Origin of the sequence: Candidatus Competibacter denitrificans Run_A_D11 (genome assembly GCF_001051235.1) — a bacterium.
Classification (GTDB): Bacteria; Pseudomonadota; Gammaproteobacteria; order Competibacterales; family Competibacteraceae; genus Competibacter_A; species Competibacter_A denitrificans.
Genome location: NZ_CBTJ020000037.1, coordinates 57672 through 105113, shown reverse-complemented (window position 1 = coordinate 105113; position 47442 = coordinate 57672). Strand labels below are relative to the sequence as shown.

Here is a 47442-nt window from a genome sequence, read left to right as displayed (position 1 = left end):
CGTCGCAAGCAAAAACTGGATGTAATCTTCATCGGTCACTTTCGCTGGATTCATTCCGTCCTTTTACTCCATCAGATCCAACTGCGTAACTCCTAAAGCTTTGAAGTCGCGGTAGTGGGATTGATGAACGTGCATCAAGATCGTCATGATCTCGCTTAAGGTCAATCAGCTTGACCGTCGCCGCTGGCGAAGGCCGTCGCTCAAGAGCCGACGACCCAGCCCGGCATGAAGGCTTGCGTGGAGCTTCTTCGTGGCGTGGAGCTTGTTTTTACGCGAGATTTACATCTCCAACAATATCCGCAACATCCGCCGCAGCGGCTCCGCCGCCCCCCACAACAACTGATCGCCGCAGGTGAACGCAGCGAGATAGCTCGGCCCCATGTTGAGCTTGCGCAGCCGACCCACGGGAATGCTCAACGTCCCCGTCACCGCAGTGGGCGTCAGCTCGCGGATCGAAAGGTCGCGCTCGTTGGGAATGACCTTCACCCAGTCGTTGGCGGCACCGATGATCTCGGTGATTTCATCCAGCGGCGCGTCTTTGGTCAATTTGATGGTCAACGCCTGACTGTGGCAGCGCATCGCGCCGATGCGCACGCAAATGCCATCAATGGGAATCGGTTGCTCGGAGCGGCCCAAAATCTTGTTGGTTTCGGCCTGGCCTTTCCATTCTTCCTTACTTTGACCGTTCTCCAACTGCTTATCGATCCACGGAATCAGGCTACCGGCCAGCGGTGCGCCGAAATGGGCGGTCGGCAAGGCGCTGGAGCGGATGGTGTCCGCTACCGTGCGGTCGATGTCCAGAATCGCCGAAGCGGGTTCACTGAGTCGATGGGCGACCGCGCCGTGAATCACGCCCATCTGCTGGATCAGCTCGCGCATGTTCTGTGCGCCCGCGCCGGATGCCGCCTGATAGGTCATGGCGCTCATCCATTCCACCAGCCCGTGCGCAAACAGTCCGCCCAGGCCCATCAGCATCAGGCTGACCGTGCAGTTGCCGCCGATGTAATCCTTCACCCCCCGCTCTAGTGCGTCGTCGATCACGTTGCGGTTGACCGGATCGAGAATGATGACCGCATCGTCCTTCATCCGCAGCGCCGAAGCGGCATCGATCCAGTAGCCTTTCCAGCCTGCCGCCCGCAGTTGCGGATAAATCTCGTTGCTGTAATCGCCGCCCTGACAGGTGATGATCGTATCCAGCGCCTTCAAGTCGGCAATGGATTTGGCGTCCTTCAGCGCGGGCGTGTCTTTGCCAATGGCCGGGCCACGGCCACCCACGTTGGAAGTCGTGAAAAATACCGGATCAATCTGGGCGAAATCATTTTCCGCCAGCATCCGATCCATCAGCACGGAACCCACCATGCCGCGCCAACCCACCAAACCGACTCGCATCATAACGCTGCCCTCAACTCAATCACTGGAATTTGGAGATTTTTGAAAAAACCACCTTAGCCTTTTATCAGTCATCGCCGAAAATATACTGTAGATCAATCTCGGTTTCTGCAAATGGCGGTATTCTTGCTTTTTTAATGGTTAATTCGGCCCCATATTCGATAGAAAAAGTCACATGATATTTTTCATTATCTAATTCATAAGCAATCAGCGTCTTATCTTCTGGGGAAATCACCCAGTAATAAGGAACCTTGTTACGTTGCAATAGTATGAAATTGTGAAATAAATCTTTTCTTTCGTGATTGGGCGAGGTAATTTCGCAAACCCAATCGGGTATCACATTCATGATTCCCGTCGGTCTATGCGGTACACGTTCCTTTCTCCACCCTGCAAGATCGTGGCAAGGACATTGGTGTTCATTATATTTAACGCTGATCTCGGTCATGATCCACCATCCACCCAGGCCATCTTTGCGCTTGAATAAGGCAACTTCATCAGCAATATTCGACTGGATCAGCGCGTGCTCGGAACGCGCCATCGGGCGCTTGATGATCTCGCCGTTGATTAGCTCAATCCGCTCTTCGGCTGAGTGCAGCAAATCAGTCACAGTTTTTAGCTCTGTTGCTTCCAAAATACCTCCATCTATTTTGAATGCCTATGGTTCATTTTTCATAAGATAGCGAATGCGTACCCGCGTGTCTTCAATCACCCAAATAGTATAAGGATGGATTTCAATATCTTTATGAAACAGCCTTTCACAGACGTGAATCACGTTAGTGGACTTCAAGCTCCTTAGTCGCAGATAGAGAATCCCGTAACATGGCTTTCCTTGATTAATAGCTAATGTTCCAAAATCTGAATCATGGGTGAGGATAAATCTTTGTTCTCGATAGGCCCTGTTTATCAGTTCTTCATCTTCAGTTCCGTACCATATTTGCTCTTTCGTATCGAGAACATCCAATCCTATGTTGCGAAGATATTCAACGACTTTTGGTGAGATATTTTCATCTGTAAGAAGACGGGCTTGGAGAAGCCTCATGCTGAGGTAGGCTCAAATTCCACATAGATCTCATTCCGAAAGGAATGGGCGGCATATCTGAGACAAGCATGAATATCATCTCTGGTAATATGTTGATAATCTTCGATTATCTCTTCCTCAGAGATGCCGGATGCTAATAGTTCTAATATAAACTCTACCGATAACCGGGTCCCTTTTATGACTGGTTTTCCTCCGAGTATATTGGGATTTGCTGTAATACGATCAATCATAATGCATACCTTTCCAGTGTTTTTTCAGTGATTTTATGAATTTGCCAGCCTTAAAATCTCGAAGTTTTGAGAAATCCTCAGGATTTAAGTTATGGATACGTATCTAATCATGATACTGCCTAGATTTCGCTCATATGATTTAATTTATCCATAGTGCCTTTTTCTATGGCAGTTTGGACATAAAGCCACGACATTTTTTAGTATATCTTTGCCGCCCTGAGATAATGGTATTATATGATGAACTTCTAAAAATAGCTCGTTTGTACTCTTATTTACGAATGGTGCGGGATTCCCGCAGTCTTGACATTTTCCTTCAGCGAGGCGTTTTGCCTGTTCGACAACGTATGGATTACGTAAAAACATACTTGTTCTTGTTTCTATTTTTAACGGGATTGGATCGTATGATTGCGCCAGCTCTGATAATTTTTTATTAGATATATGTTTTAGCTTTCCTTGCATTATTTTTTCATTTTCTATAACTGAATTGTAAGCAAATATCGGATTTGGAGTTTTTTCACCGATAACACGAGATAAAAATTCAATTGAGCCAACTGAATGGGCATTAATCATCTGAGGGAGAATTTTTGTTTTCGAGACTGTATACTCAATAAAACAAGAATTGCTATTTGATATGTAAGGAATCCATTTTTCAATATTTCTTTTGAATACAATACCTATTGAATTAGGTATTTTTTCTAAAATTTGAGGGGTTTTATTAAAACTTTCATTGTTGATTTCTCCAAGACCTTGCTTATAGCCTCTAAAGAAAAAGTCATTATGCCCTTGTTGGATTTCTATTGGCAGTTTCTGTTTCAGGCATAACACTAAAACTTGATGTTCGTACAATTCAATGCAATACTCCTGCCCAACATTAAAGCGAAGAAAACTACCATCTAATGCTAAGTTAAGATTCCAATTGCTTGGATCTATTTTATTAGCAAACTTTATTTGTTCGGATAAAAATAATACGATGTTTTTTCTATTAGAAGCATGAGAGTCTAGTAAACAGCTTATACACTTTTCTGCGTCGAAAACGCTATTTCTGTTTATTTTAGCCATTCTCCACGTTAACACTCCATAAACTATTAGGAGTTACGCAGTTGGATCTCTAACGCTCTGATTTTAAAAGAAATCGACTTGTGCGGCAGACAGCCGAAATCTTCTATTAATCAATCACTTAGAATTTCAACTGCGTAACTCCTAACTATATAAAAACAGGTTATTAAATCCTACCTATCCCACTGTAGTAGCGGGATAGACAAAATGTGGCACTACCTGATAGGTAAAAGCGATTCAATCCCCCACCATCGCCGCCACCACAGCATCCCCCATCGCCTGCGTACCCACCGGCGTCATGCCTTCCGCCATAATATCCAGCGTCCGCAAACCCTGATCCAGCACCCGACCGACCGCTTGTTCAATCCGTGCGGCGTGTTCCGGCTCGTTCAAGCTGTAGCGCAGCAACATCGCCGCCGACAAAATGGTCGCCAGCGGATTGGCTGCGCCCTTGCCTGCGATGTCCGGGGCAGAACCGTGAATCGGCTCATACAGCCCCTTGCCCTTCGCATCCAGCGAGGCCGAGGGCAACATGCCGATGGAGCCGGTCAGCATCGCGGCACAGTCGGAGAGAATATCCCCGAACAGATTGCCGGTGACGATCACGTCAAACTGCTTCGGTGCTCGCACTAATTGCATGGCGGCGTTATCCACATACTGATGAGACAACGCCACATCGGGATAATCTCGCGCCACCCGCTCGACCACTTCCCGCCACAGTTCGGAGGTTTCCAGCACGTTAGCCTTGTCCACCGAGCAGACCTTGCGATGACGCTTGCGGGCTGCCTCGAACGCCGCCCGTGCGATGCGCTCGATTTCCGATTCGCGGTACAACATGGTGTTGAAGCCTTCCCGCTCGCCGTTTTCCAGGGTGCGGATGCCACGGGGCTGACCGAAATAAATGTCACCGTTCAACTCACGCACGATCAGCAGATCCAGATCGGCCACCAGTTCCGGCTTCAACGAAGACGCCGCCGCCAACTGCGGATAGAGAATCGCCGGGCGCAGATTGGCGAACAGTTCTAAATCAGCGCGAATCGCCAACAGGCCACGTTCCGGGCGCAAGGGTCGTTCCAGCATCTCCCACTTTGGGCCGCCGACTGCACCCAACAGAATAGCGTCAGCGGCCCGCGCTTTCTGGCGGGTTTCATCGGGATACGGCGCACCCAGCGCATCCACCGCACAACCGCCCAGCAGGCCGTAGTCCAGCGCGATGTCCAGCCCGTATTCCTGTTGCAGATATTGCAGGATTTTCGCACTTTCGGTGACGATTTCCGGGCCGATGCCATCGCCAGGAAGCACTAACACCTTGTGAGTCATCGGCTTTCCTCTAGCGGGCGATCAGGCGAACAGCCACGGCGTATCGTGCTGCCGCCGGGTTTCATAAGCGCGAATTTCATCAGCATGGCGCAAGGTCAGGCCGATGTCGTCCCAGCCGTTCAGCAGGCATTCCTTGCGGAACGGATCGACTTCAAAGCGGAAGGTCTCTCCACCCGGCGTGGTGACGGTTTGCGCCGCCAAATCCACCCGCAACCGATAACCGGGCGTGGCTTCGACTTCGCGGAACAGGCGATCCACAATTTCGGCGGCCAGCGGAATCGGCAACAAGCCGGATTTGAAGCTGTTGGAAAAGAAAATATCGGCGAAGCTCGGCGCGATCATGCAGCGGATACCGTATTCCTCCAGCGCCCACACCGCGTGCTCGCGCGAGGAGCCACAGCCGAAATTCTCCCGGCCCAGCAGAATCGTAGCGCCCTGGTAGCGCGGCTGATTCAGCGCAAACTCGGTGCGGCGCGGCCGATTGGAACAATCCATGCCCGGTTCGCCGTGATCGTGATAGCGCCATTCATCGAACAGAAAATCGCCGAAACCGGTGCGCTTGATCGATTTCAAAAACTGCTTGGGGATGATGGCGTCGGTATCGACATTGGCGCGATCCACTGCAACCACCAAACCATCCAACTGGGTAAAGGCTTTCATAGCTAAAACTCCCGGCCGGGTCTCAAAGGCCCACTTCTTCGGATTCGATGACTTCGGGTTCTTGTTCGGCGGTGGCCATCCACGCTTGCAAGTGTGGGTCGGCCATCCAGGTAGCGACATATTCATTCAGTACGCCAGGCCGGGTCACGCCATACGGCACAAAGCGCAGCACCACCGGCGCAAACATGGCGTCGGCGATGGAAAATTTACCGAACAACCACGGACCACCTGCGCCGAAGCGGCTGCGACAGTCCAGCCAAATCGCCTCGATTCGGTTGATGTCGGCGGCGACTTCCGGGGTGATCTCCACCGAACGGCCACGGGCGCGAGCGTTCATCGGCATTCCACCGCGCAGCGGGGTGAAGCCGGAGTGCATCTCCGCGCTGACCGAGCGGGCGATAGCGCGGGCGGCTGAATCGGACGGCCACAGGGACGGTACGCGCTCGGCCAGATACTCGCAAATTGCCAATGAATCCCAGACCACGAAATCACCCTCGCGCCAGACCGGCACCCTGAGCGACGGCGAATAACGCTGGATTTGCTCGTTGCCTTCGGGCGTAAACAACGAAACCCGGATTTCCTCGAAGTCGATCCCGGCATGACGCGCCGCCAGCCACGGCCGTAGCGACCACGAGGAATAATTTTTGTTGCCAATCACCAATTGCGGACGCATGGGAAAGATCTCCTAAAAGCGACGAACATCGACGAAATGACCGGCCAGCGCCGCCGCCGCCGCCATCGCCGGACTGACCAGATGGGTGCGACCACCGACGCCTTGCCGACCCTCGAAATTGCGGTTCGAGGTCGAGGCGCAATGCTCGCCCGCCAACAGCCGGTCGGCGTTCATCGCCAGACACATCGAACAGCCCTGCTCGCGCCACTCGAAACCGGCAGCGGTAAACACCTTATCCAGCCCTTCCGCTTCCGCTTGCTGCTTGACCAAACCGGAACCGGGCACCACCAGCGCCTGTTTCAGGCTGGAGGCGACCTTGCGGCCCTTGATGACCGCCGCCGCCGCCCGTAAATCCTCGATGCGGCCATTGGTACAGGAGCCGATAAACACTCGATCCAGCTTGATCTGGGTCATTGGGGTATTCGGCTGTAAGCCCATGTACCGCAACGCCTGTTCCATGCTTTGCCGCTTGACCGGATCGGCTTCGCGGCTGGGATCGGGCACTGCGCCATCGACCGAAGTCACCATTTCCGGCGAGGTGCCCCAGGTCACTTGCGGCTGAATTACGGCCGCGTCCAGCGTCACCACCTGATCGAAGGTCGCATCGGCGTCACTGTGCAACTCCCGCCACGCCGCCGCCGCCCGTTCCCACAACGCGCCTTGCGGAGCGGAAGGCCGACCCTTGACGTACTCAATGGTCTTGTCATCCGCTGCCACCATCCCGGCACGCGCACCCGCTTCGATGGCCATGTTGCAGATGGTCATTCGGCCTTCCATGCTCAACGCCTGGATGGCGGAACCGCCAAATTCAATGGCATAGCCCGTACCGCCCGCCGTGCCGATCTTGCCGATGATCGCCAAGATGATGTCCTTGGCGGTCACGCCCGGCCCCAGTTGGCCATCGACTCGCACCAGCATGGATTTAGCTTTTTTCTGGATCAGGCATTGGGTGGCCATGACGTGCTCGACCTCGGAGGTGCCGATGCCGAAGGCCAGCGCTGCGAATGCGCCGTGGGTGGAGGTATGGGAATCGCCACAGACAATGGTCATACCGGGCAAGGTCGCGCCCTGTTCCGGGCCGACGACGTGGACGATGCCGCGCCGCTGATCGCCAATCGGGAAATAGCGCAATTTGAGATCACGGGCGTTGGCATCCAGCGTTTCCACTTGCAGCCGGGACACCGGATCGGCGATGGTGGTAAAACCGGGATCGGTCGGGGTGTTGTGATCGGCCATCGCTACCATCGACTCGCGCCGCCACGGTTGCCGACCAGTGAGTTTCAGCCCCTCGAATGCCTGCGGCGAGGTGACTTCATGCACCAGATGGCGGTCGATGTACAAAAGCGTCGTCCCGTCGGGATCGGTGCGCACCACATGGGCATCCCACAGCTTGTCGTAAAGCGTCTTGCCGGCCATTGCGTCATTCCTCACAGGATGAAGTCCCTTTCCTTTGGGAGAGGGGCGTTTTCGGAGATGTAACTAAGCTTAAAGCGTGATTTTTGATAAAACAAATTCATATTTTTTATTGAATCTATAAAATACAGGAATTGATAAGCCGCTCCCGGAAAGCCAAATGTTATGGACATCGCCAGCCTGCACGCCTTTGTCACCATCGCCGACCACGGTACGTTTTCGTCCGCTGCCGACCGCTTGCATGTAACCCAGCCTGCCGTCAGCAAACGGGTGGCGACGCTGGAGGAGGAATTGAACGTCCGCCTGTTCGACCGGCTGGGCCGCACCGTGCGCCTGACCGAGGCCGGAAACCTGCTGCTGCCACGGGCGCGGCGGATTCTGGCGGAAGTGGCCGACGGTCGCCGCGCCTTGCGGAATCTGTCCGGGATGATCAGCGGCACGTTGACGCTGGCCACCAGCCATCATATCGGCTTGCACCGCTTGCCGCCGGTGTTACGCACCTTCACCGCCCGCTACCCGCACGTCCGGCTGGATATGCGCTTCATGGATTCGGAAGTGGCGTGTGGCGTGGTGCTGCGCGGCGAGGTGGAACTGGCTATCGTCACCTTGCCGCCGCATGTCGAAGCACCGCTGGAGGCATCGCCGCTGTGGCCCGATCCGTTGGTCATCGTCGCCGCACGAACCCATCCGCTGGCGCAATTATCGACGGTCGCCATGCCGCAACTGGCCCAGTATCCAGCTATTTTACCGAGCGAGGCCACGTTTACCCGGCGTATTTTTGCCGAAGAACTGGCCCGGCTCGGTGTGGATATTTCGGTCGCCTTCGCCACCAACTATCTGGAAACCATCAAGATGATGGTGGCGGTCGGCCTCGGCTGGAGCGTATTGCCGCGCACCATGCTGGATGGAGAGTTGGTGGAAATCCCGCTGGTCGGCTTGCGCCTGGAGCGGATGCTGGGCGTCGTGCGCCATACCGGCCATACGCTGTCGAACGCGGCGGGCGCGTTGTTGGCTATCCTGCACGATCAATCCACGATACCGGTAGAAAACTCATGAACTCCACTGACATAGCCGTATCCTCATCTCTGCAAGAACAGGTGGCATTGATCACCGGTGGCGGCCGGGGCATTGGCGCAGCGACCGCCGAAGCCCTGGCCCGAAAAGGCGCACATGTCATCATCGCCAGCCGCACCGAATCCGAACTGCTGGCTACCGTTGCCCGACTTCAGGACGCGGGACTGAAAACCTCAGCGCAGCCTTTGGATGTGGCAGACGATGCAGCGGTCGCCGCTGTCTTCGACGGAATCGCCAGTGAATTTGGTCGGCTGGATATTCTGGTCAACAATGCCGCTATCCTGCTCAGTGGCGCGTTTGCGGACATGGCGATGGCGGATTGGGATCGGCTGATGGCGATTAATCTGCGCGGTGCGGTGCTGTGTGCGCGGCAGGCGTTTCGGCTGATGCGGGAGCGCGGCGGCAGCATCGTCAATATCTCCTCGCTGGGTGGGGTGCAAAATACCGATAAATTCCCCGGCTACAGTGCCTACACCGTCAGCAAGTTCGCGCTTACCGGCTTGACCGAGGTGCTGGCCGCCGAGGGCAAAGCGCACAACATCCGCGTCAATGGCGTCGCACCGGGGGCAGTGGACACCGAGATGTTACGGAAGGCCGCGCCGCATCTGCGCACCCGCACCACCCCCGCCGATGTCGCCAAGGTCATTGCCTTTCTCTGCGATCCGGCTGAATCGGGTTGCATGACCGGGGCGACGCTGATGGTCAATAGTAATCTGTAAAAGGAAGCACGATGCGCCATAAGGTCATTGATCTGCTGGAGCAGGGTTACGACGTTCCCGATTGGCTTTTTCGGCTCGGTATCCGCTGGTCGCTGGGTCGGCAATCGCCTGCCAAAGCGAAGGATGCTGATTGGGACTGTGCGGCTACTCGCCAGCAAGATCACGATGTACCGCTGGGGTTTTGGCAAAACGTGCTGGGGCCTCGGTTGCACTACAGCGCGTGCTGGTGGCCTAAAGAAGCCCGCGATCTGGAAACCGCCGAAGCCGCCATGCTTTCCTTCATCTCCGAGCGCGCCGAACTCGGTTTCGATCAGGATATTCTGGATTTCGGCTGTGGTTGGGGTGCATTGGCGCTATGGATGGCGGAGTTCTACCCGGATTCGCGGGTTGTCGCAGTGTCGGATTCGCACGCTCAGCGCGTATTTATTGCGGCACGCTGTCGGGAACGAGGCTTTGGCAATGTTGCGATCAGCACTATCGACGCAATCAATCTTTTCGAGAGCCATCGCTTTGATCGGGTGATGTTAGGGGAAGGATTCGAGTCGATGCGCGGCTATCCAGAACTTGGCAAACAGCTTACCACTTGGCTTAAGCCAGGCGGCAAGCTGTTTCTCCATGGCATCACCCGCCGCCAAGGGGCCAACCCGCCAGAAGACGATTGGCTGCCGCTTTTCCAGGATGGTTTGAAATTAGAAAACCAGTGGTGTTTCGACGGCCGCCATTATCAGCGCACCCTGAACGCTTGGCTGGCTCAGCAGGATCGTCAACGGGGGACAATCATGGCCCTGTTTCGGGATCGCTACGGTTCGGAGCAAGCAGCGCGTCGATTCCAGCGCTGGCGGCGCTTCTTTATGACCCGGGCCGAAGTCTTCGGCTATCGCGCAGGGCAGGCGTGGGCTATCGGCCATTACCGCTTCGTCAAGCCTTGAGTCGCGTCTTCACGGTCGCCTAAAGGGCAGCATTCGATTTAAAAACCCATCCCGGTCGAAGAGATGGTGCTTGAGACCAAGGCCGACATGCCACGCGATAAACACGATGGCGGCGTAAGCGGTGACGATATGAACGACTTGCGCCAGCTTGGCCAAAAAGGCTTGTTTACCAATGGGGTTGGCCAGAGCAACCTCGCCGAACAGCTTGATGCCGAAACCGCCTGCCATCACAAATAGATAGCCGCTGATCGGCAACAAAAACATGCACCAATATAGCCGCGTTTCGTTGCGGTGTGAGATGGTCCGCTCCGCGTCCGACAGTGTTGGCGCCCAATCGGGCAAGGGTGTCGCTTTGCGCCACAGCCAGCGCGCCAGCGCCAACCCAAGCAGCACCAAACCGATAGACTTGTGCCAGTCGTAATAATTGCCCTGGGTCAGCCCAAACAGGGTTTGATCCCGCGCAAGCCGAGTCATGATATTGGCGCTGAGATATTGATAGACAAACAACAAAAAGACCGACCAGTGCAGGAAGCGGCTCACCGCACCGTAATCGGTGGCGGAATTTTTTAGCGGCATACGGGCCTCCTCGCGCGGCTCCCCGATCTCCCCTGGGTCTTACCGTTAAGAGAAAGGGGAACAGTCGGCAAGCAAGGTTATTCGTGGTCGTGGATGGGCTTATCGGTGAACAGATAATCCTTGAGTTCTTTTGCAAAGGCCGGGTCTTTGCGGCGCAGCCATTCGATTAGCATGGCGGCGTGTTCCTTTTCCTCGTCCCGGTTGTGGGCGAGAATTTCTTTCAGCGCTTTATCTTTGCAGGCATCGACCCGCTGGTTATACCAATCAACCGCTTCCAGCTCTTCCATCAGCGAGATAATCGCCCGATGCATGTCCCGCGTTGCTACTGACAGATCCTCGATAGGTTCATGATACCCTTCGTGCGCCATTTCGCTCTCCTCGTTGATTGCTGGTGAGATGGTTTGATTCAAGTATAGCGTTTATAGCGCTCCTGCCGATGGCCGTGCCTATCGCGATGAGACGCTGAGCAAGATAGCGCTGCCTCAAGGGTTGCGCCGCAGCAGCACGTAAATCGCACCGGTCCCGCCATCCATCGGGCGGGCCGAGCAGAATGCCAACACCTCGTCGCGCTGGCGCAGCCAGTGATTGATTTTTTGCTTCAGCACCGGCCCCCGGTGGCGAGAACCGTTACCCTTGCCGTGAATGATGCGTGCGCAGCTTAGATTATCGCGACGGACACGCTGTAAGAACACGGCCAAGGCCGTCTTGGCGGCGGCAACCGTCAGCCCATGGAGATCCAGCGCGGCGCCGACTTGATACTGTCCGCGCCGCAATTTACGCAACACGGCCTGCTGCACGCCCTGGCGACGGTAGTACAATTCCTCGCCAGTGTCCAAATCCGCCGGCTCGAAGTAGTCCGACACCATGTCGGCGACGACTTGCTGTTCGTCGGCCAACGTAAAGCGTGGGATTGGGCTAGGATGGAATTGCGTTGGCTCGATCCGATCACAGTGCAGTGGTTCGACTGGACCCACCGCCTGACGGAACAGTTCCCGATCACGGGGATCAATCGCAAACGGTTTGCGCATGGGGCGCCTCACTCCATCACCCAGGGCGGCGAATCTGTCATTTTAGCGTCAGCATGGCAGGATATCCTAGATTTGTCCCATCGCTTACTTCAGGAGAAAATCACACGATGCGCATCTTGGTCAGCAACGATGACGGATATCAGGCGCCGGGTCTGCTTCGACTGGTGACTGCTTTAAGTGAACTGGCGGAGATCACCGTCGTAGCGCCCGACCGTGACCGAAGCGGTGCCAGCAACTCGTTAAGCCTGAAAAATCCGCTCTACGTCACGCGCCACGACAACGGTTTCTATAGCGTCGAAGGGACGCCCACCGACTGCGTGCATGTCGCGATCACCGGCTTATTGGACAAGGAGCCGGATATGGTGGTTTCCGGGATCAACTGCGGCCCTAACCTCGGCGACGATGTGATCTATTCGGGTACGGTGGCGGCAGCGATGCAGGGCCGTTTTCTCGGCTTACCGGCCATCGCCGTCTCGCAGGCTTCACCGCGCCCTGAGCATTACGATACGGCGGCTCGCGTAGCGGTTTACCTGGTGCGTCGCGTGCGCGAGCGATCTTTGCCGCCCGATACCATCCTCAATGTCAATGTACCCGATCTGCCTTGGGAGCAGCTCGCGGGTTTTCAGGCGACTCGGCTTGGCCATCGTCATAAAGCCGAACCGGTCATCAAGAGCACCGACCCCCGTGATCGAACGATCTATTGGGTGGGTCCGGCCGGCCCCGAACAAGATGCTGGCCCAGGGACCGATTTTCACGCTGTGCGCGCTCATTACGTTTCCATTACTCCCTTGCAAGTCGATCTGACCCGGCATAGCGCATTAGGGATGTTGCGGGAGTGGCTGGATGAGAAAGACTAATAATCCCTATAAAACAATGGTTATCTAGTTTTTCCCGTGTGAATCCTGAGTAGACTCGCACGCTAAGAAAGGCTTATCATCCCTTTCCGCTTGGTGTCTGGAGCGCGCAAGGATCGCCGCGCTGTCCAAATAACCCAAGCACCGGTTAATAGGTACGGACAAAAAATAATTTGCCGCACCGCCGGTCCAAACCCAAACACAACGATAAATGGCGCGGCAGGCACTTGCCCCAGCGCCCACCCCCATACCCACCGAGCGAAGCGAGTCAGGAGGTAGTATGTCCCGACAGATCAACGCCTGTCTGGCGGCCGTAGTGTGTGACGACGAGTTGCATATCGACGACCCCCTACTGGACGAGGATAAGCTGGAGGAAGACGCCGAGGACGAGGCGATCACGCAGGAAGAAGAACTCGATACGGAAACGCCGTGGCCGGCACCCACCGCCAGCCGCGAATTTACTCAGGAAGAGTTGGACGCCACCCGCATGTATTTGGGCGAAATCGGTTTTTCGCCTCTATTGACCGCTCAGGAAGAAGTCTATTACGCCCGCCGGGTATTGCAGGGCGATACGCTTGCCCGCAACCGGATGGTTGAAAGCAACTTACGGCTGGTCGTCAAAATCGCTCGCCGCTACATGAATCGAGGGCTAAACCTTCTCGATCTGATTGAGGAAGGCAATCTGGGGCTGATCCACGCGGTGGAGAAATTCGACCCCGAACGCGGATTCCGGTTCTCAACCTACGCAACGTGGTGGATTCGGCAAACCATTGAGCGGGCACTGATGAACCAGACCCGCACGATCCGGTTGCCGATCCATATCATCAAAGAAATCAACGGCTATTTGCGTGCCGCGCGACAACTGGCGCAAACCCTTGATCACGAGCCGACCGCTGAGGAGATCGCACGGTCTCTCGGTCGCTCTGTGGCCGATGTGAAACGCATGTTGCAACTCAACGAGCGCGTCACTTCAGTCGATACGCCAATTGGGAAGGATGAAGATCGCTCATTGCTAGATGCGATTCCAGATGAAAATAATCCTGATCCATCGCAGTTGCTGCAAAACTTCGATCTCAACGAAAAACTGGAGTTGTGGCTGGATCAGCTCAACGATAAACAGCGGATCGTCATGAAGCGCCGCTTTGGGCTGGGAGGCCATGAGAAAGCCACCCTGGAAGAGGTCGGTAACGAGATTGGTGTCACTCGGGAGCGGGTGCGGCAAATTCAGATCGACGCCTTGCGGCGGCTGCGCAAGATTCTTGAAATTGAAGGGTTTTCGCGGGATTTCCTATAGCCGCTGACCGGCTACCTAACCCAGCATGTAGGACTGCTTGCTGGGTGGGGTTGACCGGCCACTAGGGGGGCCAGGGATTCAGGCCCCAATCATCATCAGAGCCGCCACGACTCGGCGGTTTTCCAGCATGACGATATTATAAGTACGGCAGGCGGCAGCCGTATCCATAGTTTCGACCCCGATCCCTTGACTGATTAACGGGCGCAGCAGCCGAGGATGGGGAAATTGCTGCCGAGTCCCAGTGCCCAGCAGCACGATTTCTGGCTCTAGCACAGCAATGGCTGCAAAGTGGCTTTCCGTGCAATCGGCCAAGCTTTGGGGTGGCCAGTCGGCGATGATCTTTTCTGGACTAACCAGCAGACTTTGGTGGAATTCCCGCTCATTGACGTTGATCCAACCCGGTCCATAACGGGTAATCAGGTAGCGGTTGGCGTCGCCTTCAAGGGTAAAACGCATGGGTCATTCTTCTCGGTTGAACTCTCTACCAGTAAACTTTGTGTCTTGTCGGGTGGGCGGGTAGGCATAGCCGCCATCAAGCCCGTTTCCAGCCGCTGCGCCCTTGTTGATCGGCTACTTTCACCACGCCAGCAGGTTCGCCTCGGACACTGGAAAACTGACCGTTTTGCACTTTGGGAGACGTCTGCAATGACCGCCAATCCCCCCTATACCGTACACGCGCTGGAACTGGGTCAGATGAGTAATTTTATCTACGTGATCCATGATCATGCCAGCAACCGCGCTGCTGTGGTCGATCCGGCATGGGATGCGCCGCGCATCATCGCCCTGGCTGAACAGCAAGGGTTGCGCATCACCGATATTTTACTGACCCATAGTCATTTTGATCATATCAACGGTGTCGAGGCGTTACTCAATCACAGCGATCCCCAGTTGCACCTGCTCAAGGCCGAGGCGCAGTTTTGGAATCGCTATCTTGATCTGCCGACGCTACACGCGGGCGGTGACCGCATCGAGCTGGGTGACACGACCATCGAAATCCTGCATACCCCTGGCCATACACCGGGATCGGCCTGCTATCGCTTGGGTGATCAGGTACTGACCGGCGATACCTTGTTCGTATTCGGCTGTGGCCGCTGCGATCTGCGCGGTGGCGATCCGACACAGATGTATCAAAGCTTACGCCGCTTGGGTGAGCGGCTACCCGATAATACAGTGATTCGGCCGGGTCATAATTACGGCATCACCCCGACCTCGACCATGACTGAGCAACTGGCTGGCAATCCATTCCTGCATTTCGACGACTGTTTGGGCTTCGTTGACTACCGGATGCACTTGCACGACCGCGAAGAACCGTACCGGCCGGAACTACGGCCACACCGTCACCCCCATTGAGCACAAGCCCATGATTGTCAATTGCACCGCTTACGTGGATGGCCACAAGCTCGACAATCTCACCCTGGAAGAGATTCCCGCAATCCGCCAGCGCCCAGATGCGTTTGTCTGGCTGGGGCTGTTCGAACCCGACGAAGCCATGATGACGCAGGTTCAGCACTTGTTCGGCCTGCACGAACTGGCCACTGAGGATGCCCATCACGCCCATCAGCGGCCCAAGGTCGAAGTGTACGGTGATTGTTGGTTTTTGGTATTGCGCACGGCCCAAGCCAAGGAGAGTCAGATCGATTTTGGTGAAACCCATCTGTTCGTTGGACCGCGTTATCTGTTATCAGTCCGGCATGGGGCATCGCTGCCTTACGCACCGGTGCGCACTCGGTGTGAAAGTAGTCCAAATCTGTTGTGCAAGGGGCCGGGTTTCGTCCTGTACGCCATTCTGGATTTTGTGGTCGATCAGTACTTCCCGATTCTGAGTGGCATCGAAGATGCCGTCGAGGATCTGGAGGAGCGGTTTTTCAAGGGTGATTTTGACCAAGCCGATATCGCTCGTCTGTACGAACTAAAGCGCGATCTGGTGAGCTTGCGGCGCGCCGCCGCACCCCTGGTTGAGGTTTGCAATTATCTGCTGACCGATGTCTTTAATCATTATATTTCTGATGATATCCGACCCTATTTCCGCGATGTCTATGACCATATCCTGCGGATCACTGAAACGATAGACTCCATCCGGGAAACCCTGGCGCTGGCCTTACAGATCAGTCTGTCGCTGGGTGCGGCGCGACAAAATGACGCGACCAAACGGCTGGCGGGATGGGGCGCACTCCTGGCGGCACCGACGATGATCTTCAGCATCTATGGTATGAACTTCAAAGGCTTTTTTCCCGAACTTGAATGGCAATACGGCTATCCCATCGTCATGGGCAGCGTGGTGGTCGGGTGCCTGTTGTTGTACATCAAACTCAAGAAATCCGGCTGGCTTTAAGGTGTTAGCATTCACCCCGGTTGGGATCATTCATTCCTGCTTTCGTGAAAAATTCGGCATTCCACGCCAACCGGGACTCGTCCCCGCAGCGCGGGCTACGCTGGAATTGCTGCCACCGTACAACCAACCTGAGACGGTGCGTGGGCTGGAAGGTTTCTCGCATGTGTGGCTGGTTTTTGTCTTTCACGGCATTCCGGCGGGGCACTGGCAGCCCACGGTGCGACCACCGCGATTAGGTGGCAACCGGCGCCTGGGGCTATTCGCCACCCGTACCCCGTTCCGGCCTAATCCCATTGGCCTGTCAGTGGTGCGATTAGAGCGTGTCGCCATCAACCGGGGGCGGGTGACATTGCATCTCACGGGCATCGATCTGCTGGACGAAACCCCGGTGCTGGATATCAAACCCTATCTACCCTATGTCGATTGCATTCCGACAGCGACGGGTGGCTTCGCCACCGAATTACCGGCTACAGGGATAACGGTGGAATTTAGCCCAGAGGCGGCAACGGTTTGTGCAGCCTGGCCGTCGGTCAATCTACGAGAATTGATCACCCAATTATTGGCGCAGGACCCACGGCCCGCCTACGAACGGGCCGATCCCGACTCCCGTTGCTACGGCATGAAGCTATTCGATTTTGACGTGCGTTGGGAAATGCGCGACGGCCTAGTGTATGTGATGGAGATCGTGCCTATTGAGAAAGCAGGCTCAGTGCCTACTCCAGCAGATGAATCGCCTCACCCAGCGGACAGGCCCGGATGGCCTCCGTCAGCAGGTCAATGACCCGATGGCGAGGAAAGCTCTTGCGCCAAGCCAGCGCCACGATTCGAGTCGGCCTTGGGTCGCTGAAAGGCCGCACGCTCAGCAAATCACTGACCTGTGCGTAACCACTCACTGAAGTATACGGCAGGACGGTAATGCCCATGCCGGTCGCCACCATCAGGCGGATCGTTTCCAGCGAACTGCCTTCCAGAGTGCGTTGCATATTGTCAGAACCCACACTCAAGCGGTTGCAGTCCGGGCAAAAGCGCAGAACCTGATCCCGAAAGCAATGACCGGGACCGAGCAACAACAAATCCTGCCGGGCCAGTGTTTCCGCATCGACCCATTCGACTTGCTCCAAGGGGTGACCCGTCGGTACCAACACGACGAAGGGTTCGATGTAGACCGATTTTGTGCAGATTCCCAGTCCTTCGAACGGCAGTGACAGGATCAGCACATCCAGTTCGCCGTCCTTGAGCCGCTCATTCAGCACCGCTGTGTAGTTTTCTTCAATCTGCAACGGCATGTGGGGTGCGCGGCGGCGCAAGCGCGGGATCAGGTGCGGCAGCAAATAAGGCCCGATGGTGTAAATCACGCCCAGCCGCAACATGCCGGCCAGTTCATCCTGGCCTTGGCTGGCGAGTTGTTTAACGGTGGCCGCTTCCTCCAGTACCCGTTGCGCTTGTTCAACGATCCGCCAGCCGACAGGTGTCGGTGTAATCTCACCGGGTGTGCGCTCGAACAAGGTAACGCCCAATTCGTCTTCCAGTTTGCGCACGGCGACGCTCAAGGTCGGCTGGCTGATGTGACAGGCATCGGCGGCACGACCAAAATGGCGTTCGCGGGCAACAGCGACGATGTAGCGCAGTTCGTTGAGAGTCATGGTCAGGGTATCTGCAAGATCACTGTGGGAAGATGGGTTCTCAGGTCGGCCGTCATGGACAGAAACCGCGTTTACGTGTAGTTTTACTTGGTTTTTTCGCGCAAACGCGACATCTCCAAACACCCACGCACTTCAAGAAACCCTGTAGAAACCCCATCAGCGTCAGGAGGCTTCATGGCGTACAAGCATATCCGCATCCCCGCCGGCGGTGAAAAGATTACCATCAAGGACGGCAAGCTTAATGTTCCCGATCAACCGATTCTGGGCTGTGTCGAAGGCGATGGCATTGGCCCCGACATCACCAAGGCATCGCTGCGGGTTTGGGACGCGGCGGTCGAGGAAGCCTATGGCGGCCAGCGCAAGATTCACTGGTGCGAGATTTATCTGGGCGAGAAAGCGGCCGAGCTATATGACGGCAACTATTTCCCCGATGAAACCTTAGAAGCGATTAAGGAGTTGGTGGTCGCCATCAAGGGACCTTTGACCACCCCGGTCGGCGGCGGTTTCCGCTCCCTGAACGTCGCGCTGCGCCAGGACCTCGACCTTTACGCCTGTGTGCGGCCGGTGCGCTACTATCCCGGCGTACCTTCGCCGATGCGCCACCCGGAAAAGGTCGATGTCATTATTTTCCGCGAAAACACCGAGGACGTTTACGCCGGCATCGAATACAAATCCGGCACACCAGAAAATGCCAAGTTAGCCAAATTCCTGCGCGAGGAAATGGGCGCGGAATTCTTCGAGGACGCTGGCCTTGGCATCAAGCCGATTTCGGCGTTCGGTTCCAAACGACTGGTGCGCAAAGCCATCCAATACGCCATTGACCACGGCCGCGACAGCGTGACCCTGGTGCATAAAGGCAACATCATGAAGTTCACGGAAGGCGCGTTCCGTAACTGGGGCTATGAATTAGCGCGCGATGAATTTCCCGACCAGACCATCACCGAAAACGAGCTGTACAGCGTTTATGGCGGCAAGCAGCCTGCGGGTAAGGTGGTGATCAAGGATCGCATCGCCGACATTATCTTCCAATTGCTGCAATTGCGGCCGGAAGAGTTTTCGGTGCTGGCCACCATGAATCTGAACGGCGACTACCTCTCTGACGCGGTGGCTGCCGAAGTCGGTGGCATCGGCATCGCGCCGGGCGCGAACATGGCCGATCATATCGCGGTGTTCGAGGCCACCCACGGCACCGCGCCCAAGTACGCCAATCTGGATAAGGTCAACCCCGGCTCGCTGATGTTGTCTGGCGTGATGATGCTGCAATACATGGGCTGGACCGAAGCCGCCGAGTTGATCGAATCGGCGCTGGCGAAAGTTATCGCCGATAAGACCGTCACCTACGACTTCGCCCGGCAAATGGATGGCGCGACCGAGGTGCCGACCAGCAAATTTGGCGATCTGCTGATCGCCAAGATGCGCGAAGAAGGTCCGGCGCTACGGCAGGAAATCGAACATCGCCGTCGCCATCAGGAGCAATCCCGCCGCGAACTGGAAGCCGCCCGCGTCGCCGATCCGGTGCAGGCGATGATCGCATCCGGCCGGATGCCGACCACGATTGGCGGGATCATGTCGCCGGTGGTGACCGTCAAGAACGACGAACTGGTCAACGTGGCGATGCACACCATGATCGAAAATGGCGTCAACGCGGTGATGGTGGAACCGGACGCCAGCGGGCAATGGGGTATCATGACCGACCGCGACGTGCTGAAAAAGATCATCAGCGTCAATCGCTCACCGGCGCGGGTCAAGGTCGGCGACGTTACCACCCGACCCCTGGTGACGGGCAAGCGGGAGATGTCGCTGGCCGAAGCCGCGCAAAAGATGTCGCAGGCCAATGTGCGGCGCGTGGTGGTCGAAATGGACGGCAAACCGGTCGGCATGGTGACCGACAACGATCTGTTCCGTACCGTGGAAGTGTTTGGCTGGGGGCCGGACATTTGAGGTAAAACGGTCAGCCCTGGATGGGTGATATCCCCACGGCGGCCAATAGGTCCTTTGGGGATATTGCATTTTTGAAGCCGTAATCGTGATGCTCAGCCTGTTGTTTGGCGTGATGGTCGGTTTTTCGCTCGGCCTAACGGGTGGAGGCGGATCGGTGTTTGCGCTGCCTTTGTTAGTGTATGGACTCCAGGTGCCGGTCCATCAGGCGGTGGTGATATCCCTGGCGGCGGTTGGCATTACTTCGTTGGGCGGTGGCTTGGCGCGTCGGCGTGACGGTCAAGCAGAATATCGGATCGCACTGATTTTTGGCCTATCTGGTGTGACCGGCGCTCCACTGGGCGTGTGGCTGAATCCACGTTTTCCCGAATCGGCATTATTAGTCGGCTTTGCGTTGCTGATGTTGGCAGTCGCGGGCCGTATGTGGCGACAAGCAAACCGGCAGCCGGAAGAAACCCGTATCGTGCGCGCCGACATCAACGCTGTCGTGGATCATCATGCCGAACCGACTTGTCGTTACGATCCCGGCGGACGCTTGCGATTGACTTCGCATTGCGCCGCGCGGCTGGCTTTGGCTGGTGGCGCAACCGGACTCCTGTCGGGTTTATTCGGCGTCGGTGGCGGATTTCTCATCGTGCCAGCTTTAATCCTGATCGCATCGCTGCCGATACGGCGGGCTGTCGCTACCTCCTTGTGGGTTATCGCAATCATCAGTGGGATTAGCCTGTTATCTCACCTGATGGCCGGCCACCGGTTGCCGGTCGCTCTCACCGCTGTTTTTATCCTGGGCGGCATGGGCGGGATGTTATCCGGCATTGCGTTAGGCCGACACATCGCCGGACCAATCTTACAAAAGATCTTCGCCGGGATGATGGTTGCGGTCGCAGTGTTTATGTGCGGACACATCGTGATCTAATCAGCAACCCGGATTGACTGCCCGAAACATGGCAACCTGGAAAGACTCAGCCCACCGCCTCGGTTATCTGATCGATACCCATTTTGATCGGTTGCGCTACGGCCTAAAGCGCCGTTTGGGCTACGATCAGCCATTGCAGGTGGTGCCCTACGACGGCTATGGCAATCAAGAAACCCTGTTCCTGACCGGTCGCGTGCTGGAAGATCATGGCGATATCGACACCACCGATCAAGAAACCCTTTGGAGTAATCTCGTCGCGTCCTACCGGCGCTTCGGAAGTGACGAGGTTCCTGGTCTCCAGATCCGGGCAACCTTTCAAGATCGCAGCGTGGAAACCGTGACGGATAGGGAAGGTTATTTTCATGTCGCGCTGCCGGTCATGCGATCTCTTGATCCCGATTTATCGTGGCAGTCGATTACCCTCAGTGTCCCCCCACAGGCGATGCTAAGACGGCAACCGCCTGAACCGGTGACCGGCCGCGTCCTGACGCCGGCCCCTCATTGTGACTTCGGCATTATCAGCGACATCGACGATACGATTTTGATCACCGGTGCCACCAGCCTGTTGAGGATGGCCAGGCTGACCTTTCTGCGCAGTCCAAGCAGCCGGCTGCCGTTCAATGGAGTCGCCGCTTTTTATCAAGCCTTGCAGACGGGCGGTCCATACCGTCGGCCACTGTTCTATATCTCCAGCAGCCCGTGGAATCTTTACGATTTTTTGGTAGATTTCATGGGTCTCAATGGCATTCCGGCTGGCCCTCTGCTGTTGCGCGACTTTGGCGTACAACCGGAGCGTACCATCGGCTCCAGCCATCAAGCGCACAAACTCGCACAGATTGAGCGAGTGATGAAGACCTATCCCAAAATGCCGTTCATCTTGATTGGTGACAGCGGGCAGCATGATCCTGAAGCGTATGCCCAGGTCGTCGCGACCCGTCCGCAGCAAGTGCTCGCCATTTACATTCGTGATGTGACCCAAAACCCTCAGCGGGATGCGGAAATCGCCTTGCTGGCGGCGCAGGCACAATTGCATAAAATTGCTTTGCTTTTGGTGGAGAATACGTTACAGGCGGCTGAACACGCCGCACGACACGGTTACATCGATTCTGCAACGTTGCCATCGATCCGCGCCGATCATGCCAGATCGGCCGAGCCGCTTGATCTGATCGAACATCTTGTGGGTGAGGACGATTAGAAACACGTTTCGCCGATGCGCTGGTGAGTGAGCGCTGATAGTGCTTTCACAAATAGGATAGTATGTGCATGTTTTGAGTCACTGAATCCATCACCTGATATGACCTTCCCGGTGCGCCTATGGCTTTTGCTCCCGAATACCCGATCCGTTGCCTACGCTTTATCCCTATGGCTATTTTGGCGATATTGGTCACCGTGTTCACGGGTTGTGCTTCTAAACAGGGCCACGAACCCGTCTCCGTTCCACCAGCGGGTATTCGCGAGAACGGTATGTTAGTGGTCACCCACACCGACAATAATCGCACCGCTGAACTCCGGGTCGGTGAGCGTCTGGCGGTCAAGTTGCCTGAAAATCCCAGCACGGGTTACGCTTGGGCCATTGATGAAAGCGATAGTCGCCTGTTGGCTCTGGATAGTACCGCCTATGATGCACCGACCGAAGGCTCCATCGGCGCGCGTGGGCGGCGAGTGTTCACGTTTAGCGCCCGCCAGGCCGGTGATGTGGTGCTTAAGCTCAAATACTGGCGTTTTTGGGATGGTGATGCGTCAGTGACCGAGCGGTACCAAGTCACGCTCAAGCTGGTTCCGTAATCTCGAATGCCGTTCTGCCCCATCGCAAAGCTGCTGAGCTTCTGCTAGGCGGTAATTGACCAAGAGCGCTCGTATCAGTTTTGGTAAAACTGATGGGGGACGCTATCATCTGCTTATAGGGCTTTTTTCGCGCTTTTTTCAACAACCCTCGTTTTAGGGAGATTTTGCATGAAGAAAACTATCTTGGCTGCAGGTGCGGTGCTGGGCTTATTGTTGGTCGGCGGCTGTGCAACCACGCCGGATGAAGCAAAAACCGCTAAAGTCAATCCGGCAGCTACACAACTTGAGATTCGGGATCAAATCACCGCAACCGCGATTGTGCAATCGGTCGATGTGGAAAATCGTCAAGTTACCCTTAAAGGCAAAGGGGGTAAGCTCCATACCATCTCGGTGAGCGAAGGGGTCCGCAACCTGTCCCAGATCAAATCCGGCGACCGGGTGGAATTGACCTATCATGAGGCTCTGGCAGTTAGCCTGGATAAACCTGGTGTGACTCCAGATCGCGCCGAAACTGGCCAAAAATCGGCTATGGCCCGCCAGGATACGGAGATTGTCGCCAACGTCACCGCCGTAAATCAAAAAAGACATAAGGTGACTTTGCAAAGCGCACGGGACGCGGTGACCCTAAAAATTCCTGCCAACATCGATATCAGCAAGCTTAAGATCGGTGATCAAGTCAAGGCGAATTACCTACAGGAATTGGCCGTTGCCATTGAGCCGGTCGCTATGAAGAAGAAAAAGAAGTAAACGCATCATTGCCTCTCTCCGTTATTTCTTTGGGGAGGGGTTTCGTCGCAGCCAGTCCAAGCGTGTAACGAGTCCAGTGCTCATCGACTGCGGTTAGATGATATCGTCGCTGGCAATACCTTGGTGCAAGGTTGGTTGCGTATTGCGGCAGGTAGGCTTTGATTGCAGGCCGGGGCGGGTTGCTGAACAGCACTCGCCCCGGCGTGGTGCAAGTGTGCATCCTTTCGTGTCTGCTTGATCAAGAGATTAGGTCGCCTTCGAAGACATTGGCTTAATAAAACCGCCAATCTTTTAGCCAAGACGAAACCAGGGTGCTGGTCAACCCGCGTCGCCAGGCGATTTGCAAGCCGATTCGTGTTATCACCGCCGCCGCCCCGACAGCCAGAAGAACCAAAAACGGCAGCGCACAGAGCAGGCAGGGTGTCTCCATCTTTATTCTGCAAGGCATTGAAAAATTTTGAATTCTATTGATTAGTCCCGATTTTTAACTCAATGAAATAAATTCCCGGCTTACCTGATTGAATGATCGATAGAGCTAAGGGGCGGGCGTGTGGTAGCCAATGACGCTGAAATCATATTATTTCCAATGTCGCATGTAGGGGAGAGGATGTATGCCGATAAAAATACCGCTATCATTAAAAAGTGACAGCTTCGTTAAAATTATCGGGCATTGCCTAGAAAAGTGGTTGTCCTAAAAATCTGGATCGTGCGATGACTCAACTGATCAATACGCTGCTTGCCGTTTTTACACTGAAAAACGCCTCGTTAAGGAGTATCTTTATGGGGAACCTTCGAGTCGTGACGCGCCTTGTCGCGGGCTTGAAGTGGGAAAACCACCGGCCTGATGTAGCCGGTGGCGGTATCCAAGCCAATCCCGCCGGGGCTTTGAGCGCTCGGCGGCGGAATGGGGACAGGTGCATGTCGACCAGGACATTACTCCGGTTAACCTCTTTGGCCGGTCTGGCCGCGCCAGTGTGCGCTTTTGCTCTAGGTGTCGGTCCGCTCGCCGTGCGCTCCGCGCTCAATGAGAACTTAGATGCTGATGTCCCTCTGGTCGTCAGTAATCCTGGCGAGCTGATGGGGTTGACGGCGCGGATTCCTCAGCAGCAGGATTTTGATCGAGCTGGGGTTGAGCGCTTAGCGACTTTTTCGAAATTGCGTGTCTCGGTTCAGACCCCGCCGGGGGGGCCGAACCTGATTAAAATTACGTCAACCGAGCCGGTTCGTAACCCTAATTTCAATTTGTTGCTCGAATTGGTTTGGCCGCGCGGTCGGTTGATCCGTGAATTCACGGTTCAACTTGATCCCGAGCTTTATGCCAACCGCCGTCCGCCGCCACCACCGCCACCACCAGCGATTCTGCCGGCACCGGCTGCGGCTGCGGCACCGGCAGCTGCTCCCCCACCGCGCCCGGCTTTGAACTTGCCGCCCGCTCCTCAGGTTTCTCTGGAGGGCGCTTCCACTTACGGGCCGATCAAAGCCGGTGAAACCCTGTCAGGTATTGCCAACCGGGCACAGGCTCCAAGCGGCATTAGCACGCCGCAGATGATGGCAATTTTGCTTGCAGCAAACCCACAAGCGTTCACCAATGGCAACCCAAATGCTTTGCGCAAGGGCGCTGTCCTGCGGGTTCCGTCCGCTCAAGCCGTAAGCGGACAGAGTACCGCCGCCGAGGCAGCGCCATCGGTAGTGTCGGATTTGAGTGTACCGCCACCAGCGATACCCCTATCGCCACCGGCGGCGACACCCGATGTGGCCGCAGCGCCACCTCCTCCTGCCGTACCCGGCCCAGTCACGCCTACATCTGGTCCAGTGTCCGCTCAGACACCGGCGGTGCCACTTCCTCCACCGCTTTCACCGCCGCCTGTGCCCACTCCTCCCAGCGTAGTCGGAACGCCATCGGTGGTGCCACCAGTAGCACTAACGCCTTCGTCCTTGCCTGTCGGCCAGCAACCCCAAGAAATCGTTCCTCAAGCCAGCATTCCCCAGGCACCCGCAACTTCGCCTACAGCAACCTCCGGAAGCACGGTGACCCCTACTGTAACACCGCCTCCGAATACAGCGACCGGTACTGTGACGCCACCGTCCGGTACGGCGGTAATGCCTGCGACACCGCCGGTAGAATCGCCAAAACCGGTCGCACCAGCCCCTGTTAAACCACCGGTTCAGCCCGTGGCGGAATCTGAGCCAAGCTGGTTTGATAACCCTGTCATTTGGCTCGGCGGTGCTTTGATTTTGCTGGCCATCGCTGCACTGGTGCTGTTGCCTTTGCTGCGGCGGTCTGCTCGTTCGAGTCCAGCGACTGTCGAACCGGTCACCGAGCCGGTGACCGGCAGGCCAAGCGCGGCACAGACAGCCGCCAGTCCAGCCGCCGATAGCCCCACCCGCGTCGTGCGACCTCTTGACCCTGCAATAGTGGCGGCGCTGGCGCCACCCGCTCCTGCGGTTGCAGCGCCTGAACCCAGTTCAGTCAGCAATCTACTAAGAGATATCGACTTGGGAGTCAGCAACTTGCCCCTGAGCGCCAGTGATACCTCTCCCCAACTGATCGATAGGCGAACACCATTGCCTGATAGGGAACCGGCCACGGCGTCAGAGCACGAGAAACCGTCTATCCCAGCGATGACATTGGCCAAGCCGTCGGAGCCTGCTCAAAAATCCCCGGCGCGAGCTGAATTGCCTACCGAATTGCAGTTTGGTGGGATGGATTTCGATTTCGGTGACATGAAGCTGCAACAAACCGGTTCCCAGCCGGTCGAACTGGCCCCATTGGAAATGAAACCGGCGATTTCAGGAGCCAAAGCAGGCGGTTTAGCGCCGGTACCTATCGACCGTATGGAACCGGCCACGGAACCGGCATCCAGTTCCGGCGCTGCCATGGCGGCGATCTTGGCCGCCGATGAGACGTTCGCCATGGAACTGAAACCTGGGCATAGTGCGGATCAGACCTTGGATTTGGATATAAAATCAAGACGGTCGCAGCCTAGCGAATTGCTTCCCCTGGAAATGATGCCTCTTCGCTCTGATCAGGAATTGCTCAACCGCCTGCCGCAGGGGATAGACCATCCCGAACCGGTGACTGAACCTGGAACATTTTCGGGGGTTTCGGCTATTTTGTCCGCCCAGTCTGCGGCCGATGCTGAAGCTTCGAGAGCACAGGTCAAACAGCCGCCTTCGCCCGTTGATCATAAGTTTGACTTTGCGGATATAACGCAGGAAGTTGGGCGGCAAACTGACGATATTTCATTGACGAAATTGGATGAGGATCTGCGCAGTTTCGGCGATAAAACGCTTGATCTTGCGCCGATGGAGGTTAAATCCTCGCCGGTTATGCCCGAAAACGCTATGGCGGATTACATGGAAACCAAACTGGATTTGGCGATGGCCTATCTGGATATGGGAGATCAGATGGGCGCGCGAAGCTTATTGGAGACTGTTTTACAGGAAGGTGATTCTTCCCAAAAGCAACGCGCTAACGACATACTCAAGAAAATAGCTTGAGCGTTCTATAAAAAACCCCTCCCTGAGTGGAGGGGTTTTTCGTCTGTTGGGAGATGTCTTCAGCGTAGCTTGGCGGTAGTGACCGTATCGGCTAAAGCGACTGCCCGATCAGTGTCGCCGCGTTGCGCAAGTCGCGTGATGGTGCCGGCGGGTAGCCATATCAACGTACCGGCGGGCAGAGGCAGCCGGCCTGATTGAGCGGCACTATTCCATGCCTTATTGAGGCTATTAAGCTCCCAAAGATTCACCTCATAGTAACTGGCGACGGTGGTGGCTGAAGCCGTTTGCCGAAGCCGTACTCGATCCAGGTTCAAAGGCGGTTCGTAATTGACGCCTTCTGGAAAAAAGCGCTGGGGATTCTTAGCGATGTCGCGGGCGGCCAGGAATTCCGCATAAAAGTTACGTGAGGCAAAACCGAAGCCTGAACCCGAGTAATTTTGCACGATAGCAGCAAAATTATTACCGAAGGCTGCGCGTGCTTGCTGCATCCCACCGACACCATGGTTGTAGGATGTGAGCGCCATAGGCCAGCTTTGCAGTCGGTCATGTGCGTTACGCAGATAACGGGCGGCTCCCTGAGCCGAGGCGACTGGGTCACGCCGTTCGTCGATGGCCGCGTTGAGCATCCCGAAGTGCCGAGCTGTACCCGGCATAAACTGCCACATGCCCACAGCACCCGCTGCTGAGGCCGCGTGGTTTTGGAAGGATGACTCAACATGGGGCAAATAGGCGAGATCCTCCGGCAGACCGGCTTCCCGAAATGTCCGGCGAAAAGCCGCATCGTAACGGCCACTCATTTCCAGGCCGCGCTTAAAGCGTTCGCGGGTTCCCCGCTGGCTGCGAAGCCGCTCGCTGGCACCCATCAAAGCACGAGGACCGCCGCTGCTGGCTTTAATGCGATCAGCCAACGCCTGTTCGGCAGTCGTCAGAGGACTATTGGCAGCGGTTTTATACTCGACCTGGCGCAAAAGCTCTTTCAAAGTCTCCAGATGTCCCTTGACGAACTCTTTGTGCTCAGCGGTTTGACTCTCGTCGATGGAACCGGGCAAGGTGAGTACCCCATAGACGATATCCAGATAGCGGTCATCGTGTAAGGCGACCTGGCTTCGTCCCCAGCTCGCGTAGACTTTGCGCCAAAACCCGACCTGTGCCTGGAGTTCTGGAAGTGCCGGAAACGCCGCGTCGGAGTAGGTGCTGGACGTGAAATTGGTCGGTGGCGGAGTCGGTTGCCCAGCGCAGGCTACCAGCAGTAGCGTTACCAAAAAGGTCAGAAATCCGCGCGTTTTGGGTGGCATCGACAGTTACTCCCTGGTAGTTGCGTCGGGATCGGTCTGGATCGCAAAGGGTGGCAGCTTATATGATAATTAACTATTTGAAAATAACCTAAAATGCCGGACCGGGTTCCATCGGGGCCGGCTTACCGGAACGCATTTTTAATCACCAGATAAATTCCAACCTATAGCGGCAAAGCGCCTGAAAAATTCAAAGGCCAGCGCCCATCGGCGCCCGGTGGTCCTAATAGGCTCATTGCTTGGCGCAGTACCTGGTTATTGGGGTCGCGGACCATTGCTTGACCGGTGAATCGGTAGCGTCCGTCGGGTTGCAAGCTCAGCGTACCCTCCAGAACGAGGGGAGCATTGATGTCCTTGATTTTACCTTGCATTCCCTCTGATCCAGCCGAATCCAGGCGTAACTCATAATCGCCCAGCGGCAACGGTTGGCCGAGGTTGACCCGCAAATTTAGCAGACGGATTGTGCCTTGTGCCGCAGTGGGCCGGCCAGTCGCATCAAGGGCAAGATTGCGCAGATCAAGCACAACCATGCCTTCCAGTGGCAGACTCCCTACCGCAGCCAGATTGCTGACACGATTTAATGGCAGGCGACCGGTCAGATCGCCCAGGGTGATTTGCCGGTTTAAGCCGAGGGCGGCATTGCCGGCGAGTTTGATTTCAGGGTCCTCGGTTTGGAGGTTAATACCTAGCCGTCCTTCCAACAGGGCGCGGGGCCGCCAGCGCCAAGTGAGCCGGTCGATGCTGAGATCTCGCCAGCGGACGCTCGATAAAGCGCCAGCGATGGCCCTGCCTTCTACCCCACGCACGGTGAATCCAACCAGGCGGCTACCGATCTGATCAGCGACTAGGGTAGCGGGAGCCAGCAGCAGGAGAAACACCAGAAACGCTACTATTCCCAGCGCGCTGTAACCCCATAGCGCTTTCATGGTTGGTGCCCTAGAACGATGCGGGCATTAACCAAACCCGGCGTATCGGTACGGTCCACAGTGAGGCTAATGAGCACGATGCGGTGCTGTTCTTCCAAAATATTTAGCCAGGGTAAGAGCCGGTCAAATTCAACAGAATCTAATTGAGCGCTCAGTTTGTCATCGCCTTGGGGCGCGATCCGTTTTAATGCGGCGCCCATCCCGGCCGTGCGTGCAGTTTGATCGACCACAGTTAACAGCGAGCGTTCATCGGGAGAAGACCCGGCAGCAGCAGTCCGGTTGAGAGCTTTGACGTCCTGGGCCGCTTGCTGCATCCAAGCTAGCTCCGCGCGCCGCTCGACGACGGTTTGCTGAAGCCGGTGATGACGGGTCTGAAATGGTTGCCAGCCGAAAACATACAACAAGAACACGAGCACCAGCCCCGTGCCGGCCAGAATAATACCCCGTTCGCGGGTACTGAGAGTTGCCCACCAGGTGTTCATGGCGCCGATTTCTTCAAAGTGACTTTGCTTTCCGCCTGGCCTTCCCGCTGCGTGGTACGCATCTCCACTTGCAAGCCAGGCTGCTGGTTGAATTGTTGCCGAAGCTGATCCAGCGCGGCTGGAGCGCCCCCTTGCAGGGATAAATCAAGCTGGCCATCACGATAGTTTAAGCCTCGCAGGGAGATATCCGGGAAACCGCCGAGCGGTTGGCCACCGCGTTGCAACAGATCGAAGAACGTACTGCCAGCAGCGTTGGTAGGACGCAATTCACGCAGGCGTGCCTCTAATTGTGCTTTGGGATTGACGATGCGGGTCGCACCCGGCACGGCTTCTTTATAAAGACGTTCCATCGTACTGCTCAGCCAAACCATTTCCTGCTGTAACCGCCAATACTGGTAGATGGATACGCCGCCTTGTAGGAGTAACAGAGCACCCGCCAGTGCGGCTGTTGCCCGCCAGGGCCGCAGCCAGCGCCCCCAGGACGCCTGACGGCTGTATCGACCTTGCAGAAGATTCAGGCTAGTGCCGGGTTGATAGGTCGCGGCATACAGCGGCAATGGTTCAACCAAACCGGATTCGACCTGGTTTTCCAGTTCAGCGAAAGGGGTATTGGCCCATTCGGGGATCGCTTCACCCCAGATGCGTAGCCCCTGTGGTTTAGTTTCGCCGGCTTCAGTCAAGGCTTCGGTCAGCCACAACGCCAAGGTTTCCCGTTCGGTTGCGAAACCTTGCCAGCGCCCAGTGCGCACGACGGCCCGCCCAGGCTCCAGCAGCACGCTCCAGAAGCCATCCCGCCAAGGTAACAGCAGCGGCTCTGGAATAGCGGCAGCCGGCGTCAACCCGTTTTGCTCGCAGGTTTGCAACCAGTCGCGCAAGGTGTCGTGACCGATGACCGCCACCGGCAAGCGGCCCTCATCCAGAGCGCTGCCCAGCACGAAATGTAAGGCATCGATATCTTCCGCCAACTGATCTTCCAGTGCGTAAGGAACAGCCCGTGCCCATGTGGATCGTTTGCGACTGGGAGCGATGAGCGGGTGCAGGATCACCGCTTCGCCCGGTACGATCATGAGGGGTCGGGCACCGGTCGCTTGGTCCGCTAATGCGGCCAACGGGCCATGTTGCACACGGCCATCAGGGTGTAGCCACTCCGCTTGATCGGAGGAAAGCATTCGAAAAAAAACGGGTCGGGCGGGCACGGTAGTTTAGTCCTGGTTGCCGAAGCTGCGCCGCAGCACACGGACGCGCTTCGTGTCGCGCTGCAAGATACTGTATAACATCGCGCGCCCATCGCCCACACGCGCTTCGACCCGCAGGCCAAAATACCGGCTGGCTACGCCAAGTTGCGCTTTGATCGTGGCATCGACGGTCAGTTTTGCCGCGTTGAGAAAATCATCGACGTTTTTGTAGCCTTCATCGGGCGGATTTTCGAGCAGGCGTTCGATTTCCTTAATATCTTTTTCCTCGGCCAGGGCCGCCAGCACGGCTGCCGGAGCCGTATTCACATTGAGCGGTGTGTTAGGGGGCAGGACGCAAACCAACGAACTGAGCTTATCGTAAGCCTCCTGCTCCATACCCTTCAGCAAGCGCAGTTCCCCGACGCTTTGCAACGGGCGGTTGGCGGCCAGATAGGGTGGGGTGCGCACATTGTAATCGCTATCCTCAGCCCCCTCTGGAAAGAGGGGGTCTTGATCAGGATCAATCCAATCGACTATCGCCTGTGCCAACTCCGGCTTGAGTTCGAGGCTGACTAACAGGCGTTGCAAGACTTGAAACTGGGCCTCGTTCAACTCCCCTTTCCCAGATTGGGTTGCCTCCGAATCAGCGCTGTCGGCGGTATTCTCCGCGTTATCAGACGAGGATTGTTGGCCAGCTTGTCCAGCAACCTCTCCAGCTTGGGTTGCTTTTACCGGCTGCTTTTCGTTCTTTTGCAGCGCACCGGTCTGAGCCGCAGTACCGGGGTTGGCTGCGGCCCCTGGACTGGTTGCTGGCTTCCATAAATTGTTGAGATTGAAGCAGCCTTGCAGATCGCGCATCTGGATCGACAACGCGCCTTCCTTAAGCGGCAAGGCGGCCGGTGGGTGCGCCCACGCCTCACCGAGATGATCGGTTTCATTTTTTTTACGGTCGTGTGCCAGCGCGAGTATCGCCCACTCTTCGGCGCCTAGCGTGTACAGCCGTGCCTGCTGCTGATGCTGAAGCACCGTGCTACGGCGAATCGCGATTTGCTGTAAGGCGGCCAAACTGGTGGCAGCGACGCTGGCCAGAAAAACGATCAGTAGCACCGTAATCAAGGCGACACCGGCTTGCGCCGCACCCGTGTTGGGAAAATAACGGCTTGGGCTTCGAAAGCACGGGGTGTCGTTAACCAGGTACCAGTAACAACCGGGTAATTTCACCCCAATCCTCCAAGGTCAGGCTGATTTCCACCGCACGGGGCAATACATCGAGTTTTTTCTTTCTGTCAGCGTCGTCAGTGGGCGTCGGCGGCCATTCGTTGCGCCACTCATCACCCTCCAGAAAACGGGTTCGGAAGGCACGTACCTTTTCCAACAGCAGGGTTTCCCGTGGTTCTAATGCGCCGCCTCGGTCCAGTACATCCCAATGTAACCGCCATAGCCGCCCTTCCCGCAACCGATAGGCAACCCGTTGCAGATCGGCGCGCGGCTGTCCCAGGGGGTTGTCCCAGCCGGCACGGGTCAAAATGAGGCGGTCGTTGGTCAATTCACCGCCGATCATCGCCGCCTGGGTCTCGCCATACTCGTCACGGATACCACGCCGTACCGCTTGCCCGATATCCTGCTCGATTCGGAAAACGGCCAGTTGAACCGCCGCCAGTCGCTGACTTTGTGCCTCCACGGCGGCGCGAGTGAACAGCACGTTGCGCAAACCACTATAGGCAGCAGTGGCCATGATCGAGAAGACCGCTAAGGCAACCATCAGCTCCAGCAAGGTAAAGCCACGCCCAGCGGCTCTCATTGGGCGCTCGATGAGGGTTTGGGCGATGAATCTTGCGGGGCTGCTTCCTGCTCCGATGGTGTTTGTTCAGCCGGATTGCTCGCATCAGGCTCGTCGGCGGGCGGGCGGCTTTTGAAGGCGACCAGCGTGGTGAGAACAGGTCCATTGGCATCGCGCTGGCGAATGGTCAAATCCAGACGCCTGAGATCAGGGTCGTCGGTTTTTTGAAAGCTTGCTTCCCAGCGCCAGGTGCGATTGGCCAGTTCGACGCTACCCTGACGACTACCTTCATCAGGCCAGGGGGCAGCGGCGAGCACCAGCTCGTTGATCTTATTCAAAGCAACCCAGCCAGCGAAGGTTTGGTCACGCAGTTGACCGATGGTATTAACGCTTTGGGTGGCAATGCCGATGATTGCACCCATGGCGATAGCCAATACCGCCAATGCCACCATCACTTCGAGCAGGGTGAAGCCGGCCGGTCTTTTACTCATGGCTTCACCGCGCCGACGGTCAGCCGACCCATCGCATCCGCCGCCACGCGATAGCGCGGCGCCGTTGAGCCTGGTGGTTCGTCGGCTAGACCGAAGACTGCGACGAACTCAGTCGCCTCGCCGCTGGCCAATAGCACGACTTGCGGCCACTTGGAGGGGTTTTTCAGGGCAATCGGTTGGCCTTCGACCCACAGCCCCAACGCCATATCATCGGGAAGCTGATGCTGGATCAGGCTATCGGCAGCGGTGGGCGCTTGCCAATTATTTTTTGCGTCACGACGTAACAGCGCATAGCCGGTTCGTGAGAACCGGATACCGCGCAGCTCACTGGCCAAGATGGCTTCCTGCTGCTGCAATTGCACCAGCGCCGCCAGTCGTTGAGCTTCCTCAGCCAAGCGATCCTGCGGCCCACGACCGGCGGAAAGCAGGGCAAAGCCGGTAATGATGCCAATCAGTACCAGGACGACCATGACCTCCAGCAGGGTGAAGCCATGCGCCGGTGCAGTCATCGTCGTGCTTAGGCGCCTAGCCTAGTCGTCCAGGTTCCAGTTACCGAGGTCAGCATCGGCACCGTCGCCGCCCGGCTGGCCGTCGGCGCCTAATGAATAGATGTCGATCTCGCCGTGCTGACCGGGACTCAGGTATTGATAAGGTTTTCCCCAAGGATCTTTGGGGAGCTTATCCAGATAGCCGCCTTCTTGCCAACGGGTGGCATCGGCCGGTTTATGGACGAGGGCTTCCAGTCCTTGTTCGGTGGTGGGATAGCGAAAGTTGTGCAAACGGTACAAATCAAGCTGATTTTTCAACACTCGGATGTCTTGCTTGGCCTTGACGGCCCGTGCTTTGTCAGGATTATCCATGATTCGCGGCACCACCACAGCGGCCAAGATGCTGAGAATCACGACCACGACCATCACTTCGATCAGGGTAAAACCGCATTGGCGAATGATCCGATCATTCCACCGCGCACTACGGCTAGTGGGCAAGCTGGCAAGTATCACAAGAATTCTCCAAAAATCCAGTGAAGAGAGGCCGGGCGAAGCACGGACAGCAGCTAGGTTCGCCCCAGCCGGTACAAGGCGATTTCACCCAACAGGTTTGGCCAGAGCTGCGGGCCGCGGCGAATGCGATGCGCGTGATCCAACACGGTACGCTGCAAAATAGCAATCCGCTTGCGCTGACAGAGGTGCTCGAAATCGCGGATCGTGAATAGGTGGACGTTAGGGGTATCGTACCATTGGTAGGGCAGGGTTTTGCCGACCGGCATCAAACCCTGGGCGGCGATTTGTAAGCGGTAGCGCCAGAAACCGAAGCTCGGAAAGGTCACGATGCCTTGCCGCCCTACCCGAAGCATTTCGTCAAGCAGCGCTTCTGTGTGTCGCACCGCCTGCAAGGTCTGGGTCATGATCACGTAATCGAAGCTACCGTCACCGAAATCCGCCAAGCCCGCTTCCAAATCCGCATGGATGACGTTGACCCCGGCCCGGATACAGGCAAGCAGGTTGCCGGTATCGATCTCCAGGCCATAACCGCTGACGTGTCGATGTGCGCTGAGATAGGCCAGCAGCGCGCCGTCGCCACAGCCAAGATCAAGCACCCGCGTGTTGGGTGCGATCCAAGCGCTGATGATCTCAAGTTCAGGCCGCATCGCCGGTCTCCTGGGCGATCCGCGCGAGATAGCCACGCAAGATGTCATGATAAAGCGGAATCGGCATCAGAAACGTGTCGTGACCGTGTTCCGAGGGGACTTCAGCATAACTTGTCTCACGTCCCGCCCGTACCAATGCACGGACGATTTCGCGCGACCGCGCCGGCGCAAACCGCCAATCGGTGGTGAAGGAGACGACTAAAAAGCGGGCCTGTGTCTGGGCAAACGCGGCGGATAAATCCTCGGCAAAATCCGCCGCCGGGTCGAAATAGTCGAGTGTCTTGGTGATGAGTAAATAGGTGTTGGCGTCGAACCGGTCAACGAAGGCGCGTCCCTGGTGGCGTAAATAGCTTTCCACCTGAAACTCACTGTCGAAATTGAAATGGAAGTTGGGCGTACCTTCACGCATTTCACGGCCGAACTTGGTGCGCATTCCTTCATCGGACAGATAGGTGATATGGCCAAGCATCCGGGCGATCATCAGCCCTCGGCGGGGGACGACGCCAAATTCATAGTAATGGCCATGATGAAAATCAGGATCGGTCAGAATCGCTTGGCGGGCCACTTCGTTGAACGCGATGTTTTGCGCTGACAGCCGGGGTGCGGCGGCGATCACCAGGGCGTGGCGCAGCCGCTCCGGGAAGGTGATAGCCCACTGCATGGCCTGCATACCGCCGAGGCTGCCACCGATGACCGCCGCCCATTGCCGGATGCCGAGTCGGTCGGCGAGCCGGGCTTGACTATGTACCCAGTCCTTGACGGTAACGATAGGAAAATCCGGTCCATAGGGTTTGCGGGTATCGGGATTGATAGAGGTCGGTCCAGTGGAGCCTTTACAACCGCCCAGATTATTACAGCAAACGACAAAGAAATGACGGGTGTCGAGGGGTTTGCCGGGACCAATGCAGTTATCCCACCACCCTGGCTTGTCCGAGCCGGATTCCTGATAATAGCCCGCCACATGGTGGTCGCCGGAGAGTGCATGGCAGATCAACACGGCGTTGCTGCTAGCGCTATTGAGGGTGCCATACGTTTCATAGACCAACTGGTAGTCAGCCAATGACCGGCCACAGTCCAGAGCCAGCGGTTCTGCGAAATGCGCGACTTGGGGGCTGACTAGCCCGACCGAATCGGGGGGGAAAGTGGACGGCATCATGCTCCTGAGCGTGGGTCGATGATCCTGGGATAGCGTGACGAAAAGGAAACCAAGTCTAATCGGCGCCGGGTTTGCTGGCAACCAGCCGCTAGCCGGAATAGATATATAATTTTTTCAGTTTGTTAGCGGATTTTGCCACCCTGGACTGGTCCCGGAGGATCGGCGGGCTGGATTCCGGGGGGCAGCCGGCGTGGGGCGATGATCCGCAGCCGCTTGTCGCGACCGGTTTCCCCAGCCAACACCATCACCTGGCTTTGGGCCACATCGAACAGACTCGCGAGAAACTTGCGCAGATGGGCATTAGCCTTCCCATCTACCGGTGGGGCAGTAATTCGAACGCGCGCCGGGCCGTCAACCGGTTCCAGCCACTCGTCACCACTGGCCCGGGGTTGTACGCGCACCCGCACGATCAAATCGGCGCCATCCCAGCCGTACCAAGGTTCGGTCACCGCTTCAACGGACCTCGGTCCAAAATCCGACGAAATCCTGGAGCAGCAGACTGACGAAAATCAGCGCGACGATCACCAGCATTGGCGACAGGTCTACCCCGGAAATCGGCGGCAGCCATCGTCTGGCGGGTCGTAACAGCGGAGCGGTCAATTGCGTGAGCAAGCGGGTGGCCGGGTGGTAAGGATCGGGATTGAACCAACTCAGTAGGGCCTGGATGACCACGCTCCACAGATAGATGTTGATCAGCAGTTTGAGCAGTTCCACCAAGGTCAATAGCAACACGCTCCAGATGCTGAAGCTCTTGCCGAGTACCAGGGTAACCAACAGCACTTCCAGCAGTTGTAATGCGATGACCAGCACCACCGATGCCAAGTCCAAGCCTCGATAACCAGGGACGATGCGGCGTAGCGGCAGCAGAGGTGGGTTAGTGATGCGGACCAGGAACTGTACCAAGGGGTTATAGAAATCGGCGCGCACGCATTGCAGCAGAAAACGCAGCATGACGGCCAGGATGTAAAATCCGAAAACGGTTTGAATCAAGAAAAGGGTGGCCGTCACGGCTATTCTCCCAATAAGTCGCCCAATTCCCGCGCTCGCTGGCGAGCCGCGACCACGGCTTGGGTCAGCAGTTTCTCAATTCCGCCATCGCGCAGCACCGCCAAGGCTCGCTCGGTGGTGCCGCCTGGCGAGGTGACGCGAGCGCGCAGCGTGGCGGGGCTATCCGCGCTTTCCAGCGCCATCTTGGCGGCGCCGAAGGCTGTTTGCAAGGTGAGCAGGCGGGCTTTGTCGGCATCCAATCCCAAATCAAGCGCCGCGTGTTCCAAAGCTTCCATCACGAGGAAGAAATAGGCAGGGCCACTACCCGATAGCGCCGTGACCGTATCCAAGAGCGTCTCATCGTCAACCCAGACCGTCACACCGACGGCCCGTAACAGCGATTCGGCCAGGCGGCGACGCTCTTCGGAGACGAATGGATTAGCGAATAAGGCGCTGGCGCCGCCACCAACCAGCGCGGGCGTGTTGGGCATCGCCCGCACTAAAGCGAGCGAACCGCCGCCTAACCAGCGACGTAAATCTGGTTCGCGCACGCCAGCGGCTACAGAGAGCACCAGCGGCTGCCGTGTTTGAATGGCGGGGGCTAGTTGACGGGCAACTCCTTGTAAAATTTGCGGTTTGACGGCCAGGACGATGGTTTCGGCTTTGGCAGTGGCTTCGAGATTATCAGCGCAGGTATGAACACCGTAACGACCACGAAGAAACTCACGCTGGCTGTTGTCGGGTTCGGCGACCCCAATGAGATCGGGCGAGTGGCCACCGGCGATCAGGCCGCCGATTAAACTGCGGGCCATGTTACCGCCGCCAATGAAAGCAATCGCCATATCGTTCATCACCACCTCGGGAGGTTTATCGTCGTCGTTATCGAAACGCGATTGAGCGCAGGATTGAGCGTCAGTTCCAGGCGCTCGCATCAGGAGTTCAGGGCTTGGCGGCTCCCAGTCGGGCGATCTGCTCGCCGATGGTCGCGAGGCGGCTGTCGGTGCGGTAAAACTCATACACCTGCTGTTGGTTGCGGGGCGTGAGTCGCTGAAAAGCTGCGAACTGTTCCTTTGACGAGCCTGCGCGCAGCGCTTGGTCGAATGCCGACCGATCCAGCCCCGAAGCTAACCGTTCGGAGGCAGGGCCAGCGGTGGCTGGTCCCAACGCAGGCCGAGGTGGCGGTTGAATGGTGGTCAGCGTGGTCGCCTGGCGCTTGGCTTCGTCTTCGATTTCACGCAAATACGCATCGTCCGCTTGGACCAAAAACGGCAAAATCAGGCCGAGAGCAAGGCTGACTGGTCTCGAAAAGCCTAACGGCATCAGTAATTTCCTAGCACAAGATGACGATTTTCAAGCAGTGGTCTCAAATCTGATCCGCTTTACCCTGCTTAGCATACCGCAAATTGACGCTTCAGGCGCGAGCGCCGAAAATCGCGGTGCCGATCCGCACTAGGGTACTACCCTCGGCGATGGCGGCTTCCAGATCGTCTGACATGCCCATCGAGAGGGTATCCAGGGCCAACCCGTCGGCGATCAGAGCCTTTTGCAGTTCGCGCAATCGGGCGAAAGGCCGGCGTTGGGCGGCAAAATCCGTGGCAGGCGCCGGAATCGCCATTAACCCGCACAGGCGCAAGCGCGGCAGGACAGCCACCGCGTGGGCTACGATGGGCAGATCACTCGCATCCAAACCGTGCTTGCTCGGTTCGCCGCTGACATTGACCTGCAAACACACCTTCAGTGGCGGCAGCGCGGTGGGGCGCTGCTGGCTCAAGCGTTCGGCGATTTTCAGCCGATCCACGCTGTGGACCCAGGCAAACTGTTCGGCGATGGATCGCGTCTTATTGGCTTGCAACGGGCCGATGAAGTGCCACTCCAGATCAAGCGCTACCAGAGCCGGCAATTTGGCGGCGGCCTCTTGCCAATAATTTTCGCCGAAGCCCCGTTGCCCGGCGGCCGCTACCGCAGCGATATCGGCCGCTGGATGGGTTTTGCTGACGGCAACCAGTCCAACCGAGCCTGACGGTCGCCCGAACCGCATTTCAGCGCTGCGAATCCGTGCCACTACAACCTGTAGGCGGGCGGCAAAATCGACGGTCATGGGCGAACTCCCTCGCTCGATCACGGCACGAGCACGCTAGCGCGATTATACTATTTTGTGAATCAGCTTTTCGAACCGCCCGCCAGCGGGCGGCTTCACGACACCTTCGCGGGAGCAATACCATGACTTTGGACGAATTATTGGGTTTTTCCGTTAGCAACAATGCCTCCGACCTGCACCTGTCGGCGGGTTTGCCGCCAATGATCCGGGTGGATGGTGATGTGCGCCGCATCAACGTGCCACCGCTGGAACATAAAGCGGTACATGCCCTGATTTATGACATCATGAACGACAAACAGCGCAAGGATTACGACGAATTTCTAGAGTGCGACTTTTCGTTCGAAATTCCCAAACTGGCCCGTTTTCGGGTCAATGCCTTCAATCAAGACCGTGGCGCGGCGGCTGTGTTCCGTACGATTCCCACACTGATCAAAAGCTTGGAGGAACTCGGTTGTCCGGCGGTGTTCCGGGATTTGATCGCAGTACCTCGCGGCTTGGTCTTGGTGACCGGCCCGACCGGTTCGGGTAAATCGACCACCTTGGCGGCAATGATTGACCACATCAATAAAAATGACTATGGCCATATTCTGACCATTGAAGACCCGATTGAATTTGTTCATCAGAGTCAGCGTTGCTTGGTCAATCAGCGTGAGGTCCATCGCGATACCCTCGGTTTCAGCGAGGCGTTGCGCTCGGCCCTGCGCGAAGATCCCGACATCATCCTGGTGGGTGAGATGCGCGATCAGGAAACCATCCGATTGGCCCTGACCGCCTCCGAAACCGGCCACTTGGTATTCGGTACTTTGCACACCAGTTCTGCCCCGAAAACTATCGACCGTATCATCGACGTTTTTCCAGCCGGTGAGAAACCGATGGTGCGCTCCATGCTGTCGGAATCATTGCGGGCGGTGATTTCTCAAGCGCTGCTCAAGAAAAAAGGGGGTGGGCGCTTAGCGGTACACGAGATCATGGTGGGCATTCCCGCTATCCGCAACCTGATCCGGGAGGATAAGGTCGCTCAGATGTATTCTTCCATTCAGACGGGTGCAGCCTACGGGATGCAAACTCTGGATCAAGCCTTGCTAGATGTGGTGAAGCGCGGATCGGTTGCTCGTGAGGAGGCAATCACCTACGCGCAAAACAAGGCCGCGTTCCGTCAATAAACCCTCCACTCGCGCCCTTTTGCCGAGTCGCTTAGAGTCGCAAGCAGCAGCGTTTCTGCTGATTTGATGGGAGAGGTTTTAGCGTTGAGCAGGGCGTATTTGCCAAGATAGCCGATAGCGCTCTGCCAACGCGCCGACCGCAGTCAAGAGGGTTTGATGGCCACAGGCGAACAGCGTGACATCGGCGGCACCTTGACAGATGTCCAGCCAAGCGTTGACCAGATCGGTAGCGGTCCCGGTCAGGCAACCGGGTTGTTCGTCGGTCGGGCAGGCGATTCGGCTGGGGATGGCCCAGTCTTCCAAGAGGGGCAGCGCACCGATTACCCCCGCCGGTAGGCCGGCAACCACCATCTTCGATGGCTGCGGCCGAAACGGTAGGGGTGGTGTTAGCTCGAACAAGGCGAAAGGCTTGACGCGGGGGTGTCGATCACGCAGGGTTCGCGCCAAAAAAACGATCTCGGCAAGCCCATCATTGTCGGCCAGCAGCGCGCGCGGTGTCGCGGCAAGCAGATCGAACGGTTCGCCACAAGGACCACAGATCACTATCTCAGTCCCCGGCACCGGGCATGGGGCATCGCGTCGTAAGCAGTCTACCCAACCCTGCTTGGGTGCCCGCTGCAAAATCGGCCACAGGACGCCATTGAGCGATAGGGCATGACCGGGTTGACAGGCGGCCACTTGCGATAAGCCGAGCCGCAGCAGGGTATAGCCACCGGGATAATCTTGGCGGCTGAGGACCCGACCGGTGGCTAGTAGCCCGCCGCCGCTGGAAATATCCGGTTGGTTTAGAATGACTGTCTCCCTTCTCTCTCGTACACCACCTGGCCGGCCAAGAGCGTGTGGGTGACTTGTCCTTGCAATTCCCAGCCTAGAAACGGACTGTTTTGGCCGTGACTGTGCCACATGGACGGGGTGGCTTGCCAGGCCAGGGCCGGGTCGAAAACGCAAAGATCGGCGACTGCCCCGGTTTGCAATTGGCCATAATCCAGACCCAAAATCCGTGCTGGACCGCAAGTGAGCCGTTCCAGCACCACCGGCAGAGGCAGCGCGTCATCGTCAGCCAGCCGCAGACTCAACGCGAGGAGGGTGTCCAGAGCAGAGATACCCGGCTCGGTATCGCCGAACGGTGCTTGCTTGGCATCCGGTTCATGCGGTTGATGATCGGAGCAAATCGCTGTAATCACCCCACTGACCAGGCCAGCCCGCAAGGCGTCGCGATCCTGCGCGCGACGCAAGGGTGGGCGGACGTGACAACGGCTGTCGAAGCCGGCCAGATCAAGCTCTGTCAGGTGCAGTTGGTGAATCGCAACATCGGCAGTCACCGCCAGCCCATCGGCTTGCGCGCGGGCGATCAACTCGACCGAGCGGGCGCAGGTCAAACGACCGAAATGCACGCGCACCCCCATATCGCGAATCAATTCCAGATCGCGGGCCAGGGCGCCGGTTTCTGCCGCTGCCGGAATACCGGGCAAGCCCATCCGGGTAGCGATGGGGCCTTCGTGGGCGATACCGGAGGCAAGTTGGCCATCGAGCGGGGTCAAGAAAACGGTCAGATCAAAGGTGGCGGCATACTCCAGCGCACGGCGTAAAACCAGCGTGTTGCTCACTGGGTAACCGCCATCGCTGATCCCGACGCAGCCGGCCTCCTTGAGGGCTGCCATCTCCGCCAGCCGCTCGCCACCCAAGTGATGAGTTAGCGCACCTAAAGCCAGGACTCGTGCTTTACCGGTGGCCTTGGCCCGCCGGCGGATCAGTTCCACTACAGCGGGTTCGTCGATGACCGGATCGGTGTCGGGAGGACAAACCAGGGTTGTGATGCCAGCGGCGGCGGCGGCACGGGTTTCGCTGGCGATGGTTGCTTTGTGCTCGTGGCCTGGCTCACGCAATCGGGCGCAAAGATCAATCAAGCCAGGGCACACGATCCGCCGCCGGGCATCGATCATGCGGTCGGCCACAAACCCTTCGGGCGGGCGGCCAATACCGACAATCTGCCCTTCGGCGATAAAAACATCACTGAGCGTATCGATCCGGTGGGCCGGATCAATCAATCGGCCGCCGCAAATCGCGGTGCGCATTAGATCTGCTCTCCGGTGGGCCGGGCATGATTGCCGAGCGTGATCGACATAATCGCCATCCGCGCGGCGATCCCATTGGTCACTTGTTCCAAGATAACCGAGCGGGGGCCATCAGCGACCCGTGAGTCGATTTCTACCCCACGGTTGATGGGGCCTGGGTGCATGACGATGGCATCCGGTTTGGCCAGCGCTAGCCGCTCTTCGGTCAAACCGTAGCACTGGAAAAACTCGCGCTCACTCGGCAATAGTGCACCGGCCATCCGCTCCTTCTGTAAGCGAAGCATCACGATGACATCGACTCCCCGCAAGCCGATGGTTGGATTATCGAACACCCGCACACCCAGTTTTTCCACATCGACCGGTAGCAGGGTGCGCGGTGCAATCACTCGGATATCGGGGGTACCTAAAATACCCAGGGCATGAATCAGCGAGCGGGCGACCCGCGAATGCAGAATATCGCCGACAATAGCGACTTGCAGAGCCTCGAAGGCCGGTTTATGGCGGCGGATGGTGAAGACATCCAACATGGCTTGGGTGGGGTGGGCATGGCGACCATCGCCGGCATTGAGCACCGCAATATGCGGCTTGACGTGGCGGGCGATAAACTCGGCGGCCCCGCTCTGCTCGTGGCGCACCACAAACATATCGCACTGCATCGCTTCGATGTTGCGCAAGGTATCGAGCAGACTTTCGCCCTTGACCGCCGATGAGGTGGCAATATTGAGCGTCAGCACATCGGCTGATAATCGCTTGGCGGCCAGTTCGAATGTGGTGCGCGTGCGGGTGCTGGCTTCGAAAAACAGATTGACCACGGTTTTGCCGTGCAGGGTGGGTAGCTTCTTGACTCGGCGTTCGGCCACCCCGCGCAAGGATTCGGCCGTATCAAGAATCTCGATCAGGTGGTGCCGCTTCAAGCCTTCGATGGTGAGAAAATGCAGCAGACGGCCTTGACGATCCAATTGAAAATGCGTGTTGCTCATACGGCTGGGGCGGTTTGGATGAGGAGTTGTAACGGTTCAGGACCGGCTAGCTGGATGTGGCTGCCGGCGGGTAATTCTAACCGGGAACCCGCTACATGGGCTTCAATTGGTAGTTCTCGGCCCCCACGATCCACCAGTACCGCCAGCAGCACCGAGGCCGGGCGGCCGTAATCGAACAGCTCGTTCAGGGCGGCCCGGATGGTGCGGCCGGTATAGAGCACATCATCGACCAAGACCAGATGGCGATTATCGACATCGAAAGGCAATTCGGAAGGCCGCACTTGGGGATTAACGCCAATCCGGCTGAAATCGTCACGATAAAACGAAATGTCCAACTGGCCGAGCGGGGTGGCAAGATCAAGCCGCTGCCGGAGTCGTTCGGCGACCCAAACGCCGCCGGTGTGAATGCCGACGAGCGCCGGTGCCAGGATGCCGCGCCGTGCCAGCAGCTCGCGTAATTGCACCGCCATCGCTTCGATTAGGAATTCGACATCGCGCATTCGCCGGGACTCCGTTGCTGGTTGAACCAGCTTTCAAGAATGATGGCTGCCGCGCCCGCATCCAGGCTTATTTTCGTGCGACGCCGTTTGGTTGCGCTAGCCTGCATTTGTTGACCGGCTTCCCAGGAGGATAACCGTTCGTCGATGGTGGCGACCGGCAAACGGAAGCGTCCGTGCAACTGGCGGCTGAAGCGCAGCGCGGCCTCGGTCATTTTATTGGCGCTGTCATCGGCATGACGCGGCACGCCAACCACCAAGATTTCCGGCTGCCAGGTAGCGAGCAGTTGGCCGATGGCATCCCAATCTGGACCGCGCGGCCGATTCGACAGCGTGCCTAGCGGCCGGGCCGAACCGGTTACCCCTTCGCCGATAGCCACACCGATGCGGACCTGGCCGAAGTCAAAACCCAATGCCACCCGATAGGAATGGCGGGATGCAGCCGGCGCTAAGCCCTGCTCAAGCGTGGCCGGCATGGGTCGGTAGCAGGTTCAGGTCGATCCCCAACAAGGCAGCAGCGGCCGACCAGCGTTGCTCGCTCGGTGTGTGAAACAAAATGCGGAAATCGACGGGTGCGGACAACCAAGCGTTTTCTGCCAACTCTTGTTCTAGCTGTCCCGGCCCCCAGCCGGCGTAGCCGAGCGCGACCAGCCACTGTGCCGGGCCTTCACCGCGCACCAAGGCTTGTAAGATATCGCGCGAGGTGGTGATGCCGATTTGGTCGGTGACGCGCAGCGTCGCACCCCATTGGCCGAGCGGATTGTGGATGACGAAACCTTGTTCCGGTTGCACCGGGCCACCGTGATAGACCGGCAAAGCGGCCGCCTCGGAGCCACCGGGAGCGATGTGCAGATGAGCCAGCAACTGGCCAAGCGACAGTTGCAAGGGTCGGTTGATGACCAATCCCAGCGCGCCGTTAGCGTTGTGCTCACTGATGTAGGTCACGGTCTGAAAAAAGTTTGGATCAGCCAGCGCCGGCATTGCGATCAGAAACTGATTGGTCAGATAGCTGGTTTCACTCATATTTCAATCCGTGCCCGTGATCGGGTGAAACGGTATGGCAGCGATTACGCCTCTCTCATGCACCATTATCCCCCTGAAGGGGAAGGTTTCAAGCCAGAGTTGATTTTGAGGAATAATTCCATTGGAATGCACCGGTTCCCTGACCAGCGGACAGGCAACGGGCCAGCGATGGTCTATCCAAATGGTCGTACCCGGTTTCAAGCATCTTCCCGTTGCCAGCAGGCATCCAAGGCGCGCAGAAACCGGGTGTCAAGCTCGGCTTCCACATCAGCCGGCAAAGCGCCGGTCAGGCACCACTCCTCTTGGAGGAGTCGCGGGTCGTGAAGCGTCTCGGTTTTAGAGGCGCTGCCTGCCAGCGAGGCCGAGAGACGGGCGACCTGATATTCCATTCGTTGTTGGGCGAATTCCGGCGGTGATTCAATACCCGCGATGATTTCCATACGAATACAGCAGACGCGCTTGCGTTCCAGGTTTTGTTCCAACTGGGCGATCAGATCGGGTGCCTGTTCGGGCGCTTCAGTCAAAGCGGCCACTGCTGCGTCAAACCGCCCCTGGATCAAGGCCAGGAGGGCGGTCGGTAAGGGCGGTAGGGTTTCCCAGGTTTGCCGATCCTGCGCCAACAGGTCGGTATCGACCGGGGCGAGGACGAGCAATTTTTCCAGCCGAGCACATAATCGTGAACGGCTGTGCAACTGGTGGAATGTCTCGCGGCGACTGGTTCGCTTTAAGAAGCGCTCGTGGTGGGCGAATTGGCGCAAGGCGGTCTCAAAGCGCTGCTCCAGCGAGCGCTGATCAGTCTTGGGCACGAGACCGATGCTCTGCCACTCCTGTTGAGCCGTCTCTAACCGAACGCGCGCTTCACCAAGCTGTGAAGAATCGATGTCGGCCAACGCTTCAACTTCCGCGCACAGCGCCAATCGGCGTGACAGATTGGACTGCCGCTCGGTGGCCGCCGCCTGCTGCTCCAGCTCACGGCGTGCGAATACGGCATCGCAGGCCGCGCGAAATTCTTTCCACAGCGCCTGCTCTTGGCGCGGTGAGGATTGCACGGTCGGGTGCCATTCGGCTTGGGCACGTTTGGCGGTTTCGATGGCCGGGCGCAATTCAGGGCTTTCGATCAGGGCTTGGACCTGCTGGACCAGCGCTTGGCGGCGCTGGAACTCACGGGTCCGTTCGGCGCTAAGGTGTGTTTCCATGCGTTGTAAGATCTGCTGGAAGTGTTGATCCAGGGCCTTGCGCTCCGAACGATTGACCGGCCCTAGTTTGTACCACTGTTCCCGACTGCGGCGGTGTAAACGATCTGCTTCGCGCCAATCGGGTTGCTCCCAGTCGGTGGCCGCTACAAATTCTGCCAATTGCGCACAGAGCGCCTGTTTCTTTTCGAAATTTTGCCGGCGCTCACGGTTTTTCTCCTCAAAATAAGCCTGGCAGGGCGCGTAAGCGCGCTCGCAAGCCTCATTGAAGCGCTTCCATAGCGCTTTGGGGGCTGCGCCCTCGTGATGATCCAGATCTTTCCAAGCTTCACGAACTTTCTGGATGCGCTGAGCGAGGTCGGGGGGATCGATTTCTAAGCCGATCAGGCTTTCTGTGGTGGCGCAGAGCTGTTCGCGGGCTTGGTGAGCGCCCCAACGGCGCCAGCCCCGCAGTTCGCCAATGCGACCGGCACAGTGTTGCAGGCGCTCTTCGATGGTGGTCAGTTGAGCGCGGTTGAGGCCGATGTTGTGTTTGATCTGTTCGCGCGCCTGATCATTCAACTCGGTGGCCTGTTGGAGTTCGCCCTCTTCAAGGGCGGTTTCCAGCGCTTGCACACAGTCCTGGAGCGTTTGCCATTCCTGATCGCGCTGCTGGATTTGGCGTTGTAAGCGCGCGCGTAGCTTGTCGAGTAAGCCATCGAACCGACCTTGCAACTCGCCAGCCAGTGGGCGAGATTCGGGCCGCTCCAATCCTTCCCAATGCTGGCGCAGATGCTTGAGATCGATATCGCGCACTTCGCTCGGTTGTTCCAGCAAAGCCTCCGCTTCACGTAGCACGGCTTGTAAACGTTCGGCACGACCATGATCGCGTTGGCGGGTCCGCTCCCGTTCACCGATCTCGTGGCCCAAGTGTTGGAACCGCGCATCCAGGCGCCGACTCTCGGCGTCTTGAGCCAAGCCGAGCCGGCTCCAGGCGAGTGGCGTATCGTGAGCGGCCTGGTGCAGTGCAGCGGCGAGTTCCTCGCCCGGCTGGGGTTCTTGCTGTAACCGTTCTAGCAGCTTTTCCAGCGAGGCGATCAGTTCCAGGCGCTGCGCCCGACGGTTGGCGCTGGCTTGCCGTTCTGCCAGGAAACGCGCGCGGGCCTGGGTGTAGCGTTCTCGCAATTCGGAGGACGCGGCTGATTCCCGCTCACGCCACTCGTGTTCTAGTTTGGGAAAGCGGCCGGCGTGGGGGCCACTTTCGCCATCCCAGGGCAGTTGTTCCATTTCCGCGCACAACCGTTCCAATTGAGCGGTGCTTGCCTGGGTGGCAGCCAGGGCGTCCAGACGCTCTCGCGTCCGCCGATAGAGCCGTTTATCG

The 47442-nt window shown here is 57.3% G+C and carries 53 protein-coding genes (1 of these 53 cut by a window edge); 15 read left to right on the top strand and 38 right to left on the bottom strand.

Going from position 1 to position 47442, the window contains the following annotated elements:
- Nucleotides 1–279 precede the first annotated feature (279 nt).
- The 9 genes from asd to leuC all read right to left on the bottom strand — a co-directional run bounded on the left by asd (nucleotide 280) and on the right by leuC (nucleotide 7783).
- Nucleotides 280–1392 carry an aspartate-semialdehyde dehydrogenase gene (asd, locus tag BN873_RS08200; RefSeq protein ID WP_048672719.1) on the bottom strand — a complete coding sequence of 371 codons (1113 nt, stop codon included), beginning with the start codon at nucleotides 1390–1392 and terminating at the stop codon, nucleotides 280–282.
- A 64-nt stretch (nucleotides 1393–1456) separates the two neighbouring features.
- Nucleotides 1457–2020, bottom strand: coding sequence for a Uma2 family endonuclease (locus BN873_RS08195; RefSeq protein ID WP_048672715.1), 564 nt, complete (start codon nucleotides 2018–2020; stop codon nucleotides 1457–1459).
- A 24-nt stretch (nucleotides 2021–2044) separates the two neighbouring features.
- Nucleotides 2045–2428: a DUF5615 family PIN-like protein gene (locus BN873_RS08190; protein WP_048672714.1), complete on the bottom strand. Its 384-nt coding sequence runs from the start codon at nucleotides 2426–2428 to the stop codon at nucleotides 2045–2047.
- Nucleotides 2425–2658: a DUF433 domain-containing protein gene (locus tag BN873_RS19385; protein WP_082161167.1), complete on the bottom strand. Its 234-nt coding sequence runs from the start codon at nucleotides 2656–2658 to the stop codon at nucleotides 2425–2427. The genes BN873_RS08190 and BN873_RS19385 overlap by 4 nt, the downstream gene beginning before the upstream one ends.
- Before the next feature lie 144 nt (nucleotides 2659–2802).
- Nucleotides 2803–3717, bottom strand: a complete 915-nt coding sequence (locus tag BN873_RS20840; protein WP_082161166.1) for an HNH endonuclease — start codon at nucleotides 3715–3717, stop codon at nucleotides 2803–2805.
- 234 nt (nucleotides 3718–3951) lie between these two features.
- Nucleotides 3952–5034, bottom strand: a complete 1083-nt coding sequence (leuB, locus tag BN873_RS08185) for a 3-isopropylmalate dehydrogenase (RefSeq protein ID WP_048672713.1) — start codon at nucleotides 5032–5034, stop codon at nucleotides 3952–3954.
- 21 nt (nucleotides 5035–5055) lie between these two features.
- Nucleotides 5056–5694, bottom strand: a complete 639-nt coding sequence (gene leuD, locus BN873_RS08180; protein WP_048672711.1) for a 3-isopropylmalate dehydratase small subunit — start codon at nucleotides 5692–5694, stop codon at nucleotides 5056–5058.
- Nucleotides 5695–5716: 22 nt separating this feature from the next.
- A complete protein-coding gene (locus BN873_RS08175) occupies nucleotides 5717–6367 on the bottom strand; it encodes a glutathione S-transferase family protein (RefSeq protein ID WP_048672709.1) in 651 nt (216 codons plus the stop codon).
- A 12-nt stretch (nucleotides 6368–6379) separates the two neighbouring features.
- Complete coding sequence (leuC, locus tag BN873_RS08170) at nucleotides 6380–7783, bottom strand: 3-isopropylmalate dehydratase large subunit (RefSeq protein WP_048672706.1); 1404 nt, start codon at nucleotides 7781–7783, stop codon at nucleotides 6380–6382.
- Nucleotides 7784–7945: 162 nt separating this feature from the next.
- Between leuC and BN873_RS08165 the strand changes: the two genes are divergently transcribed.
- The 3 genes from BN873_RS08165 to BN873_RS08155 are packed head-to-tail and all read left to right on the top strand — an operon-like array spanning nucleotide 7946 to nucleotide 10502.
- Nucleotides 7946–8836, top strand: coding sequence for a LysR family transcriptional regulator (locus BN873_RS08165; protein WP_048672704.1), 891 nt, complete (start codon nucleotides 7946–7948; stop codon nucleotides 8834–8836).
- Nucleotides 8833–9573, top strand: a complete 741-nt coding sequence (locus BN873_RS08160) for an SDR family NAD(P)-dependent oxidoreductase (RefSeq protein ID WP_048672702.1) — start codon at nucleotides 8833–8835, stop codon at nucleotides 9571–9573. Before BN873_RS08165 ends, BN873_RS08160 begins: the two co-directional genes overlap by 4 nt.
- A gap of 11 nt (nucleotides 9574–9584) precedes the next feature.
- A complete protein-coding gene (locus BN873_RS08155; protein WP_048672699.1) occupies nucleotides 9585–10502 on the top strand; it encodes an SAM-dependent methyltransferase in 918 nt (305 codons plus the stop codon).
- 9 nt (nucleotides 10503–10511) lie between these two features.
- Here the strand turns inward: BN873_RS08155 and BN873_RS08150 are convergent, their stop codons facing one another.
- The 3 genes from BN873_RS08150 to BN873_RS08140 form a co-directional block, all read right to left on the bottom strand.
- A complete protein-coding gene (locus BN873_RS08150; protein WP_048672696.1) occupies nucleotides 10512–11078 on the bottom strand; it encodes a cytochrome b in 567 nt (188 codons plus the stop codon).
- 77 nt (nucleotides 11079–11155) lie between these two features.
- Nucleotides 11156–11446 carry an encapsulin-associated ferritin-like protein gene (locus tag BN873_RS08145; protein ID WP_048672694.1) on the bottom strand — a complete coding sequence of 97 codons (291 nt, stop codon included), beginning with the start codon at nucleotides 11444–11446 and terminating at the stop codon, nucleotides 11156–11158.
- Nucleotides 11447–11560: 114 nt separating this feature from the next.
- Nucleotides 11561–12106, bottom strand: coding sequence for a Smr/MutS family protein (locus tag BN873_RS08140; protein ID WP_048672691.1), 546 nt, complete (start codon nucleotides 12104–12106; stop codon nucleotides 11561–11563).
- Between the two features lie 107 nt (nucleotides 12107–12213).
- On the opposite strand from BN873_RS08140, the gene surE reads away from it, so the two are divergent.
- A complete protein-coding gene (gene surE, locus BN873_RS08135; protein ID WP_048672689.1) occupies nucleotides 12214–12963 on the top strand; it encodes a 5'/3'-nucleotidase SurE in 750 nt (249 codons plus the stop codon).
- Nucleotides 12964–13240: 277 nt separating this feature from the next.
- Nucleotides 13241–14254 (top strand): RNA polymerase sigma factor RpoS, encoded by a 1014-nt coding sequence (gene rpoS, locus BN873_RS08130; RefSeq protein ID WP_048672686.1) that lies wholly within the window; start codon nucleotides 13241–13243, stop codon nucleotides 14252–14254.
- Nucleotides 14255–14332: 78 nt separating this feature from the next.
- Here rpoS and BN873_RS08125 read toward each other — a convergent pair whose 3' ends face one another.
- Nucleotides 14333–14710: an Mth938-like domain-containing protein gene (locus BN873_RS08125; RefSeq protein ID WP_048672683.1), complete on the bottom strand. Its 378-nt coding sequence runs from the start codon at nucleotides 14708–14710 to the stop codon at nucleotides 14333–14335.
- A gap of 189 nt (nucleotides 14711–14899) precedes the next feature.
- Here BN873_RS08125 and BN873_RS08120 point away from each other — a divergent pair, with 189 nt between their 5' ends.
- Genes BN873_RS08120 through tsaA form a run of 3 tightly spaced genes read left to right on the top strand, consistent with a single transcriptional unit; the run spans nucleotide 14900 to nucleotide 17367 of the window.
- Nucleotides 14900–15604 carry an MBL fold metallo-hydrolase gene (locus BN873_RS08120; protein ID WP_048672681.1) on the top strand — a complete coding sequence of 235 codons (705 nt, stop codon included), beginning with the start codon at nucleotides 14900–14902 and terminating at the stop codon, nucleotides 15602–15604.
- 10 nt (nucleotides 15605–15614) lie between these two features.
- On the top strand, nucleotides 15615–16586 hold the full coding sequence (gene corA, locus BN873_RS08115; RefSeq protein WP_048672679.1) for a magnesium/cobalt transporter CorA: 972 nt from the start codon (nucleotides 15615–15617) through the stop codon (nucleotides 16584–16586).
- Between the two features lies 1 nt (nucleotide 16587).
- Entirely contained in the window at nucleotides 16588–17367 is a 780-nt protein-coding gene (gene tsaA / locus BN873_RS08110; RefSeq protein ID WP_071244076.1) for a tRNA (N6-threonylcarbamoyladenosine(37)-N6)-methyltransferase TrmO, read from the top strand.
- Here the strand turns inward: tsaA and BN873_RS08105 are convergent.
- Nucleotides 17300–18229 carry a hydrogen peroxide-inducible genes activator gene (locus BN873_RS08105; RefSeq protein ID WP_048672677.1) on the bottom strand — a complete coding sequence of 310 codons (930 nt, stop codon included), beginning with the start codon at nucleotides 18227–18229 and terminating at the stop codon, nucleotides 17300–17302. The genes tsaA and BN873_RS08105 overlap by 68 nt on opposite strands.
- Before the next feature lie 174 nt (nucleotides 18230–18403).
- On the opposite strand from BN873_RS08105, the gene icd reads away from it, so the two are divergent.
- From icd to BN873_RS08080, 5 genes are all read left to right on the top strand, one after another.
- Nucleotides 18404–20170 carry an isocitrate dehydrogenase (NADP(+)) gene (gene icd, locus BN873_RS08100; protein WP_048672675.1) on the top strand — a complete coding sequence of 589 codons (1767 nt, stop codon included), beginning with the start codon at nucleotides 18404–18406 and terminating at the stop codon, nucleotides 20168–20170.
- An 88-nt stretch (nucleotides 20171–20258) separates the two neighbouring features.
- On the top strand, nucleotides 20259–21083 hold the full coding sequence (locus BN873_RS08095; protein ID WP_048672672.1) for a sulfite exporter TauE/SafE family protein: 825 nt from the start codon (nucleotides 20259–20261) through the stop codon (nucleotides 21081–21083).
- Nucleotides 21084–21111: 28 nt separating this feature from the next.
- Complete coding sequence (locus tag BN873_RS08090) at nucleotides 21112–22278, top strand: App1 family protein (RefSeq protein WP_048672670.1); 1167 nt, start codon at nucleotides 21112–21114, stop codon at nucleotides 22276–22278.
- A 119-nt stretch (nucleotides 22279–22397) separates the two neighbouring features.
- Nucleotides 22398–22868 carry a protease inhibitor I42 family protein gene (locus BN873_RS08085; protein ID WP_082161164.1) on the top strand — a complete coding sequence of 157 codons (471 nt, stop codon included), beginning with the start codon at nucleotides 22398–22400 and terminating at the stop codon, nucleotides 22866–22868.
- Between the two features lie 168 nt (nucleotides 22869–23036).
- Nucleotides 23037–23615: a hypothetical protein gene (locus BN873_RS08080; RefSeq protein WP_048672665.1), complete on the top strand. Its 579-nt coding sequence runs from the start codon at nucleotides 23037–23039 to the stop codon at nucleotides 23613–23615.
- 271 nt (nucleotides 23616–23886) lie between these two features.
- On the opposite strand, the gene BN873_RS20360 is transcribed toward BN873_RS08080, so the two are convergent.
- Entirely contained in the window at nucleotides 23887–24045 is a 159-nt protein-coding gene (locus BN873_RS20360; RefSeq protein WP_171820435.1) for a hypothetical protein, read from the bottom strand.
- Between the two features lie 350 nt (nucleotides 24046–24395).
- Between BN873_RS20360 and BN873_RS19375 the strand changes: the two genes are divergently transcribed.
- Complete coding sequence (locus BN873_RS19375) at nucleotides 24396–27116, top strand: motility hub landmark protein FimV (protein WP_102047009.1); 2721 nt, start codon at nucleotides 24396–24398, stop codon at nucleotides 27114–27116.
- A gap of 59 nt (nucleotides 27117–27175) precedes the next feature.
- Here the strand turns inward: BN873_RS19375 and BN873_RS08065 are convergent, their stop codons facing one another.
- The 16 genes from BN873_RS08065 to BN873_RS07990 all read right to left on the bottom strand — a co-directional run bounded on the left by BN873_RS08065 (nucleotide 27176) and on the right by BN873_RS07990 (nucleotide 39151).
- Nucleotides 27176–28411, bottom strand: coding sequence for a lytic transglycosylase domain-containing protein (locus tag BN873_RS08065; protein WP_053085269.1), 1236 nt, complete (start codon nucleotides 28409–28411; stop codon nucleotides 27176–27178).
- A gap of 161 nt (nucleotides 28412–28572) precedes the next feature.
- Nucleotides 28573–29334, bottom strand: coding sequence for a type II secretion system protein N (locus BN873_RS08060; protein ID WP_048672658.1), 762 nt, complete (start codon nucleotides 29332–29334; stop codon nucleotides 28573–28575).
- A complete protein-coding gene (gene gspM, locus BN873_RS08055; RefSeq protein WP_048672655.1) occupies nucleotides 29331–29816 on the bottom strand; it encodes a type II secretion system protein GspM in 486 nt (161 codons plus the stop codon). Before gspM ends, BN873_RS08060 begins: the two co-directional genes overlap by 4 nt.
- Nucleotides 29813–31012 carry a type II secretion system protein GspL gene (gene gspL, locus BN873_RS08050; protein ID WP_082161162.1) on the bottom strand — a complete coding sequence of 400 codons (1200 nt, stop codon included), beginning with the start codon at nucleotides 31010–31012 and terminating at the stop codon, nucleotides 29813–29815. The genes gspM and gspL overlap by 4 nt, the downstream gene beginning before the upstream one ends.
- Before the next feature lie 6 nt (nucleotides 31013–31018).
- Entirely contained in the window at nucleotides 31019–32212 is a 1194-nt protein-coding gene (gene gspK, locus BN873_RS08045) for a type II secretion system minor pseudopilin GspK (protein ID WP_048672650.1), read from the bottom strand.
- Nucleotides 32178–32792 carry a type II secretion system minor pseudopilin GspJ gene (gene gspJ / locus BN873_RS08040; RefSeq protein ID WP_048672649.1) on the bottom strand — a complete coding sequence of 205 codons (615 nt, stop codon included), beginning with the start codon at nucleotides 32790–32792 and terminating at the stop codon, nucleotides 32178–32180. The genes gspK and gspJ overlap by 35 nt, the downstream gene beginning before the upstream one ends.
- On the bottom strand, nucleotides 32789–33262 hold the full coding sequence (gene gspI / locus BN873_RS08035) for a type II secretion system minor pseudopilin GspI (RefSeq protein ID WP_048672647.1): 474 nt from the start codon (nucleotides 33260–33262) through the stop codon (nucleotides 32789–32791). Before gspI ends, gspJ begins: the two co-directional genes overlap by 4 nt.
- Nucleotides 33259–33771, bottom strand: a complete 513-nt coding sequence (gspH, locus tag BN873_RS08030; protein ID WP_048672645.1) for a type II secretion system minor pseudopilin GspH — start codon at nucleotides 33769–33771, stop codon at nucleotides 33259–33261. The genes gspI and gspH overlap by 4 nt, the downstream gene beginning before the upstream one ends.
- A gap of 21 nt (nucleotides 33772–33792) precedes the next feature.
- The gene (gspG, locus tag BN873_RS08025; protein WP_374727157.1) at nucleotides 33793–34248 is read right to left on the bottom strand and encodes a type II secretion system major pseudopilin GspG; all 456 of its coding nucleotides are present in this window, start codon (nucleotides 34246–34248) and stop codon (nucleotides 33793–33795) included.
- 68 nt (nucleotides 34249–34316) lie between these two features.
- Nucleotides 34317–34910, bottom strand: coding sequence for a methionine biosynthesis protein MetW (gene metW / locus BN873_RS08020; RefSeq protein WP_048672643.1), 594 nt, complete (start codon nucleotides 34908–34910; stop codon nucleotides 34317–34319).
- Complete coding sequence (gene metX / locus BN873_RS08015) at nucleotides 34900–36063, bottom strand: homoserine O-succinyltransferase MetX (RefSeq protein ID WP_048672640.1); 1164 nt, start codon at nucleotides 36061–36063, stop codon at nucleotides 34900–34902. The genes metW and metX overlap by 11 nt, the downstream gene beginning before the upstream one ends.
- 125 nt (nucleotides 36064–36188) lie before the next feature.
- The gene (locus tag BN873_RS08010; RefSeq protein WP_048672638.1) at nucleotides 36189–36515 is read right to left on the bottom strand and encodes a DUF167 family protein; all 327 of its coding nucleotides are present in this window, start codon (nucleotides 36513–36515) and stop codon (nucleotides 36189–36191) included.
- A 4-nt stretch (nucleotides 36516–36519) separates the two neighbouring features.
- Nucleotides 36520–37074: a YggT family protein gene (locus tag BN873_RS08005; protein ID WP_242434396.1), complete on the bottom strand. Its 555-nt coding sequence runs from the start codon at nucleotides 37072–37074 to the stop codon at nucleotides 36520–36522.
- A 2-nt stretch (nucleotides 37075–37076) separates the two neighbouring features.
- Nucleotides 37077–37904, bottom strand: a complete 828-nt coding sequence (gene proC, locus BN873_RS08000) for a pyrroline-5-carboxylate reductase (RefSeq protein WP_048672738.1) — start codon at nucleotides 37902–37904, stop codon at nucleotides 37077–37079.
- Nucleotides 37905–37992: 88 nt separating this feature from the next.
- On the bottom strand, nucleotides 37993–38373 hold the full coding sequence (locus tag BN873_RS07995) for a hypothetical protein (protein WP_048672633.1): 381 nt from the start codon (nucleotides 38371–38373) through the stop codon (nucleotides 37993–37995).
- A gap of 91 nt (nucleotides 38374–38464) precedes the next feature.
- Nucleotides 38465–39151 (bottom strand): YggS family pyridoxal phosphate-dependent enzyme, encoded by a 687-nt coding sequence (locus BN873_RS07990; protein ID WP_048672631.1) that lies wholly within the window; start codon nucleotides 39149–39151, stop codon nucleotides 38465–38467.
- Between the two features lie 122 nt (nucleotides 39152–39273).
- Between BN873_RS07990 and BN873_RS07985 the strand changes: the two genes are divergently transcribed.
- Complete coding sequence (locus BN873_RS07985) at nucleotides 39274–40314, top strand: type IV pilus twitching motility protein PilT (RefSeq protein ID WP_048672629.1); 1041 nt, start codon at nucleotides 39274–39276, stop codon at nucleotides 40312–40314.
- Between the two features lie 78 nt (nucleotides 40315–40392).
- On the opposite strand, the gene BN873_RS07980 is transcribed toward BN873_RS07985, so the two are convergent.
- From BN873_RS07980 to BN873_RS07950, 7 genes are all read right to left on the bottom strand, one after another.
- Nucleotides 40393–40992: a hypothetical protein gene (locus BN873_RS07980; protein ID WP_139031667.1), complete on the bottom strand. Its 600-nt coding sequence runs from the start codon at nucleotides 40990–40992 to the stop codon at nucleotides 40393–40395.
- Nucleotides 40993–41099: 107 nt separating this feature from the next.
- Entirely contained in the window at nucleotides 41100–42389 is a 1290-nt protein-coding gene (locus tag BN873_RS07975; RefSeq protein ID WP_048672625.1) for a dihydroorotase, read from the bottom strand.
- Nucleotides 42389–43369, bottom strand: coding sequence for an aspartate carbamoyltransferase catalytic subunit (locus tag BN873_RS07970; RefSeq protein WP_048672623.1), 981 nt, complete (start codon nucleotides 43367–43369; stop codon nucleotides 42389–42391). The genes BN873_RS07975 and BN873_RS07970 overlap by 1 nt, the downstream gene beginning before the upstream one ends.
- Nucleotides 43366–43869, bottom strand: a complete 504-nt coding sequence (gene pyrR, locus BN873_RS07965; RefSeq protein WP_048672621.1) for a bifunctional pyr operon transcriptional regulator/uracil phosphoribosyltransferase PyrR — start codon at nucleotides 43867–43869, stop codon at nucleotides 43366–43368. Before pyrR ends, BN873_RS07970 begins: the two co-directional genes overlap by 4 nt.
- Complete coding sequence (gene ruvX / locus BN873_RS07960; protein ID WP_082161159.1) at nucleotides 43848–44342, bottom strand: Holliday junction resolvase RuvX; 495 nt, start codon at nucleotides 44340–44342, stop codon at nucleotides 43848–43850. The genes pyrR and ruvX overlap by 22 nt, the downstream gene beginning before the upstream one ends.
- Nucleotides 44326–44889 (bottom strand): YqgE/AlgH family protein, encoded by a 564-nt coding sequence (locus tag BN873_RS07955; RefSeq protein ID WP_048672619.1) that lies wholly within the window; start codon nucleotides 44887–44889, stop codon nucleotides 44326–44328. The genes ruvX and BN873_RS07955 overlap by 17 nt, the downstream gene beginning before the upstream one ends.
- A gap of 197 nt (nucleotides 44890–45086) precedes the next feature.
- Nucleotides 45087–47442, bottom strand: partial view of a DUF349 domain-containing protein gene (locus BN873_RS07950; RefSeq protein ID WP_048672616.1) — the 3' portion only. The gene runs 512 nt beyond the window's last position; only the last 2356 of its 2868 coding nucleotides appear in the window; its start codon lies off the right edge, out of view; the stop codon is at nucleotides 45087–45089.

Coding starts and splice junctions, on each gene's coding strand:
- BN873_RS08145 (WP_048672694.1), bottom strand. CDS start 11,446: ATGGCGCACGAAGGGTATCATGAACCTATCGAGGATCTGTCAGTAGCA.
- BN873_RS08140 (WP_048672691.1), bottom strand. CDS start 12,106: ATGCGCAAACCGTTTGCGATTGATCCCCGTGATCGGGAACTGTTCCGT.
- BN873_RS08150 (WP_048672696.1), bottom strand. CDS start 11,078: ATGCCGCTAAAAAATTCCGCCACCGATTACGGTGCGGTGAGCCGCTTC.
- BN873_RS08085 (WP_082161164.1), top strand. CDS start 22,398: ATGGCTTTTGCTCCCGAATACCCGATCCGTTGCCTACGCTTTATCCCT.
- BN873_RS07970 (WP_048672623.1), bottom strand. CDS start 43,369: ATGAGCAACACGCATTTTCAATTGGATCGTCAAGGCCGTCTGCTGCAT.
- corA (WP_048672679.1), top strand. CDS start 15,615: ATGATTGTCAATTGCACCGCTTACGTGGATGGCCACAAGCTCGACAAT.
- gspI (WP_048672647.1), bottom strand. CDS start 33,262: ATGAGTAAAAGACCGGCCGGCTTCACCCTGCTCGAAGTGATGGTGGCA.
- BN873_RS07995 (WP_048672633.1), bottom strand. CDS start 38,373: ATGCCGTTAGGCTTTTCGAGACCAGTCAGCCTTGCTCTCGGCCTGATT.
- BN873_RS08190 (WP_048672714.1), bottom strand. CDS start 2,428: ATGAGGCTTCTCCAAGCCCGTCTTCTTACAGATGAAAATATCTCACCA.
- BN873_RS19375 (WP_102047009.1), top strand. CDS start 24,396: ATGGGGAACCTTCGAGTCGTGACGCGCCTTGTCGCGGGCTTGAAGTGG.
- BN873_RS08090 (WP_048672670.1), top strand. CDS start 21,112: ATGGCAACCTGGAAAGACTCAGCCCACCGCCTCGGTTATCTGATCGAT.
- pyrR (WP_048672621.1), bottom strand. CDS start 43,869: ATGCGCGATGTCGAATTCCTAATCGAAGCGATGGCGGTGCAATTACGC.
- BN873_RS07975 (WP_048672625.1), bottom strand. CDS start 42,389: ATGCGCACCGCGATTTGCGGCGGCCGATTGATTGATCCGGCCCACCGG.
- BN873_RS08160 (WP_048672702.1), top strand. CDS start 8,833: ATGAACTCCACTGACATAGCCGTATCCTCATCTCTGCAAGAACAGGTG.
- BN873_RS08060 (WP_048672658.1), bottom strand. CDS start 29,334: ATGAAAGCGCTATGGGGTTACAGCGCGCTGGGAATAGTAGCGTTTCTG.
- BN873_RS19385 (WP_082161167.1), bottom strand. CDS start 2,658: ATGATTGATCGTATTACAGCAAATCCCAATATACTCGGAGGAAAACCA.
- metX (WP_048672640.1), bottom strand. CDS start 36,063: ATGCCGTCCACTTTCCCCCCCGATTCGGTCGGGCTAGTCAGCCCCCAA.
- BN873_RS20360 (WP_171820435.1), bottom strand. CDS start 24,045: ATGGAGACACCCTGCCTGCTCTGTGCGCTGCCGTTTTTGGTTCTTCTG.
- BN873_RS08155 (WP_048672699.1), top strand. CDS start 9,585: ATGCGCCATAAGGTCATTGATCTGCTGGAGCAGGGTTACGACGTTCCC.
- BN873_RS08065 (WP_053085269.1), bottom strand. CDS start 28,411: ATGCCACCCAAAACGCGCGGATTTCTGACCTTTTTGGTAACGCTACTG.
- leuB (WP_048672713.1), bottom strand. CDS start 5,034: ATGACTCACAAGGTGTTAGTGCTTCCTGGCGATGGCATCGGCCCGGAA.
- proC (WP_048672738.1), bottom strand. CDS start 37,904: ATGAACGATATGGCGATTGCTTTCATTGGCGGCGGTAACATGGCCCGC.
- BN873_RS08080 (WP_048672665.1), top strand. CDS start 23,037: ATGAAGAAAACTATCTTGGCTGCAGGTGCGGTGCTGGGCTTATTGTTG.
- BN873_RS08105 (WP_048672677.1), bottom strand. CDS start 18,229: ATGACTCTCAACGAACTGCGCTACATCGTCGCTGTTGCCCGCGAACGC.
- asd (WP_048672719.1), bottom strand. CDS start 1,392: ATGATGCGAGTCGGTTTGGTGGGTTGGCGCGGCATGGTGGGTTCCGTG.
- metW (WP_048672643.1), bottom strand. CDS start 34,910: ATGCGGCCTGAACTTGAGATCATCAGCGCTTGGATCGCACCCAACACG.
- gspJ (WP_048672649.1), bottom strand. CDS start 32,792: ATGAGAGCCGCTGGGCGTGGCTTTACCTTGCTGGAGCTGATGGTTGCC.
- BN873_RS07990 (WP_048672631.1), bottom strand. CDS start 39,151: ATGACCGTCGATTTTGCCGCCCGCCTACAGGTTGTAGTGGCACGGATT.
- BN873_RS08095 (WP_048672672.1), top strand. CDS start 20,259: ATGCTCAGCCTGTTGTTTGGCGTGATGGTCGGTTTTTCGCTCGGCCTA.
- BN873_RS08120 (WP_048672681.1), top strand. CDS start 14,900: ATGACCGCCAATCCCCCCTATACCGTACACGCGCTGGAACTGGGTCAG.
- surE (WP_048672689.1), top strand. CDS start 12,214: ATGCGCATCTTGGTCAGCAACGATGACGGATATCAGGCGCCGGGTCTG.
- BN873_RS08175 (WP_048672709.1), bottom strand. CDS start 6,367: ATGCGTCCGCAATTGGTGATTGGCAACAAAAATTATTCCTCGTGGTCG.
- BN873_RS07955 (WP_048672619.1), bottom strand. CDS start 44,889: ATGAGTGAAACCAGCTATCTGACCAATCAGTTTCTGATCGCAATGCCG.
- ruvX (WP_082161159.1), bottom strand. CDS start 44,342: ATGCCGGCCACGCTTGAGCAGGGCTTAGCGCCGGCTGCATCCCGCCAT.
- BN873_RS07985 (WP_048672629.1), top strand. CDS start 39,274: ATGACTTTGGACGAATTATTGGGTTTTTCCGTTAGCAACAATGCCTCC.
- leuC (WP_048672706.1), bottom strand. CDS start 7,783: ATGGCCGGCAAGACGCTTTACGACAAGCTGTGGGATGCCCATGTGGTG.
- rpoS (WP_048672686.1), top strand. CDS start 13,241: ATGTCCCGACAGATCAACGCCTGTCTGGCGGCCGTAGTGTGTGACGAC.
- BN873_RS20840 (WP_082161166.1), bottom strand. CDS start 3,717: ATGGCTAAAATAAACAGAAATAGCGTTTTCGACGCAGAAAAGTGTATA.
- icd (WP_048672675.1), top strand. CDS start 18,404: ATGGCGTACAAGCATATCCGCATCCCCGCCGGCGGTGAAAAGATTACC.
- BN873_RS08165 (WP_048672704.1), top strand. CDS start 7,946: ATGGACATCGCCAGCCTGCACGCCTTTGTCACCATCGCCGACCACGGT.
- gspH (WP_048672645.1), bottom strand. CDS start 33,771: ATGACTGCACCGGCGCATGGCTTCACCCTGCTGGAGGTCATGGTCGTC.
- leuD (WP_048672711.1), bottom strand. CDS start 5,694: ATGAAAGCCTTTACCCAGTTGGATGGTTTGGTGGTTGCAGTGGATCGC.
- gspM (WP_048672655.1), bottom strand. CDS start 29,816: ATGAACACCTGGTGGGCAACTCTCAGTACCCGCGAACGGGGTATTATT.
- BN873_RS08125 (WP_048672683.1), bottom strand. CDS start 14,710: ATGCGTTTTACCCTTGAAGGCGACGCCAACCGCTACCTGATTACCCGT.